At 56.9% G+C, this 56,751-nt stretch carries 53 protein-coding genes (2 of these 53 only partly in view); 24 read left to right on the top strand and 29 right to left on the bottom strand.

From position 1 onward, the window contains the following. Positions 1 to 1,076, bottom strand: partial view of a C13 family peptidase gene (locus BLV81_RS00790; protein WP_092351437.1) — the 5' portion only. The gene continues 586 nt to the left of window position 1, outside the view; the window shows 1,076 of its 1,662 coding nt (coding positions 1-1,076); its start codon is at positions 1,074 to 1,076; its stop codon lies off the left edge, out of view. A gap of 265 nt (positions 1,077 to 1,341) precedes the next feature. Between BLV81_RS00790 and BLV81_RS00795 the strand changes: the two genes are divergently transcribed. Together BLV81_RS00795 and BLV81_RS00800 are read left to right on the top strand one after the other, a co-directional pair. Beyond that, positions 1,342 to 2,061 carry a Crp/Fnr family transcriptional regulator gene (locus tag BLV81_RS00795; protein WP_092351439.1) on the top strand — a complete coding sequence of 240 codons (720 nt, stop codon included), beginning with the start codon at positions 1,342 to 1,344 and terminating at the stop codon, positions 2,059 to 2,061. Positions 2,062 to 2,261: 200 nt separating this feature from the next. Continuing rightward, entirely contained in the window at positions 2,262 to 2,951 is a 690-nt protein-coding gene (locus BLV81_RS00800; RefSeq protein ID WP_092351441.1) for a Crp/Fnr family transcriptional regulator, read from the top strand. 105 nt (positions 2,952 to 3,056) lie between these two features. Here BLV81_RS00800 and BLV81_RS00805 read toward each other — a convergent pair whose 3' ends face one another. Further along, positions 3,057 to 3,275: a glycine zipper 2TM domain-containing protein gene (locus BLV81_RS00805; RefSeq protein ID WP_092351443.1), complete on the bottom strand. Its 219-nt coding sequence runs from the start codon at positions 3,273 to 3,275 to the stop codon at positions 3,057 to 3,059. A gap of 216 nt (positions 3,276 to 3,491) precedes the next feature. On the opposite strand from BLV81_RS00805, the gene BLV81_RS00810 reads away from it, so the two are divergent. Continuing rightward, entirely contained in the window at positions 3,492 to 4,517 is a 1,026-nt protein-coding gene (locus BLV81_RS00810) for a class I fructose-bisphosphate aldolase (protein ID WP_092351445.1), read from the top strand. A gap of 12 nt (positions 4,518 to 4,529) precedes the next feature. On the opposite strand, the gene BLV81_RS00815 is transcribed toward BLV81_RS00810, so the two are convergent. From BLV81_RS00815 to BLV81_RS00840, 6 genes are all read right to left on the bottom strand, one after another. Then, positions 4,530 to 5,750: a 6-phosphofructokinase gene (locus BLV81_RS00815; protein ID WP_092351447.1), complete on the bottom strand. Its 1,221-nt coding sequence runs from the start codon at positions 5,748 to 5,750 to the stop codon at positions 4,530 to 4,532. A gap of 87 nt (positions 5,751 to 5,837) precedes the next feature. Next, complete coding sequence (locus BLV81_RS00820) at positions 5,838 to 6,944, bottom strand: substrate-binding domain-containing protein (RefSeq protein WP_176992687.1); 1,107 nt, start codon at positions 6,942 to 6,944, stop codon at positions 5,838 to 5,840. Between the two features lie 431 nt (positions 6,945 to 7,375). Further along, positions 7,376 to 9,157 (bottom strand): type IV pilus assembly ATPase TfpB, encoded by a 1,782-nt coding sequence (locus tag BLV81_RS00825; RefSeq protein WP_092351451.1) that lies wholly within the window; start codon positions 9,155 to 9,157, stop codon positions 7,376 to 7,378. A gap of 107 nt (positions 9,158 to 9,264) precedes the next feature. Continuing rightward, entirely contained in the window at positions 9,265 to 10,101 is an 837-nt protein-coding gene (locus BLV81_RS00830) for a spermine/spermidine synthase domain-containing protein (RefSeq protein ID WP_092351453.1), read from the bottom strand. 139 nt (positions 10,102 to 10,240) lie between these two features. After that, the gene (locus BLV81_RS00835; protein WP_092351455.1) at positions 10,241 to 10,735 is read right to left on the bottom strand and encodes a DNA-deoxyinosine glycosylase; all 495 of its coding nucleotides are present in this window, start codon (positions 10,733 to 10,735) and stop codon (positions 10,241 to 10,243) included. Positions 10,736 to 10,749: 14 nt separating this feature from the next. Continuing rightward, entirely contained in the window at positions 10,750 to 11,406 is a 657-nt protein-coding gene (locus tag BLV81_RS00840; RefSeq protein ID WP_176992698.1) for a Crp/Fnr family transcriptional regulator, read from the bottom strand. Between the two features lie 254 nt (positions 11,407 to 11,660). Between BLV81_RS00840 and BLV81_RS00845 the strand changes: the two genes are divergently transcribed. From BLV81_RS00845 to BLV81_RS00880, 8 genes are all read left to right on the top strand, one after another. Continuing rightward, a complete protein-coding gene (locus BLV81_RS00845; protein WP_092351748.1) occupies positions 11,661 to 13,628 on the top strand; it encodes an AMP-dependent synthetase/ligase in 1,968 nt (655 codons plus the stop codon). Positions 13,629 to 13,633: 5 nt separating this feature from the next. Beyond that, positions 13,634 to 14,518 (top strand): ABC transporter ATP-binding protein, encoded by an 885-nt coding sequence (locus BLV81_RS00850; RefSeq protein WP_092351459.1) that lies wholly within the window; start codon positions 13,634 to 13,636, stop codon positions 14,516 to 14,518. A gap of 12 nt (positions 14,519 to 14,530) precedes the next feature. After that, a complete protein-coding gene (locus BLV81_RS00855; RefSeq protein WP_092351461.1) occupies positions 14,531 to 15,445 on the top strand; it encodes a branched-chain amino acid ABC transporter permease in 915 nt (304 codons plus the stop codon). Positions 15,446 to 15,521: 76 nt separating this feature from the next. Beyond that, positions 15,522 to 16,598, top strand: coding sequence for a branched-chain amino acid ABC transporter permease (locus tag BLV81_RS00860; RefSeq protein WP_092351463.1), 1,077 nt, complete (start codon positions 15,522 to 15,524; stop codon positions 16,596 to 16,598). Between the two features lie 60 nt (positions 16,599 to 16,658). After that, positions 16,659 to 17,981, top strand: coding sequence for an ABC transporter substrate-binding protein (locus tag BLV81_RS00865; protein WP_092351465.1), 1,323 nt, complete (start codon positions 16,659 to 16,661; stop codon positions 17,979 to 17,981). Positions 17,982 to 18,050: 69 nt separating this feature from the next. Then, positions 18,051 to 18,854, top strand: coding sequence for an ABC transporter ATP-binding protein (locus BLV81_RS00870; protein WP_092351467.1), 804 nt, complete (start codon positions 18,051 to 18,053; stop codon positions 18,852 to 18,854). 61 nt (positions 18,855 to 18,915) lie between these two features. Beyond that, positions 18,916 to 20,178 (top strand): phenylacetate--CoA ligase family protein, encoded by a 1,263-nt coding sequence (locus BLV81_RS00875; protein WP_092351469.1) that lies wholly within the window; start codon positions 18,916 to 18,918, stop codon positions 20,176 to 20,178. A 12-nt stretch (positions 20,179 to 20,190) separates the two neighbouring features. Beyond that, the gene (locus BLV81_RS00880) at positions 20,191 to 20,940 is read left to right on the top strand and encodes an SDR family oxidoreductase (RefSeq protein ID WP_092351471.1); all 750 of its coding nucleotides are present in this window, start codon (positions 20,191 to 20,193) and stop codon (positions 20,938 to 20,940) included. Positions 20,941 to 21,012: 72 nt separating this feature from the next. Here BLV81_RS00880 and BLV81_RS00885 read toward each other — a convergent pair whose 3' ends face one another. The 4 genes from BLV81_RS00885 to BLV81_RS00895 are packed head-to-tail and all read right to left on the bottom strand — an operon-like array spanning position 21,013 to position 24,308. Next, positions 21,013 to 22,476: a radical SAM protein gene (locus BLV81_RS00885; protein WP_092351473.1), complete on the bottom strand. Its 1,464-nt coding sequence runs from the start codon at positions 22,474 to 22,476 to the stop codon at positions 21,013 to 21,015. After that, positions 22,473 to 23,291: a tetratricopeptide repeat protein gene (locus BLV81_RS23445; RefSeq protein ID WP_143036242.1), complete on the bottom strand. Its 819-nt coding sequence runs from the start codon at positions 23,289 to 23,291 to the stop codon at positions 22,473 to 22,475. Before BLV81_RS23445 ends, BLV81_RS00885 begins: the two co-directional genes overlap by 4 nt. Further along, a complete protein-coding gene (locus tag BLV81_RS00890) occupies positions 23,272 to 24,039 on the bottom strand; it encodes a prolipoprotein diacylglyceryl transferase (protein WP_092351474.1) in 768 nt (255 codons plus the stop codon). Before BLV81_RS00890 ends, BLV81_RS23445 begins: the two co-directional genes overlap by 20 nt. Continuing rightward, entirely contained in the window at positions 24,036 to 24,308 is a 273-nt protein-coding gene (locus BLV81_RS00895; RefSeq protein ID WP_092351476.1) for a hypothetical protein, read from the bottom strand. Before BLV81_RS00895 ends, BLV81_RS00890 begins: the two co-directional genes overlap by 4 nt. A gap of 395 nt (positions 24,309 to 24,703) precedes the next feature. On the opposite strand from BLV81_RS00895, the gene BLV81_RS00900 reads away from it, so the two are divergent. Further along, positions 24,704 to 25,156, top strand: coding sequence for an outer membrane lipoprotein (locus BLV81_RS00900; protein ID WP_092351478.1), 453 nt, complete (start codon positions 24,704 to 24,706; stop codon positions 25,154 to 25,156). A 110-nt stretch (positions 25,157 to 25,266) separates the two neighbouring features. On the opposite strand, the gene BLV81_RS00905 is transcribed toward BLV81_RS00900, so the two are convergent. Further along, a complete protein-coding gene (locus tag BLV81_RS00905; protein WP_092351750.1) occupies positions 25,267 to 25,857 on the bottom strand; it encodes a helix-turn-helix domain-containing protein in 591 nt (196 codons plus the stop codon). Positions 25,858 to 25,949: 92 nt separating this feature from the next. Here BLV81_RS00905 and kbl point away from each other — a divergent pair, with 92 nt between their 5' ends. Together kbl and BLV81_RS00915 are read left to right on the top strand one after the other, a co-directional pair. Further along, the gene (gene kbl, locus BLV81_RS00910) at positions 25,950 to 27,173 is read left to right on the top strand and encodes a glycine C-acetyltransferase (protein WP_092351480.1); all 1,224 of its coding nucleotides are present in this window, start codon (positions 25,950 to 25,952) and stop codon (positions 27,171 to 27,173) included. Positions 27,174 to 27,223: 50 nt separating this feature from the next. Then, entirely contained in the window at positions 27,224 to 28,186 is a 963-nt protein-coding gene (locus tag BLV81_RS00915) for an NAD-dependent epimerase/dehydratase family protein (RefSeq protein ID WP_092351482.1), read from the top strand. Between the two features lie 54 nt (positions 28,187 to 28,240). On the opposite strand, the gene BLV81_RS00920 is transcribed toward BLV81_RS00915, so the two are convergent. From BLV81_RS00920 to BLV81_RS00935, 4 genes are all read right to left on the bottom strand, one after another. Continuing rightward, complete coding sequence (locus tag BLV81_RS00920; protein ID WP_092351484.1) at positions 28,241 to 28,651, bottom strand: type II toxin-antitoxin system VapC family toxin; 411 nt, start codon at positions 28,649 to 28,651, stop codon at positions 28,241 to 28,243. Positions 28,652 to 28,654: 3 nt separating this feature from the next. Next, positions 28,655 to 28,873, bottom strand: coding sequence for a FitA-like ribbon-helix-helix domain-containing protein (locus BLV81_RS00925; protein ID WP_092351486.1), 219 nt, complete (start codon positions 28,871 to 28,873; stop codon positions 28,655 to 28,657). Between the two features lie 235 nt (positions 28,874 to 29,108). Next, positions 29,109 to 31,022 (bottom strand): molecular chaperone HtpG, encoded by a 1,914-nt coding sequence (gene htpG / locus BLV81_RS00930; RefSeq protein ID WP_092351488.1) that lies wholly within the window; start codon positions 31,020 to 31,022, stop codon positions 29,109 to 29,111. Positions 31,023 to 31,186: 164 nt separating this feature from the next. Then, complete coding sequence (locus BLV81_RS00935; protein WP_092351490.1) at positions 31,187 to 32,659, bottom strand: aminotransferase-like domain-containing protein; 1,473 nt, start codon at positions 32,657 to 32,659, stop codon at positions 31,187 to 31,189. Positions 32,660 to 32,794: 135 nt separating this feature from the next. On the opposite strand from BLV81_RS00935, the gene BLV81_RS00940 reads away from it, so the two are divergent. The 5 genes from BLV81_RS00940 to BLV81_RS00960 all read left to right on the top strand — a co-directional run bounded on the left by BLV81_RS00940 (position 32,795) and on the right by BLV81_RS00960 (position 36,582). Further along, complete coding sequence (locus BLV81_RS00940) at positions 32,795 to 33,115, top strand: DUF2917 domain-containing protein (RefSeq protein WP_092351492.1); 321 nt, start codon at positions 32,795 to 32,797, stop codon at positions 33,113 to 33,115. Then, positions 33,115 to 33,708, top strand: a complete 594-nt coding sequence (locus BLV81_RS00945; RefSeq protein ID WP_092351494.1) for a LysE family translocator — start codon at positions 33,115 to 33,117, stop codon at positions 33,706 to 33,708. The genes BLV81_RS00940 and BLV81_RS00945 overlap by 1 nt, the downstream gene beginning before the upstream one ends. A gap of 34 nt (positions 33,709 to 33,742) precedes the next feature. Then, on the top strand, positions 33,743 to 34,621 hold the full coding sequence (locus tag BLV81_RS00950) for a DMT family transporter (protein ID WP_255364847.1): 879 nt from the start codon (positions 33,743 to 33,745) through the stop codon (positions 34,619 to 34,621). A 147-nt stretch (positions 34,622 to 34,768) separates the two neighbouring features. After that, positions 34,769 to 35,227 (top strand): RidA family protein, encoded by a 459-nt coding sequence (locus BLV81_RS00955; protein ID WP_092351496.1) that lies wholly within the window; start codon positions 34,769 to 34,771, stop codon positions 35,225 to 35,227. A gap of 161 nt (positions 35,228 to 35,388) precedes the next feature. Continuing rightward, entirely contained in the window at positions 35,389 to 36,582 is a 1,194-nt protein-coding gene (locus tag BLV81_RS00960) for an aminotransferase-like domain-containing protein (RefSeq protein ID WP_092351498.1), read from the top strand. Positions 36,583 to 36,667: 85 nt separating this feature from the next. Here the strand turns inward: BLV81_RS00960 and parC are convergent, their stop codons facing one another. The 3 genes from parC to BLV81_RS00975 all read right to left on the bottom strand — a co-directional run bounded on the left by parC (position 36,668) and on the right by BLV81_RS00975 (position 42,200). Then, entirely contained in the window at positions 36,668 to 38,986 is a 2,319-nt protein-coding gene (parC, locus tag BLV81_RS00965; protein WP_092351500.1) for a DNA topoisomerase IV subunit A, read from the bottom strand. A 25-nt stretch (positions 38,987 to 39,011) separates the two neighbouring features. Further along, positions 39,012 to 39,869 carry a lytic transglycosylase domain-containing protein gene (locus BLV81_RS00970; protein ID WP_092351502.1) on the bottom strand — a complete coding sequence of 286 codons (858 nt, stop codon included), beginning with the start codon at positions 39,867 to 39,869 and terminating at the stop codon, positions 39,012 to 39,014. A 339-nt stretch (positions 39,870 to 40,208) separates the two neighbouring features. Next, a complete protein-coding gene (locus tag BLV81_RS00975) occupies positions 40,209 to 42,200 on the bottom strand; it encodes a DNA topoisomerase IV subunit B (protein WP_092351504.1) in 1,992 nt (663 codons plus the stop codon). Positions 42,201 to 42,530: 330 nt separating this feature from the next. Here BLV81_RS00975 and BLV81_RS00980 point away from each other — a divergent pair, with 330 nt between their 5' ends. Further along, positions 42,531 to 43,370 (top strand): response regulator, encoded by an 840-nt coding sequence (locus tag BLV81_RS00980; protein ID WP_176992688.1) that lies wholly within the window; start codon positions 42,531 to 42,533, stop codon positions 43,368 to 43,370. A gap of 43 nt (positions 43,371 to 43,413) precedes the next feature. On the opposite strand, the gene BLV81_RS00985 is transcribed toward BLV81_RS00980, so the two are convergent. Together BLV81_RS00985 and BLV81_RS00990 are read right to left on the bottom strand one after the other, a co-directional pair. Beyond that, positions 43,414 to 44,583, bottom strand: a complete 1,170-nt coding sequence (locus tag BLV81_RS00985; RefSeq protein WP_092351508.1) for a vWA domain-containing protein — start codon at positions 44,581 to 44,583, stop codon at positions 43,414 to 43,416. Positions 44,584 to 44,617: 34 nt separating this feature from the next. Next, on the bottom strand, positions 44,618 to 45,472 hold the full coding sequence (locus BLV81_RS00990) for an AAA family ATPase (RefSeq protein WP_092351510.1): 855 nt from the start codon (positions 45,470 to 45,472) through the stop codon (positions 44,618 to 44,620). A gap of 128 nt (positions 45,473 to 45,600) precedes the next feature. Here BLV81_RS00990 and BLV81_RS00995 point away from each other — a divergent pair, with 128 nt between their 5' ends. The 3 genes from BLV81_RS00995 to BLV81_RS01005 all read left to right on the top strand — a co-directional run bounded on the left by BLV81_RS00995 (position 45,601) and on the right by BLV81_RS01005 (position 49,001). Then, on the top strand, positions 45,601 to 47,850 hold the full coding sequence (locus tag BLV81_RS00995) for a site-specific recombinase (RefSeq protein ID WP_255364848.1): 2,250 nt from the start codon (positions 45,601 to 45,603) through the stop codon (positions 47,848 to 47,850). A 467-nt stretch (positions 47,851 to 48,317) separates the two neighbouring features. Beyond that, a complete protein-coding gene (locus tag BLV81_RS01000) occupies positions 48,318 to 48,638 on the top strand; it encodes a c-type cytochrome (RefSeq protein ID WP_092351512.1) in 321 nt (106 codons plus the stop codon). A gap of 12 nt (positions 48,639 to 48,650) precedes the next feature. Continuing rightward, positions 48,651 to 49,001 (top strand): c-type cytochrome, encoded by a 351-nt coding sequence (locus BLV81_RS01005; protein ID WP_092351514.1) that lies wholly within the window; start codon positions 48,651 to 48,653, stop codon positions 48,999 to 49,001. A gap of 109 nt (positions 49,002 to 49,110) precedes the next feature. Here BLV81_RS01005 and BLV81_RS01010 read toward each other — a convergent pair whose 3' ends face one another. From BLV81_RS01010 to ppk1, 7 genes are all read right to left on the bottom strand, one after another. Continuing rightward, the gene (locus BLV81_RS01010) at positions 49,111 to 49,536 is read right to left on the bottom strand and encodes a DUF1841 family protein (RefSeq protein WP_092351516.1); all 426 of its coding nucleotides are present in this window, start codon (positions 49,534 to 49,536) and stop codon (positions 49,111 to 49,113) included. A 5-nt stretch (positions 49,537 to 49,541) separates the two neighbouring features. Beyond that, a complete protein-coding gene (locus BLV81_RS01015) occupies positions 49,542 to 50,264 on the bottom strand; it encodes a VIT1/CCC1 transporter family protein (RefSeq protein WP_092351518.1) in 723 nt (240 codons plus the stop codon). 4 nt (positions 50,265 to 50,268) lie between these two features. Next, positions 50,269 to 50,919, bottom strand: a complete 651-nt coding sequence (nth, locus tag BLV81_RS01020) for an endonuclease III (RefSeq protein WP_092351520.1) — start codon at positions 50,917 to 50,919, stop codon at positions 50,269 to 50,271. Further along, entirely contained in the window at positions 50,916 to 51,668 is a 753-nt protein-coding gene (gene rsxB, locus BLV81_RS01025) for an electron transport complex subunit RsxB (RefSeq protein ID WP_092351522.1), read from the bottom strand. Before rsxB ends, nth begins: the two co-directional genes overlap by 4 nt. Positions 51,669 to 51,783: 115 nt before the next feature. After that, a complete protein-coding gene (locus BLV81_RS01030; RefSeq protein ID WP_092351524.1) occupies positions 51,784 to 53,019 on the bottom strand; it encodes a polyhydroxyalkanoate depolymerase in 1,236 nt (411 codons plus the stop codon). Between the two features lie 199 nt (positions 53,020 to 53,218). Beyond that, positions 53,219 to 53,677, bottom strand: a complete 459-nt coding sequence (locus BLV81_RS01035; protein WP_092351526.1) for a SixA phosphatase family protein — start codon at positions 53,675 to 53,677, stop codon at positions 53,219 to 53,221. Between the two features lie 26 nt (positions 53,678 to 53,703). Further along, on the bottom strand, positions 53,704 to 55,845 hold the full coding sequence (ppk1, locus tag BLV81_RS01040; protein WP_092351528.1) for a polyphosphate kinase 1: 2,142 nt from the start codon (positions 55,843 to 55,845) through the stop codon (positions 53,704 to 53,706). Between the two features lie 357 nt (positions 55,846 to 56,202). Here ppk1 and pstS point away from each other — a divergent pair, with 357 nt between their 5' ends. After that, positions 56,203 to 56,751 carry the 5' portion of a phosphate ABC transporter substrate-binding protein PstS gene (gene pstS, locus BLV81_RS01045; RefSeq protein WP_092351530.1) on the top strand. 495 nt of this gene lie beyond the right edge of the window, so the window shows 549 of its 1,044 coding nt (coding positions 1-549); the start codon lies at positions 56,203 to 56,205; its stop codon lies beyond the right edge, outside the window.

Raw genomic sequence — 56,751 nt, forward strand, 5'->3', positions numbered from 1 at the left:
ACAGTATTGCGGCTGTTCACCAGCACTATGGAACGTCCGCGGGTGCCGAAATCGCGGTCAAACTGCTTGCGGACAAAATCTGTCTCGCGGTGAAATACTTCTTGCGACCCGTCGCCGGCTACAGCCAGCAGATACAGATTGATCTTGCCGGGTTCATGCGGCGCAATGGCTGCCAGAGCCTTGTCGAGCAGGGCGCGTTGATTGTATAAGGCGGTTTCTATATTCACCCTGGTTTGCGTTTCAGCTGTCTTGTTTTCCAGGACGCCGTAACTCCAGGTGCCGCTGTCCTCGGTGCGGCCATCCTTTTGGGGCGCAGCGTAAGTAAGGACGCCTTCACCCTCATACATGCCATAGGCAAAATTTCCGGTGTACTGATCGCCGTTGGCATTCCGGTAAATCCCTTGCCCGTGATATTTCCAGTTTTTGAACTCGCCTACATAGCTGCTGCCGTCCTTGCCGATGTAGCGTGCTTTTCCGGTCAGCCGGCCGTCGGCAAAGATGCCCTCATAGATATTGCCGCCTGCATCGGTAAGCCGGCCGCCGCCTTGAGGGCGCCATTTCTTGAAAGCGCCGACATAGCGAGAACCTTTGTGCACCTGGTAGATGCCGTACCCCGTGAACTCTCCTTTGTCGAATTCCCCTTCGTAGGATTCTTCATCCTTTACTTCAAATCGCCCTTTGCCTTGATATTGCCCGTTGGCGAATTCACCTGCGTAGGTGCGTCCGTCCTGGTACTTTATTTCACCTTTGCCGGCGTATGTTCCTTGCTTGAATTCGCCGTCGTACAGATAGCCGGTATCTGAACGGTATTTTCCTTTTCCCGAAAACAGGCCTTTGTCAAAGGCGCCTTCGTAGCTGGCGCCGGTCGCCCATTCTATTTTTCCCTGGCCCTGCATCTTGCCGTCCGCGAGCTGGCCATAATATTGGCCGCCGTCCGCGGTGATCGCATTCGGTGCAGGTGATGTAGCAGCGGCGTTGGCGATCATCAATCCCGAGAAAAATACGCATGCCGTAGCTGCGGTCGCGCTTGCGAGTATGAGCCTGCGGCAGCGATTGCCTTTGATATTTTCATGCATACGTTTTCCCGTTTCCCAAAATTTTGACTGTCGCAAGTTGCTGGATGGAAATCTAACATGAAATGTTGTCTTTTTGTATAAAATCCTGTTCGGCAACAAACATGTTGGCTCATGGTGCGTCCCACACTGGTGGTTGCCAAGGTCCTGGTGGAATTGTTGCTCTGTGCACTACCGAACATACAGGCGCTTTGGCGGTCTATACTCAAAACAAATATTCAGTATGCCGACGCTTTTTTAGCAGCTAAACCAGCCTTGGAATTTCAGTATGGACAACTCACCGGATCCCAGGAAAAACCGTTTACTGGCCGCGCTTCCGGACGCTGAGTGGGGGCGCTGGCTGCCGCAACTGGAAGCCGTCGAGATGCCGCTCGGCCAAGTGCTGTACGAATCGGGCAGCACGCTGAGCTATGTCTATTTCCCGACCACTTCCATCGTTTCGCTGTTGTATCTGCTGGAAAACGGCGCCTCGGCCGAGATCGCCGTGGTGGGCAACGAGGGCATCGTCGGCGTTTCCCTGTTCATGGGTGGTGAATCCACCCCTAGCCGGGCGGTGGTGCAAAGCGCCGGCCAGGGTTTTCGGTTGGGAGCGCGGGTAATGAAGGAGGAGTTCAACCGCGCCGGCCCGGTGCTGCACCTGCTGTTGCGCTATACCCAGGCTCTGATCACGCAGATGTCGCAGACCGCAGTGTGCAACCGGCACCATACGCTGGACCAGCAGCTATGCCGCTGGCTGCTGTTAAGCCTGGATCGCCTGCAGGGCAACGATCTGGTGATGACGCAGGAACTGATCGCCAACATGCTCGGCGTACGTCGCGAAGGCGTTACCGAGGCAGCAGGAAGTTTGCAGACGGCTGGACTGATTCGCTATGTGCGCGGACACATCACAGTGTTGGACCGGGCCGGGCTGGAACAACGCACGTGCGAATGCTATGCAGTGGTGAAGAAGGAGTGCGACCGGCTGCTCCCCGATAAGTTGGCAATCTGAATCAAGACCGTCTGCCGGGCCGTTCTACGCCGGGCGCTCAATTACATTCCCCTATGTGGGCTAACAGACAGTCGGGCGGCAATGCCTGCTGCAAACTGCTGTTACTACCCGACATTGTATTTGCCAATAACGCGATCTTCATCTCGCTCCGGCCTCCCGCAAATTAAGGTGGTGGGCCGGCAATATACCGGAGAACTGGTTTGGGCACCGTCGAGAACCATTTGATCGAGCTGCTTCCGCGCAAGGAGCGGGTGCGCCTGCTTGCTGTCAGCGAGTTGATTGAGCTGGAGCAGGGTGAAATATTGTGCGAACCAGGCAAGCCTATCCGTCACGTCTATTTCCCCATCGATGCATCGATTTCACTGATGGCGTTGATTGATGGCAGCCTCGGCGTGGAGGTTGGCATGGTGGGACGGGAGGGCATGCTGGGAGGGCAGATGGCGCTAGGCGTGGCCATGGCGCCGGTGCATGCCGTGGTGCAAAGCCCCGGCACTGTGCGGCGCATAAGTGTCGGCGCTTTCCGTAGTGAACTCGGGTGCAGCACGGCTTTACAGCGCGGCATGCACAATTATCTGTATGTACGCATGGCGCAGATGGCCACCTCTGCGGCATGCCTGCGTTTTCATTTGATCGGACCGCGCCTGGCGCGCTGGCTCTTGATGAGCCAGGATCGCGCGCATTCCGACCACTTCCGCATTACCCATGAATTCCTGGCAACCATGCTCGGTGTGCGCCGTGAAGGCATCACGGCTGCCGCCAGCGCCTTGCAGCGTGACGGGCTTATAGAGTATCGGCGCGGCAACATCAAGGTGCTTGATCGATCGGGACTGGAAGCTGCTGCATGCGCTTGCTATGAGGTCGAGCGGAAGGCTTATGCAGCGCTGCTGTAGGTAGCACGTACGCAAGCGCGCATGGAAGTGGGCCGGAGCCTGCAATTTTTATAGCAAGACACTGACAATTTTGTCAGGAGCAGGTGTATCGGCCCTGCCATCCAATCAGCGTTTTCCGGCCTGGTTGCCGATGACGCCGCCAACTGCTGCGCCGCCGACGGTGCCAAGGGCGCTACCGTTGGTCAACACAGCACCGCCGACGGCGCCGATGCCGGCGCCGATTGCCGTGTTCTGGCCACGCCGGGACATGCCGTCACATGCGCTCAGGCTAATTGCCATCAGCAGTGTCATCGCACCGACTGACAGTTTGTGGTTCGTTTTCATGGAGCACCTCTTTGTTAAATATCGAGTTATAGGTAAATACCTACACCCTGATTCTAAAATAGCCTTAAAACAGCAGTTGGTCGGTGCGGTAGCGCACCTAAGCATGCATTTTGTGCAGTGTCCGGTGTTGCCGCCAGTTGCCTTGCCGGCGCATTCGTGGCAGCATGTTCCGGAGAACTTTTCGCAGTCTGCAGTCATCACTGGGAGTAACCAGCTATGAATATCGACGAGCTAAAATCGGTGGCCAGCGCCATCGTTGCGCAACAGAAGGGTATCCTGGCCGCGGACGAAAGCGGGCCGACCATCAAGAAACGGTTCGATGCAATCAAGCTCGAATGCACGGAAGAAAACCGCCGTCGCTATCGCGAAATCCTGTTCACCACCGAGGGCGTGGAACCTTATATCGGTGGTGTCATTCTGTACGATGAAACGTTACGCCAGAGCAGTGCGGAGGGAACGCCTTTTGCCGAGCTGCTGGCGCGCCGCGGCATCATCCCCGGCATCAAGGTGGATGGCGGCGCCAAGCCGCTGGCATTGCATGTGGGCGAGAAAATCACCGAAGGACTGGACGGCTTGCGCGAACGCCTTCAGGAGTATCAGCAGCTGGGCGCCAGGTTTGCCAAATGGCGCGGCGTGATCGAGATTTATGAGAGCGACATCCCGAGCGTGTCTGCCATCCAGGCCAATGCCCACGCCCTGGCGCGCTACGCAGCGCTGTGCCAGGAAGTCGGCATTGTGCCTATCGTTGAACCGGAAGTGCTGATGGACGGCTCCCATAGCATCCAACGCTGCGAGGCGGTGACATCACAGGTGCTGGAAATCGTGTTCGCCGAGCTGGATGCGCAGCGCGTTGCGTTCGAGGGCATGTTGCTCAAGCCGAACATGGTCATCGCCGGCATGAAGTGCGCGCGGCAAGCCGATGTGCAGCAAGTTGCCGAGGCTACCATGCGTTGCCTGACGCGCTATGTGCCGGCGGCGGTGCCGGGCATTGTCTTTTTGTCGGGTGGACAAAGCGCACAGGATGCGACGGCGCATTTGAGCGCCATGAACCAGCTCGGCGTGCATCCCTGGCCGGTTAGCTTTTCTTATGGGCGGGCGCTGCAGGCGCCGGTGCTGGCGGCCTGGAAGGGACAGGAGCAGAATGTGGCTGAAGCGCAAAAAACCTTCTTCCGTCGTTGCCAGTTGAACGGCCTGGCACGTCTCGGTAAGTACGACAGCGCCATGGAGGGCACGCCGCCATAAGAGCGGAACGGATCAGCCAGCGGTATTGCGTAGCTTGGCGACCGCATGGGAGCGCAGACGGAAGCCGTCTGGCATGCCCGATCCCAGCAAGGGTTGCAGGTAGAGCCGGAAAGCATCGGTGACGTCGGTGCCGCTGGCGGCGATCAGCTCATCTTCCATGACTCTGGTTTTACCTGCCACCACATCCAGCGCCAGCAATTCATAGTCTACCGAATAAGCGCCGCTACGCTTGATGGCGACCGAGCCGTTGCGGTCAGTTTGCACTGCAAACTGCAGCGCCTTTTCACCGACCTCGCGCGCTTCCCGCTGGTCCACATCCGATACGCAACCCATGAACGAGCGCTGCAGATAGCCGAAGGTATCGCCGCGGACGCGCTTGATATTTAGTTTCGATTTGATCTCTTCGCACAGCAAATCGGCCAGGGCGCCGGTGCCGGATAGTTGCACATTGCCGTGGGCATCGCGCTCCACCGTTGTCGCCAGCAGGCTGGCGATAGGCGTGCCCGATGCATCGTGTATGCCTTCGGAGACGGCGATCACGCAACGGCCGAAACGCTGGTAGGCTTGTTTCACATCGGCCAGGAATTTCTCCAGCACAAATACGCGTTCCGGCAGATAAATCAGATGCGGTCCGTCATCGGGGAATTTTCTGCCCAGCGCCGATGCCGCCGTCAAAAAGCCGGCGTGCCGTCCCATCACCACGCCGACGTAGACGCCGGGCAGGGAAGCGTTATCGAGGTTGGCGCCGGCAAAGGCCTGGGCTACGAAGCGCGCCGCCGACGGAAAACCTGGCGTGTGATCGTTGCTGACCAGATCGTTGTCGATGGTTTTGGGGATATGGATACAGCGTAGGGGGAAGGCTAGCTTTTCCGCCTCCAGGCTGAGAATGCGCAGGGTGTCGGATGAATCGTTGCCGCCTATATAGAAAAAATGGTTTATCTGGTGCGCTTGCAGCACCTGGATAATCTCTTGGCAATACTTGAGGTCAGGCTTGTCACGTGTCGATCCCAGCGCGGAAGACGGCGTGTTCGCCACCAGCTCCAGGTTGCTGCTGGTTTCCTGGCCCAGGTCAAGAAAGTCTTCGTTGACTATGCCACGGACGCCATTGCGTGCTCCGTACACCAGGTCGACATCGCGTATGCTGCGCGCCGCCAGGACCACTCCCGCCAGGGATTGGTTGATCACAGCGGTGGGGCCGCCGCCTTGCGCGATAAGGATTCTTCTGGATTGCATTTGCATTCTCCTTGAACTATCACTATCGTTGAACGGAGCTGCCACTTTCCGATTCTACCGCCATCGCGCAGGCGCGGGCCAAAGGCTTTATTTTCCCCAGATTTTCTTATATTCCGCGCGGTAGCCGTTATTCGGTTCAAAAGTGTTCTGCTGGCCGCCGTGAAATGCGATGTTCTGCTCTGTGACCAGATACACAGGCGTAGTATAGGTGCTGGCTTTTTCACCGGCAAACGAGCGGTTCAATTCATCGATGATTTGCCAGCCTTGCTGGCCGAACGGCTCCGGCACGGTAGCGACCTGGATGCTCTTGCTGCGGATGCGTTGATAGGCCGATTCAGAGCCTTCGCCTGCAGACAGCGCCTCAATCTTGTTGTCGACGATAATCGCCGCCGAGGCCGGAGTCGCCAGCATATCAAGGTAGTTGTCATTGACGCCGATGATGTGCGTCCATTTTTTGCCGAAGCGCTGCGTCAGTGAAGTGAGCAAGGCCGGTATCTTGTCGGCAGTGGTGGTGGCCGGCAATGCTTCTACACTGAGCAGGCTGCAGGTCCGGCATTGTTTGATTGCCGCGGCTATGGCATTCGATTTCGACTGCGCATACAGGCTGTTCGGATCGGTGAGGACCACTACCCCGGCCTTGCCGTTTGAATCGACTACCCCTAACAAGGCTGCCATCAACGCCTCTTCTTTAGGATCGGCGGTGACGTTGGTGAACAAGCCGTCGCTGGGGCCTATCCTGGTAGATGCATGCCAGCCGATCACCGGTACCTTCTGGGCGTTGGCGTTGTTCATCTCCTTGGGTTGTTCGTTGGCGTCGATCCCGGCCAGCACGATGCCGTTCGGCTGCAAGGCCAGCGCTCTGCTGAAGGCCTCCGCGTGTTTGCTGTTGACGCCCCAGCAATCGATCACAAAGACGTCCCAGCCGGCTACCGCCGCCGCTTCTTTGACGCCGTTGGCGACGCGCATGACGCCGTTGTTCTTGAGATTAGAGGCGATCAGCACAATCGATTTTTTTTGTGCTGCTATTTTCGGGCCGCTGGTGGGGCCGTCCCAGGTGGTCTTGAAGGCCATCGCCTTGGCGATTTTTGCGTTGGCGCGGTTCAGGAACAAGGTTGGATCTTCCTGGGCAAACGCTGAACTGGTGAAACAAAAGACAAGTGCTACCGTTACGAAATTAAAATTGATCAATTTCATTATTTTTATCCGGATTTGACTGCGCATGGTCGGAGCGGGTTTCCCGCCTGTTTTTTTTATTGCAAACTAACAGCTCCTGACTACTCCCTGTACCGCAAAAACCATATTTCTCCCTGGGCTAGTGCTGACGCCGCTTTCAAGCAAATCGGCAGGCATTGAAAACGGCGTCGGCAGCAGCGTGCCTTAGCTTACGCAAAGGTTAAATGTTTGTCTATTGGAAATCTATTCTAGCGTTGACGCAGTGACCGTTGCCGGGAGCCGTTACCGGGAGCCGTTGCTAGGAGCTATCCACATAGATAAAATTGTTTGTTTGGTAATTGCATCTATATTGATGTCAGGCGCTTGCCAATCCGGGGCGGTAAAATGACGCAAGGGCTACCGGTCGTGAAGACTGGTAGCCCTTATCGGCTTGGATACAGGCAGATCGCGGCTCAGGTCAGCGCCGAGGTGACTTTCAAGACTTCTTCCACCGTGGTGACGCCTTCCATTACCTTCAACGCGCCGGCCAGGCGCAAAGGCTTCATGCCGTCGGTGATGCTTTGCTGTTTCAGCGCGTGGATATCGGTTTCGGTCTGGATCAGTTTTGAGAACGGCTGGGTGACGGTCAGCAGTTCGTACAGGCCGGTGCGTCCACGGTAGCCGGTCTGACGGCATTCCGGGCAGCCGACCGGATGATAGACGGTGGCAGGTTTGGGCAGGTTCCAGCTTTCAACCAGCGTCGCCCAGACTTCATCGGCGACATGACCGTCGGCGCTTTTGCAGTGGGTGCACAGCGTGCGCACCAGGCGTTGCGCCATGATGCCGATCAATGTGGTTTCCAGCAGATAGTAAGGCACACCCAGTTCCAGCAAGCGCATCACTGCCGACGGCGCATCGTTGGTATGCAAGGTCGACAGCACCAGATGGCCGGTGAGGGCCGCCTGGATGGCCATTTCCGCAGTTTCCAGATCGCGGATTTCGCCCACCATGATGATGTCGGGATCCTGCCGCATCAAGGCCCGCACGCCATCGGCGAAGGTGAGGTCGATGCCGTGATTGACCTGCATCTGGTTGAACGAGGGCTCCACCATTTCAATCGGATCTTCCACCGAACAGACGTTGACTTCGGAAGTGGCCAGCGCCTTGAGCGTGGTATACAAGGTCGTGGTTTTGCCGGAACCGGTCGGGCCGGTCACCAGGATAATGCCGTGCGGCCGCTTGGTCAGTGCATCCCAGCGCAAGGCGTCGTCAGTCGGGAAGCCCAGTTCCGGCAAGGTTTTGACCACCACATCCGGATCGAAAATCCGCATCACCAGCTTCTCGCCGAAGGCAGTCGGCAAGGTAGACAGGCGCAGTTCGATTTCCTGGCCGCCGGCGGTACGGGTCTTGATGCGGCCATCCTGCGGCCGGCGCTTTTCGATAACGTCCATCCGCCCCAGCAATTTGATGCGTGCGGTCATGGCAATCATGACTACCGCCGGCACCTGGTACACCTGATGCAGGACGCCGTCGATGCGGAAACGGATGGCGCTGAAATCGCGCTTGGGCTCCATGTGGATGTCGGAGGCGCGCTGTTCAAACGCGTATTGCCACAACCAGTCGACGATATTGACAATATGCTGGTCGTTGGCGTCGACTTGCTTGTTGGATTTGCCGAGTTCAACCAGCTGCTCGAAGTTGTTCCGCAGCGCCAGGTCTTGTCCGCCCGATTTATGGGCGCTCTTGATCGATTTCGCCAGCGTGAAAAATTGCGTGATGTATTGCGTGATATCGAGCGGGTTGGCAATCACCAGGCGGATATTACGGCGCGAGATCTTGGCGATTTCCGCTTGCCATTCGGTGCGGAACGGCTCGGCTGTGGCAATCACCAGGTCGGTCAGGCTCAGTTCGACCGGCAGGATATTGAAACGCGTGGCGTAACTGGCTGACATGACGTCGGCGACCTTGGCGAAATCGATCTTCAGCGGGTCGATCCGGTAGAACGGCATTTGCACCTGGCGTGCCAGCCACTCGGTGAGCCACTCGAGCGTGATGGCGCGGTGCGGCGGTAACGCCGACTGGCGCTTGCACTGGGCGACTGCATTGAGCGGATGGATCGCAATCGGGGCGTTGCGGAAAATCCCCTGCGCCTGGGTGTAGAACTGTTTGACTTCATTCTTGTCGACCGTGCCATCGTTCAGCAACCAGGTGAAGATCTGCTGCAGGTCCAGGGTCTTTTGCGATGCATTGTTCATTGCAATGGGAATGTCGGTTGGTTGAGTCGGGTTGATCTGATGTGTTTCTCTTCAATCGGGCATCAATTGCATATCAATTGAGAAGCACTGCATTAATCTCTTATTTCTTACTGCGGCGAATGCCAGGCCTTCAATCCGTTTACCCACGATTTGGCCGGCAGCCTGGTGCTTGCGGTAATTTCGGCAGCGCGTTCGTACAAGGCGCTGAAATCGACTGGCGGCGCCTTCTTGAACGCGATGGCGATCACATTGCCTTCGTGGACTTCAGGCAGGCACCAGACAGCGTCGAAGGCAAACTTCATGGCTTTCAGGTTCTTGGCGTAGCTGGGATGGTCGCCAAACAGATTGACGGTCATGATGCCGTCATCCCTCAGGCAAGCTGCGCAAGCGCTGTAAAACTCAGGGGTATCGAGTACCGGGCCGCGCGCGGTGGCGTCGTACAGATCGACTTGCAAGGCATCGATGCTGTCGTGGTTGCGCGAGTCGAGCACGAAATCCATGGCGTCCATCTCCAGCACCGATAGCCGTTCGTCGTCGGCAGGCAGTTTGAACATCGAAGCGCAAATCGCCAGTACCGACGGGTTAAGTTCGATTGCGGTGACGCGCGCATCAGGAAACTGGCGATAACTGAACTTGGTCAGCGCCGCCGTACCCAGACCCAGTTGCACGATGTGTTGCGGTTCCGGATTAAACAACATCCAGGCCATCATCTGCTGGGCATATTCCAGTTCAGGCCAGTCAGGCTTGCGCAGCCGCATGGCGCCTTGCACCCATTCGGTGCCGAAATGCAGGAAGCGCACGCCGTCTTGTTCGGACAGCGTGACCGGGGCGAATTTGGGTTTGCGGGCTTGTTTTATCGTGTCTTTTTTTGCAACTTCGGAATGTTTGCCCGGGCCTGCCCTCCGGTTGGCGTCGGCTTCTATGGATTTGCGTTTGATCAGCATGAGGCGTAATAGGTGGTGTGAAATGAAAATGTAGGGCAATGATACCGTGCCGCGGCCACAATTAGCCCAAAGTTCGGCTGCTTTCTTCGCCGTATCCTTATGTAATGGGGCCGCAGGATTGTTCCCGAGGCGCAGCAGCTCAGTCCAGGCAATCTTTCAGCTGCAGCCAGGCATCCAGCTTTTCCGCATATGGCCGGGTATAAGCCGGGCTGCTGGAGGGAAGTTGCACGATGCGATAGCGTGCCGCCTGCGGGCCCAGCGCCTTCAGTCCCAGCCTGGCTGCGGTGCCGCCGTTGAAGGCGATGGTAGTCAATTGCGGCAAGGTGGCGGCCAAGGTGGGCAGGTCGTTATGCACCTGGTCGCGGATATTGCTGTCCAGGCTGCCATCGCGCCGCGCCTCGGCCACCACGTCCCATAGACCGATGCGTTTGCCCAAAAGAGTCTGCAGCCGGTCCGGATAGGACAGGGCCGGCAAGTCGGCGCCGGTCACCTCTGACAGCAATTTCCAGAAGCGGTTTTGCGGATGCGCGTAATACTGGCTGTGCGCCAGCGACACATTGCCTGGCAAACTGCCCAGTATCAGGATGCGGACCTGTTCATCCACTACCGGCGGAAAGCTGCGCTTGCGTGTCATTGCAGCGAGGTCTGTCAGGAGTGAAACTGGCGCAAACCATCCAGGTCAAGGATGGTGATGCTGCCGTAATCGACCTTCAACAATCCAGCCTTTTCCAGTACCTGCAATGCCTGGTTGGCGCGCTGGCGCGAGGCGCCGGAAAGATTGCCGACTTCTTCCTGGGAAATTTGCAGCTCGCGGCCTATGCCCGGATTCAGATAGGGATTGAACAGCGCCGCCAGGCAACGCGCAACGCGTGCGTCCGGTTCCAGCATGCGGTCGTATTCCACCAGCGAAATAAACAGCGCCAGCCGTTCATTGAGCTGCGTGACCAGGAAACGATTGAATTGGATGCTGTTGTCGAGCAGCCACAGATAAGTCGCTTTCGGCATGTACAGCAGTTCGCTGTCGCGCAGCGCCACCACGTCATATCTGCGCGGTTCGCTCTTGAGCAACGAGCCTTCGCCCAGCCAGCCGCCGTTGGCCATGCCGGCAAAGGACACCGTTTTCCCTTCGGGAGAAACGCTGCTCATTTTCAGCAGTCCCTCGTGCACGCCAATCCAATGCGTGACCGGATCGCCTTTATGGCAAACAAAAGCACCGCCGGCAATTTTGCGGCTGAACATCTCCGCTTCAACGCGCGTCAGCTGTTCGCTGGTGAGCGAGCGTGCCCACATGGTCTTGGCCAGCATGTCTTTAATCGAGGTCTCTGTGATCATTATGATGCGCTGCAATATCGAAAATTCGGCAATTGTCTGCGAGATGACAACCGCATCTCTCGACTCACACTACTATCATCGCATAAAGCAGCGAATAACCGGCATGACACAATTACACCAGTACTAGTAAGTGCGACGTAAGCCTGCCGGCCCAGACTGACTTGACACTGACAGGCACGCATGGCGCCGATATCGATGCCATGGCGCCATATAAAAAAGGTGGGGCGATGGTGGAGACAGCACAACGTCCAGGAGCAGAGACATTTCCAGGTTTGCTCCTGAAGCATGCCAAGGAACGTCCGCAGCAGCCGGCGTTCCGGGAAAAAGATCTTGGCATCTGGCAGGCGACGAGCTGGGCCCAGGTTGCCGAGGAAGTGCGGGCTTTTGCCTGCGGTTTGGCGGCGCTTGGCTTCCGGCGCGGCATGAGCCTGGCGATTGTCGGCAATAACTGCCCGCGGCTGTATTGGGCGATGTCAGCCGCCCAGTGCCTGGGCGGCATGCCGGTGCCTTTATACCAGGATGCGCCTGCGGCCGACATGGCTTATGTCATGGACGATGCTGAAATCGATTTCGTGGTGGCCGAAGACCAGGAGCAGGTCGACAAGGTGTTTGAAATCAAACAGACGCTGCCGCCGCACCGGATCAGCCGCATCATCGTCGACGACGAACGTGGCATGCGCAATTATCATCAGCCTGAATTGACATCGTTTGCCACAGTGGCGGAAATGGGCCGGGCCTATGACCAGATGCATCCCGATTTCTTCATGGATCAGGTCAATGCCGGACAGGCCGGCGACATCGCCATCATCCTGTACACCTCCGGCACCACGGGCAAACCGAAAGGCGTTTGCCATACGCATGCGGCGATGATCAGCACGGCCCAGACCCTGGTTGAGTTCGATCATTTGAACCAGCATGACGATGTGCTGTGCTACCTGCCGCTGGCCTGGGTCGGCGATTTTCTGTATTCGTTTGCGCAAGCCCATGTCGCCGGCTTCTGCCTGAATTGCCCGGAATCGCCGAATACCGTGATGATGGATCTGCGCGAGATCGGTCCGACGTATTATTTTGCGCCGCCGCGCGTCTATGAAAATATCCTGACGCAAGTGATGATCAGGATTGAAGACGCCGGCTGGATAAAACGCAAGCTGTTCCATGCCTTCATGGGCATCGCGCGGCGGGTCGGGATTCGCATACTCGATAAAAAGCCGGATGTGCCGCTCACCGATCGCTTGTTGTATGGGGTCGGCGATCTGCTGATCTACGGGCCGTTGAAGAATGTACTCGGCATGTCGCGGATTCGGGTCGCTTACACCGGCGGCGAGGCTATCGGCCCCGACCTGTTCGATTTCTATCGTTCGCTGGGCATCAACCTGAAGCAGTTGTACGGCATGACGGAAACCTGCGTCACTGTCTGCATGCAGCCTTCCGGCGACGTCAAGCTGGATACGGTGGGGCGGCCGATGAAGGGGGTCGAGGTGCATATCGACAGCAAGGGTGAAGTGCTGGTGCGTTCGCCGGGTTTGATGAAAGCATATTTCAAACGGCCGGATGCTACCGCCGAGGCGATCGACGCCGACGGTTATTTTCATACGGGCGACGCCGGATTTTTCGACGGCGACGGTCATTTGAAGATCATCGACCGCGCCAAGGATGTCGGCAAGATGGCTTGCGGCACCTTGTTTGCGCCAAAGTACATAGAAAACAAATTGAAGTTTTTCCCCTTCATCAAAGAAGCAGTGGTGTTCGGCAATCTGCGTCGACATTGCACGGCGTTCATCAACATCGACATGGATGCAGTCGGCAACTGGGCCGAGCGCCGCAACCTGGCTTACAGCAGTTACACCGACCTCGCCGCGCAGCAGGCAGTGTATGGCCTGATCGGCGACTGCGTCGAGAAGGTGAATGCCGACCTGGCGCAAGATCCTTTGCTGGCGGCATCGCAGATTCACCGTTTTTTGATCCTGCACAAAGAGCTGGACGCCGATGACGACGAATTGACGCGGACCCGCAAGGTGCGGCGCGATTTCATCGCCAACAAGTATGCGGTGCTGATTGACGCCCTGTATGGCGGCAGGCAATCGCAGTACATAGAAACCCAGGTCAAGTTCGAAGACGGCCGGCAAGGCATGATCGCTGCCGATTTGCAGATCGTCGACGCCAAGACTTTCGCCACCATTGATAAAGCGGCCTGACCACTATGAGTGCGATCATGAAAAGACATGTCACGGAGGAAGTCTTGCCGGAGGAAACGGCGCTGGCTGGCGCGACGCTGCACGATCCGGAACCGCAAGCGACCGGCAAGGGCCGTGACATCGGCGAAGTGGTGCTGGATCTGCAGAATATTTCGCTGTCGTTCGGCGGCGTCAAGGCGCTCACCGATATTTCGTTCAATGTGAAAGAACATGAGATCCGCGCCATCATCGGCCCTAACGGCGCCGGGAAAAGTTCGATGATCAATGTCATCAACGGCGTCTACCATCCGCAAAAAGGCAGCATCGTGTTTCACGGCGTACCACGCCACAGCATGAATCCGAGTACAGTGGCGCGGCAGGGGATTGCGCGCACTTTCCAGAATATCGCCCTGTTCAAGGGCATGACGGTGCTCGACAACATCATGACTGGCCGTAATACCAAGATGCATTCCAGCCTCCTGGCCAACGCTATCTGGTGGGGACGGGCGCGCAATGAAGAGGTGGAACATCGGCGCAAGGTCGAGGAAGTCATCGATTTCCTGGAAATCCAGCACATCCGCAAAACACCGGTTGGACGCTTGCCTTACGGCTTGCAAAAAAGAGTGGAACTGGCGCGCGCGCTGGCGGCAGAGCCAAGCATGCTGCTGCTGGACGAGCCTATGGCCGGCATGAACGTCGAGGAAAAACAGGATATGTGCCGCTTCATCCTGGATGTCAACGATCAGTTCGGCAGCACCATCGTCCTGATCGAACACGACATGGGCGTGGTGATGGACATCTCGGACCGTGTCGTGGTGCTCGATTACGGCAAGAAAATCGGCGACGGCACACCGGACGAAGTCATGAATAATCCAGAAGTCATCAAAGCCTACCTCGGTAGCTCTCACTAAACGGAGACGGCAATGCAATTTTTCTTTGAGGTGACGCTGAGCGGCTTGCTTTCGGGTCTGATGTACTCGCTGGTGGCGCTCGGTTTCGTGCTGATCTACAAAGCTTCCGGCGTGTTCAATTTTGCCCAGGGCGCCATGGTCTATTTCGCGGCGCTGGCGGTGGTCGGTCTGATGGACAAGGGTTTGCCGATGTGGGCCGCGATCATCGGCGCTTTCCTGGTGATGCTGGCGGTGGCCGTGGCGACCGAACGGCTGGTGCTGCGCAAGCTGGTCAACCAGCCGCCGATTACGCTATTCATGGCAACCATCGGACTGGCTTTTTTCCTGGAGGGATTGGGCCCCATGCTGTTCGGCAGCGAAGTGCGGGCGATCAACCTGGGTATCGTGGATGAGCCGATTGCTTCCATCATGGATGGTTTCGGCATCGGGATTTCCAAGTTCGACCTGTTCGCTTCCGGCATGGTGATCGGGCTGGTACTGCTGCTGGCGCTGTTTTTCCAGAAGACCAGGGTCGGCCGCGCCTTGCGGGCGGTGGCCGACGATCATCAGGCGGCGCTTTCGCTGGGGATTCCCTTGCGCCATATCTGGGTCATCGTCTGGGGCGTGGCCGGCTTTGTAGCGCTGGTTGCCGGTTTGCTGTGGGGTTCGCGCAACGGCGTCCAGTTCGCGTTGACGATGACCGCCTTGAAAGCCTTGCCGGTGCTGATACTGGGCGGCTTTACTTCGATTCCGGGGGCGATCGCGGGCGGCCTGATCATCGGCGTATCCGAAAAGCTGGCCGAGATCTATATCCCGCCGGTCATGCAAGACATGTTTGGCGGCAATTTCGGCGGCATAGAAGGATGGTTTCCCTATGTGTTCGCCTTGCTGTTTCTGCTGGTGCGGCCGGAAGGCTTGTTCGGCGAGCGGCATATCGACCGCGTTTGACGCTTATGTTTAACGCTTATGCATGACGCTTTGACCGCATCTGGAAGAAGCTTGAGAATTCGAACGGAGACATGCCATGTTTTATCGTGAGGCCGGACAGTTTAAAACCTCGTACATCGCGGATAGCCAGATATTTCCGATTCGGCAGGACCGCATCGGCATGCTTGTCTTGCTGGCGGTCGCATTTGTCGGCATCCCCATGATCGGCAGCGAATACTGGTTTTCCGCCATCCTGATCCCGTTCCTGGTGTTTGCGCTGGCGGCGCTGGGCTTGAACATATTGACCGGTTATGCCGGCCAGCTATCGCTGGGTTCTGCCGCGTTCATGGCGGTGGGCGCCTATGCTGCCTATAACTTTCAGCTGCGCATTGAAGGGATTCCGATCCTGCTGTCCTTCATCCTGGCCGGTTGCTGTGCGGCTGCCGTGGGCGTCTTGTTCGGCCTGCCATCGTTGCGCATCAAGGGCTTCTACCTGGCGGTGGCGACACTGGCTGCGCAATTTTTCGTGATCTGGGTGCTGACCAAGTTTTCTTGGTTTTCCAACGACAGTTCTTCCGGCGTGATCAGCGCGCAAAAGATAGACCTGTTCGGCATCGCCATCAACACGCCGGTCAAGAAATACCTGTTCGTACTGGCGATTGTCTGCGTGATGGCGCTGCTGGCGAAAAATCTGGTGCGCTCGTCCACCGGACGGGCCTGGATGGCGGTGCGCGATATGGACGTTGCCGCGGAAGTCATCGGCATTCGTTTGATGCCGACCAAGCTGCTGGCGTTTGCCGTCAGTTCTTTTTTTTGCGGCGTCGCCGGCGCCTTGTATGCCTTCTGCTACCTGGGCTCGGTGGAGCCGGACGGCTTTTCCCTGGATTTGTCCTTCCGCATCCTGTTCATGATTATCGTCGGCGGCGTCGGCAGCATCCTGGGGGCTTTTCTCGGTTCCGCCTTTATCTTGCTGCTGCCGATTTTCCTGGATAACGTATTGCCGCCGTTGGCCACCTCGCTGCACCTGCCATTTACCAATGCCACGGTGTCGCATATCCAGATGATGCTGTTTGGCGCTTTGATCATTTTTTTCCTGATTGTAGAACCGCACGGGCTGGCGCGCCTGTGGCAGATCACCAAAGAGAAACTGCGCTTGTGGCCGTTCCCGCATTGATAGCTACGGAAGATTTTAAGCAGTCCCGAGTACGGATAACTAGCACCAGGAGACCAGATAATGAAAACCATAAAACAAATCATGCTCGCTGTCGCCGCTGCAGCCTGCCTGCTGGCGCCGGCCTTGCCGGCGATGGCGCAAGCGACTGATCAATTCATTGCGATTCCGAGCTATCGGGTCGGCCCTTACGGCACCAACGGCCAATCCTATTACGGCGGCTATATCGACTACCTGAGCTACGTTAACCTGAAAGAAGGCGGTATCAACGGCGTCAAGCTGTCGTGGGAAGAATGCGAAACCGAATACAACAACGCCAAGGGCGTTGAATGCTACGAGCGTCTGAAAGGCAAGAATCCGGTCACCAAAGGCACCGCGATCAATGCCATGGCGACCGGCATCGCCTATGCCTTGATCGATAAGACGGCGGAAGACAAGGTGCCGCTGCTGATGGTGGGTTACGGCCGGACCGACGCAGTCGACGGTTCGGTGTTCCCGTACGCCTTTCCGCTGGTGACTACCTACCAGATGCAGATTTCGGCGATCGTCAAATACCTGGCAAGTAAAAACGGCGGTACGCTGGCGGGCAAGAAGATTGTTTTCCTGTACCACGACTCGGCCTATGGCAAGGAACCGATAGTCGCGCTGGAAGCCGAGGCGACGCTGGGCAAGTTCAAGGTAGTGCAGATCCCGGTTGCCCATCCCGGCAACGAGCAGGGCGCGCAATGGCTGAAAATCCGGCAGGAAAATCCTGACTACGTCATCTTCTGGGGCTGGGGCGTGATGAACCAGACCGCCTTGAAAGCTGCGCAGAAGGTTGGCTACGCGCGCGACAAGATCATCGGCTCATGGTGGGCCGGGTCTGAGGAGGACACCGTCCCGGCCGGCGACGCCGCCAAGGGTTATCTGAGCGCTACCTGGAATGTTTCCGGAAAAGCCGTGCCGCTGATCGCCGATATCGAGAAAGTGATGTACGGCGCCGGCAAGGGAAATATGCAGGACCAGGCGAAGATCGGTTCGATACTTTATAACCGTGGCGTATCGGCGGCGCTGGCTACCGTGGAAGCGATACGGACCGCCCAGACCAAGTACGGCAAAGGCAAGGTAATGAGCGGCGAAGACGTGCGCTGGGGACTGGAGAATCTGAATATCACCAACGCGCGCCTGCAGCAACTGGGCGCTACCGGCCTGCTGCCTGAAATCAAGACCTCCTGCGATAACCACGAAGGCTCGGGCAAGATCAAGGTCCAGCAATGGGATGGCGGCAAGTGGGTGCTGGTATCCGATTGGATAGAGGGCAACAAGAACCTGATCCACCCGCTGTTCAAGGCTTCCGCTGCGAAGTATGCAAAAGAAAAAGGCATCACGCCCGCCTGCATGAAGTAAGCCGCATCAGCGTCGGCACTTGCGCTTAATCGGGGCGCCGACGTTTTTTATCGTATAGCTGAGGGACGCATGGCTACAGCACTCAACATCAACAATATCGAAGTGATCTACGACCACGTCATCCTGGTGCTGAAAGGGGTGTCGCTGGCGGTGCCGCAAGGCAAAATCGTCGCTTTGCTGGGCGCCAACGGCGCCGGCAAAAGCACGACATTGAAAGCGATTTCCAATCTGCTGTCGGCGGAACGCGGCGATGTCACCAAGGGCAGCATCGAATACAACGGCGAGCGGGTCGATCGCCTGACCCCGAACGATCTGGTCAAGCGCGGCGTGATCCAGGTGATGGAAGGGCGCCATTGTTTCGGCCATCTGACGGTGGAAGAGAATCTCCTGACCGGTGCTTATACCCGCAACATCAGTAATACCCAGGTCAAACAGGAACTGGAAAAGATCTACGACTATTTCCCGCGTCTGAAGGAGCGGCGCAAATCGCAATCCGGCTATACCTCCGGCGGGGAACAACAGATGACGGCGATCGGACGGGCGATGATGGCCAAGCCGTCGATGATCTTGCTGGATGAGCCTTCGATGGGCCTGGCGCCGCAAGTGGTTGAGGAAATCTTTGAAATCGTCAAGGACCTGAACCGCAGGGAAAACGTGTCCTTCCTGCTGGCCGAACAAAACACCATGGTGGCGCTGCGTTATGCCGATTTCGGCTACATCCTGGAAAACGGCCGGGTGGTGATGGAAGGCGCAGCCAGCGAGCTGGCCAGCAACGAAGATGTGAAAGAGTTCTATCTCGGCGTGTCGGCTGCGGGGCGCAAGAATTTTCGCGACATGAAATTTTATCGACGCCGCAAGCGCTGGCTGGCCTGAGCTTCTCATTTTTTTCTGATCTTTACCTGTTCCGATTTCCGCCCACGCATACAGGCCTGCCATGTCTGACATTCTCGATTCTCTCGATCCTCTTGAGCAACGCCAGCCGCGACAACGCGAGGCGGACCTGATGGCGAAGCTGCCGCAACTGGTCGCGCGCGCGCAAGGCGCAAGCGGCTGGGCGCGCATTCTGCACGGCGTATCCGCAGCCGATATTCGAGACCGCGACGCGCTGGCGCAATTGCCGATTACGCGCAAATCGGATTTACACGATTTGCAGGCGCTAGAGCCGCCATTCGGCGGTTTGACGACAACCCCGCACCGGCAGCTACGGCGCCTGTACGTCTCGCCCGGGCCGATTTTCGATCCGGAGGGATATAGCCAGGACTGGTGGCGCTTTGCGCGGCCGATGCGCGCGTTGGGGTTGCGCGCCGGCCATCTGATACAAAATTGTTTCGCCTACCATTTCACGCCGGCAGCCTTCATGGTTGAAGGGGCAGCCAGCAAGCTGGGCTGTGCCGTGATCCCGGCCGGCATAGGGCAGACTGAATTGCAGGTGCAGGCGATGTCGGCCTTGCGTCCGGATGCCTATGTCGGCACGCCGTCTTTCCTCAAGATCATCATCGAAAAAGCGCGCGAGATGGGCGCCGATATCGGCAGCCTGCAGCGCGCGCTGCTTAGCGCCGAAGCCTTGCCGCCATCGCTGCGCCAGTGGTTCCACGATAACGGCGTGCCGCACGTGCTGCAATTGTATGCCTCGGCCGACATCGGCAATATCGCTTACGAGTCGGTCAGCGACGGCCGGCTCAATCCGGGTATGATCCTGGATGAGGACCTGATCCTGGAAATCGTACGGCCCGGCACCGGTGATCCGGTGGCAGCCGGCGAGGTCGGCGAGGTGGTGCTGACTTCTTTCAATCCGGATTATCCTCTGATACGTTTCGCCACCGGGGATTTGTCCGCGGTACTGGACGGCGTCTCGCCATGCGGCCGCACCAATACCCGCATCAAGGGCTGGATGGGGCGCGCCGACCAGGTGACCAAGGTGCGCGGCATGTTCGTCCATCCGTCGCAGCTGGCCGAGGTGCTCAAGCGTCATCCGCAGATACTGAAAGCGCGCCTGGTGGTGAGCGGCGCGATGGCGAACGATGTGATGACCTTGCATTGCGAGCTGCCGGCTCCGGCTGCTGCAGCAGATACAGCAGCGCAGATTGCCGACAGCCTGCGCGAAGTGACTAAACTGCGCGGCGAGATTTTGTTTGTCGCGCCGGGCAGCTTGCCGAATGACGGTAAAGTCATCGAGGATGCCCGCAAATACGAGTGAGGGAAGCGCAGCATGGCGAAGCAAGTGATGGTAATTACCGGCGCTAGCCGCGGGATCGGTGCAGCTATCGCCCATTTGGCCGCAGCGCGCGGTTACGCGGTGTGCGTCAACTATGTGCATAACCGTAGCGCCGCCGAGTCGGTGGCGGCGGCGATTCGTGCGGCTGGCGGTGAAGCGTTGGCGGTGGCCGGCGATGTTGCTGTCGAGGCTGAGGTGCTGAATCTGTTTCAAACGGTGGACGCACAACTCGGCACGCTGACCGCCCTGGTCAACAACGCCGGCATCCTGGAACGGCAGATGCGTGTCGATCAGATGGATGTGGCCCGTTTGCAGCGAGTGTTCGCCACCAATATCGTCGGCAGTTTCTTGTGCGCCCGTGAAGCGGTACGGCGCATGTCTACCGATTTTGGCGGCCACGGCGGCGCCATCGTCAATCTGTCGTCGATGGCGGCAAAGCTCGGCGGTCCGGGAGAGTACGTCGATTACGCCGCATCCAAGGGAGCCATCGACGCCATGACGGTCGGCCTGGCGAAGGAAGTCGCCGCTCAGGGTATCCGCGTCAATGCGGTCAGGCCCGGCGTCATCTATACCGATATTCATGCCAGCGGCGGCGAACCCGGCCGGGTGGATCGAGTCAAAGATTCGGTGCCGATGCGGCGCGGCGGCAGCGCCGAGGAAGTGGCGCGCGCGGTCATGTGGCTGGTGTCGGACGAGGCATCCTATTGCACCGGCACATTTATCGATGTCGCCGGCGGCCGTTAATCAGACGGTGGAAGCGATGTTTTGAGGTGAAGGCATCCCGACCCAGTTGCGTTGCCGGAGCTATTTTAATAGCTACAACAGTTTGATTGGAATGCGGTTGGGATCACGTCTGCTGGCGGTTTGTTGCGCGATGCTTTTGCGGATGGCCGTTAGTCGTTTGTCGTCGCGATAGAGCAGGTTGTAACTTTCAAATGGAATCATTTTTCCATCAGCTTGGGCAAAATGTATGCAGGATTTTTTCAAGGCGCGAACATCCAAAGAATATGCATCCATAAATTGCACAATCAAAACCCGAAACACATTGTCGTAACGCAGTGTCTGTGGCGCAGAAATTAAAGGCAGGCAACACATTAATTCAGAAAGACAGTTGGCTTGTGATTCCGGGGAATGGTTAGTCGAAAACAGCTTAAATATCTGGTCTTTCATATTCTTCTTGAGCGCTTCGTCGCGCTCAAAAACTATCGTGTTGCCACTGCCTTCCACTAAAGATTGTGGATCAAGATATCGTGTAAGCGGGACAGTTTTTTCGTCGGTTTTGAGAGCGTAAGCCATTGCCAGCGTATCAGGATTGCAAGGCACCGGGACGATATCTTGCAATGTGAAAACACTGGTTTGTTCTGCGATCTTGCGACGTATTTCCGAAACGGTCAGGCGATGCAGGCGAGGATCGTAATTTTCAACACGGCCAGCATCTTGAATTGGCTGCAAGGTGACGCCGCGGACACACTGTTGCGTCAAGGCGAAGTCGATAATGGCGCCAATCTCATCATCATTTAAGCCTTTTTTCAATGTCACAACCAAAGTGGTGGATAAGCCAGCCGCATTCAGATTTTTCAATGCTTGTAGTCGGATGCGGCTTAAATCAGCACCGCGTAATACCTTATGTACTTCTGCGCGCATGGAGTCGAATTGCAAATACACTTCTATTCCTGGCGCATAGCTTGCCAGGCGTTGCACAAACTCAGGATCTTGCGCCAACACGACACCGTTGGTGTTGACCATCACATGTTTGATCGGGCGCGCTTTGGCAGCATCGAGAATTTCCCAGAATTGCGGATGTAAAGTGGGCTCGCCGCCCGACAATTGCATGACATCGGCCTCGCCTTCATTGGCCACAACAGCATCAAGCATCTTGATGACGTCAGCCAAGGGTTTATGCTGTTCCCGATGAGTGCCGCTTTCCGCATAACAGACGGGACAATTTAAATTGCAGTTGTCGGTAATCTCAACGATGGATAAGCAAGAGTGCTGCATATGATCTGGACATAGGCCGCAATCATAGGGACAGCCGTATTCCATTTTAGTGTTAAACGTTTGCGGCATTTCCGGATGTTTGACGAACACCTCGCGACACAAACGGTAATACTCGACATCATCGCTGACCAGCACACGTTCGCTGCCGTGCGCAGTACACCACTTATCCATGTAGACATGATCATCTTTAAAGATGATCTTGGCTTCAACCGGATGCAGACAGGTTGAACAGACCGAAGTGGTCGTGTCGTAAAAAAGGTAAGGGCGGATTTTACGCGTCATCGTTGGCTCGGGTTAGGCGGTGCGGGATATTGTTGTTTTGATTCGAGGACGGCTTGGCGTAGCAATGCCATTCTTTCTTGTGCCACTTCTATGTCTGCTGGAGACATAGATGCTTGCAGTTTGGTGAGAGTGTCGCTGGCCGGTAGCATCAAGAGAAAAGCTAACGTTTTAATTTTTGCTGCTGTATCAGTTTCTTTTGAGACTAAAAATTTGTATCTAATCGTGGTATGGAATGGATATCTGCAGTCCAGTATACTGCGCGCAAGCCAAAGGTCGGCTTGTCGTATGTCTTGCCTGATAATCCCGCTATCGCGATATATTTCACTGACGTCAAACGCAGAAAAGCGATTGAAAAACACAGGTGAAGGGCTGCAAGAACGTGTGGACGATCGTTTTAATAATTCAATTCCGCGCGGGGAATCTGGAGGTAATTGTCCTGCGCTGAGATCTCTGCCATAGTGCTGTCGATTGGAGCCATTGAGTAAAAGCCAGCCTAAGCCATATTCCGCGGGACCATATTGTTTGGCCGCCGCTTGTTCAAGTAAAGAGATGCCTCTTGGGATATCTCTTTCCAGGCTTGGCGAGCCATTTATATATTCCATTCCAAGTTGTGTCATGGCCTCCAGATCACCGCGACTGGCTGCTACTTTATATCCTTCAATTTTTGTTCGCTGCATTTCTGCATTCACACGTTGTGCATTTTTTTGTTGCACGCTGTTGACGATGGAGGCAGTGATACAACCAGTGCCTCCAATCAAACTCAAACTCACTATCAGCAATGCTGCACGTGATCGATCACGGGAAAAGAGGCGCATTTTTTTTTAAATTTAAAAATTGTTTGATTACAAACGGGAGATAGCACAGTAAGGCCAATAGACACATAATCTGTATGCCACTAAGACCACCGGCAAATTCATAGGGAACCGGTTTGATGCCATCGACGAGTAAGCGCCACAGTAAATAACCCGATAGATAAAATTTGAAAAGTAGGCCCGGACTTTCGCGCCAGCGTTTTTGAAAAAACAAAATGGCGCCACCCCAAATTAATACAAAGAGAATGTCGTACAGTTGAGTAGGGTGACGGGAGATGCCGTCACCAAAGTCGACGCCCCAGGGCATGTGGGTGGGTACGCCATAAGTGCCGTCGTGCAGTCCTGCCAGAAAACAGCCGATGCGCCCGATGGCAGTGCCTAGCATCAATGGCAAGACAAAGTTGTCGCCCGTTGAGCGTTGAGAACCGATCAGTTTCTTTGCAATCTCTACGCCACACAGTCCGCCCAACAAACCACCGACGATAGATTGTCCGGACATCCAGAGATTGATGTCTAAAGAAGATGACGCCCATAACTGAGGAAACTCCATCCAGAACACTAACTTGTTTCCGATCGCTGCACCGAGTATGCAGCCGATGATGACGGCGTATTGTCCCGGTTCCAAGATGCCAGAGAGACCTTGATGGGCACGTTGCCAGCGATATAGCTGGACGCCAGATGCGATGGCTGCCCATTCAAAAAACAGATGGATGAGATGTGCAGTCGTGCTGGAAAAGGCTACTACTTTCATTGTTCGGATTTGTCTTGATCTGGCTGTGTTGTAAAATCTGATTTCTTTGCAATCCGAAACACGCTGCCATATTTGGCAATGCGATATATAACGAAGCACAGCGCGATGCTAATACCTACTCCTGCGCACCCAAGGAGAAAAATAGACAGGCCACCTCCACTGGTTTTGTAGCTGCTGCCAGAAGCAATCCCTAGCAAACCACATAAGCCAAAGCCGACCATCAGTACTAAAAAAAACATAATACTAAGTGCTTTGAACAGCGTTTTCATGGGAGCCTTGCTGGAATTGAATTTGGCAGCGAAGATTGATTATATAGTTTTTAGTTGTCATAAAGCAATTTCATGCGCAGGTTCGTCGGCAAATCTTGAAGGCATCCGGATGCACATGGTACGGTCGTTTTTTTAAGCGTTCCATCGGGATGATTTTGCTAGATGAACCCGAATTAATGCGCTGCCTGTCTACCAGGCCGGGCATTTTGGGCAAAGTCCCGGCTGCTTATGAAATAGTTGATAAAATGCGTAGTGTTGGCGAAAAGCCAATCCGGTGTCGCAAACCTCGCCGCTGCGATATGCCTGGCTCGGCAACCCCTCTGTCGGTGCGCTTCGCGGCTTATCTATCTGCGGCAATTTTCGTGTAAGAGTAATTTATGATGGAGTTATCAAGAATGAAGAATCTGATCGTGGTGGCCGCGTTGCTGGCCCTGGGCGGTTGCGCCGTTACGCCTAATTCGGCGAATGTCTATAGCAGCAGCCAAGCCCAAGGCGAGCAAACGGTACGTATGGCTGTGGTTGATTCGGTGCGTCCTGTGACCATCGACAAGAACCGCGGCGGCGGCGCCGGTACATTGGCTGGCGGTGCGCTCGGTGCGGTTACCGCCGGTTCGCTCATCGGCAGAGGTAACGGCTCAGTCGCAGCTGGCGTGGTGGGCGCGGTACTCGGCGGGATTGCCGGCAATCAGGTGGAAAACAACCTGAACCAGCGCCCAGGGCTGGAAATTACCGTGCGCCTGAGCAACGGTGAATTGCGCGCGATTACCCAGGATGCCGACGAGCGCTTCAATGTCGGCGACCGCGTTCGTTTGTTGTCGTCGGGCGGCGTTACTCGGGTAACGCACTAATCGTCGGATTCAGCGCATTGATAAATTTTATAAATGCAAAAGGCTGGAAGACAATCTTGTCTTCCAGCCTTTTTTGTTTTCTGCACGCGGCAGAGCCGGCTTGCTGAGCTTTACTGGCCGTTATGAATCACCACCAGCAAAGCCGTAGCCGCATTCTTGCCGACATTCTTGATGTAATGAGGGCGATCCGCAGCGTAGCGCGCGGTTTCGCCCACTTTGATCTTGGTGATGTTGCTGCCGCTCTGGACTTCCAATATACCGGACAAGACTGTCAGATGCTCGCGCGAAGCCGGTTCGTGCGCTTCTGAATCGAGGCAGCCGCCAGGCTCCACCGACAGCTCATACCATTCGAACTGGCCGGCCAGTTCGATCGGCCCCAGGATGCGCAGCACGCAATGGCCGTCTCTCGAGCGCAGCGATGGCGTGGCATGGCTGGGCAAGGTTTCTATCGATGCGGGAGCGGCCTGGTTGCCGTCAACCAGCAGCGAGATAGGGACGCCCAAGGCATTGGCCAGGCGCCACACCACGGCAACCGTGGGGTTAGCCTGGTTGCGCTCGATTTGCGATAGCATGGACTTGGAGACGCCGGCGCGTTTCGATAAAGCATCCAGCGAAAGCCCGTCGGCCTGGCGCAGCTTGACCAAGGTATCGCCCACTTTCGGCGGTGCATCTTCCAAATTTTTGACCGTATTACTGCTCATCTGGTTGACAACCTCGTTTTTGTGCATTATCGTGGAATTCGTGTTCGATATATCGAATTAGGGCAATATATTATATAAGATCGAGACTGAAAATGACACAAACTACAAGCACGCAAGCTGGCTGCCCCGGGTTTTACAAGCACCTGCAGGATGAATTGGCGGGGATCAAGGCCGCCGGCCTGTTGAAGTCCGAGCGCCTGATCCTTGGTCCGCAAGGCGGCAAGATCAACACCGAAAGTGGTGAATTGATCAATTTGTGCGCCAACAATTACCTGGGATTGTCTTCTCATCCAGCCCTGATCAAGGCCGCGCACGCAACCCTGGATAGCCATGGTTTCGGCATGAGTTCAGTGCGCTTCATTTGCGGTACGCAAGACATTCATCGCGAGCTGGAACAGCGCTTGTCGGCGTTCCTGGGTACCGAAGACTGCATTCTGTATGCGGCGGCGTTCGATGCCAACGGCGGCTTGTTTGAACCGTTGCTGGGCGAGCAGGATGCCATCATCAGCGATTCGCTCAACCATGCATCGATCATCGACGGCGTCCGTCTGTGCAAAGCCAAGCGCTACCGTTACGCCCACAACGACATGGAAGATCTAGAACGCTGCTTGAAGCAAGCCAGGGCCGACAATGCCCGCTTTGCCATGGTGTTTACGGATGGCGTGTTTTCGATGGACGGCACGGTAGCGCAGCTCGACGTCATCCGCCAGCTGTGCGACAAGTACGATGCACTGCTTGGCGTCGATGACTGCCACGCCACCGGTTTCATGGGCGCACGGGGACGCGGCACGCATGAAGCGCGCGGCATCTTCGGCAAGGTCGATGTGATTACCGGCACCTTGGGCAAAGCCCTGGGCGGCGCCAGCGGCGGCTTCACTGCGGGCCGGCGCGAGGTGGTCGAGTTGCTGCGGCAGCGCTCCCGTCCTTACCTGTTTTCGAATACCTTGATGCCGGCGATTGTCGGCGCTTCTATCGCGGCGCTTGATCTGCTGGAAGCGTCGACTGAATTGCGCGACCGTCTTGAGCGCAACACCGTTTATTTCCGCAAGGCCATCACTGAAGCCGGTTTCGAAATCAAGCCGGGCACCCATCCGATCGTGCCGTTGATGGTGTATGACGCCGTGGTTGCGCAAAACCTGTCGCGTCGTCTGTATGAACTCGGCGTCTACGCGGTTGGTTTCTTCTATCCGGTTGTGCCGCAAGGCCAGGCGCGGATTCGGGTGCAGATGTCTGCGGTCCACGATGAGGCGACATTGCAGCGCGCAGTGGGTATCTTCCGGCAAGCCGGTGAAGAGCTTGGTCTGCTAAAGAACTGAACAGACGAACTGAAGAGAAGAACTGAAGAGAAGAACTGAAGAGACAAACGATGAAAAAAATATTGGTAATCGGCGCCAACGGCCAGATCGGCACCGAACTGACGACTGCACTGGTCAAGCTGCACGGCGCCAAGCAAGTGGTTGCGAGCGATATACAAGCCCTGGGCCGGCACCAGGAACTGGCATATGAAAAATTGGATGTGACAGACGCCAAGCGCCTGGCCGAGGTAGTGCAGCAACACGATATCGGTGAAATCTATCATCTGGCGGCGGCCTTGTCGGCCAAAGGCGAAGAGCATCCGGAATGGGCCTGGAACCTGAATATGACCGGCCTCCTGAACGTGCTGGAAGTAGCGCGCCAGGCCAAGCTGTCAAAAGTGTTCTGGCCTAGTTCGATTGCTGCATTCGGCCCCTCGACGCCGCGCGACAATGCGCCGCAAGTCGGCGCCATGGATCCGAAGACCGTCTACGGCATCTCCAAACTGGCCGGTGAGCATTGGTGCAGCTGGTATGCGGAGAAATACGGCATGGATATTCGCAGCCTGCGCTATCCGGGGCTGATCAGCTACTCGGCCGAGCCGGGCGGCGGCACCACCGACTACGCCATCCAGGCTTTGTTCGCCGCCGCCGCCGGCCACGACTACACCAGCTTCCTGGATGTGGACAGCACGTTGCCGATGATGTACATGCCGGACGCCGTGCGCGCCACCATCGAACTGATGAGTGCGCCGAAAGAACAGTTGAAAGCTGCCGGTTCATACAATCTCGCGGCCTGGAGTTTTTCTCCGCGCGAGCTGGTCGATATCATCCAGCAGCGTTATCCATCGTTCAAGGTGGCGTACCAACCGGATTTCCGCCAGGCGATCGCGGATGCATGGCCGCGTTCGATTGACGATTCGCAGGCGCGGCAAGACTGGTCCTGGTCTCCTGCATACAGCTTGACCGATATGGTCGACGACATGCTGCTTCATCTCGTCAAGCGCAAGCCAGTAACGCAAGAGCGGGCGGCCTGAGCTAATTCGACGCTTAAAGTGGTCAGGGCAAAGGCGGTGCGCCGCCATTTTTCTTTACGAAAATGGATTCATCAGGCGCACCCCCGTACCGAGAAAATCATCGGTGTTGCGAGTGACGACCGTGAGCCCATGAATCAATCCAATGGCAGCAATTTGCTTGTCGATCGGATGTTGATTACTGGGCGACATTAACTTTCCCCAAACCTGAGCGCAATCTTCGTCAAAAACCAGGATGCGGTCAGCATATTCCGTGACAAGCTTATTCAGCCATTGCTCCAGCGCCTTGGCTTGTGTGGTATCTCCGCGGTTCGTGATGTTTTCAACGCCGCGGCGAATTTCACCTATTGTCTGCACTGAAAGGTAGATTGCATCCGGGTCGACCGCATGCCAAAATTCCTGGGTTCCCCGATTGGCCTTTTTCCCTTTGCGGGCTTCGCTGATAACGTTCGTGTCAACCAGATACACTCCTTACTCCTGAACGTTGCGAGAGTTGAAATCCGCATCTTCTCCGACATTCGGCATGCGAGACAATACCTCCGCAAGCGATTGCCGCTTTGGACGCTGCAGCGCTGCCCGTAAAATTTCCCGATGTTCGGCTTCAGCGCTGCGGCCGTGGGATGCCGCGAGTTGCTTAAGTGCGAGTGCGACATCTTCCTCAACGTTCCTGACTACCAGATTGGTTGCCATGATGGCACCTCTTTCGATGATTGCATTGATAGCAGTTTAGCGCGAAAATGCTATCAATGCTATCAATGCTATCAATGCTATCAATGCTATCAATGCTATCAATGCTATCAATGCTATCAATGCTATCAATGCTATCAATGCAATCATGGCGATGCAAGATAAAAGGGCTGGAAGACAATCATGTCTCCCAGCCCTTTTTTTGCCCGCGAACGGGCGATAAGCCTATCTTCCTGACTTACTTGCCGGCCATGCCCAGCAACATTTCGTTGAGGCGTTTGACGAAACCAGCCGGATCGGCCAACGCACCGCCTTCGGCCAGCAAGGCCTGGTCGAACAAGATGTGGGACCAGTCGCCGAACTTGGCGTCTTCGTACTTCAGGCGTTGCACCAGCGGGTGATCCGGGTTGATTTCCAGGATCGGCTTGGAGTCCGGAGCGTCCTGGCCGGCGGCCTTCAGCATGCGCAGCAGGTTGCCCGACAATTCATTTTCGTCGGCCACCAGGCAAGCAGGCGAGTCGGTCAGGCGGAAGGTGACGCGTACATCCTTGGCCTTGTCGGCCAGTGCGGTCTTCATCTTTTCAACCAGATCCTTGAACTGGGTTTCGGTTTCTTCGTGCTGTTTCTTCTCGGCTTCATCTTCCAATGTGCCGAGATCGAGGCCGCCCTTGGCTACCGATGCCAGTTCCTTGCCTTCGAAATCCTGCAGGAAAGACAGCATCCACTCATCGACGCGATCGGTCAGCAGCAGGACTTCGACGCCTTTCTTGCGGAAAATTTCCAGGTGCGGGCTGTTCTTGGCCGCGGCATAGGTTTCACCGGTAGCGTAGTAAATCTTGTCCTGGCCTTCTTTCATGCGGCCGATATAGTCGGCGAAGGATACGGTCTGGGCATCGCCGTCGTTGGTAGTCGACGCAAAGCGCAGCAGCTTGGCGATTCTTTCCTTGTTGCCGGCGTCTTCGCCTATGCCTTCCTTCAATACCTGGCCGAATTCTTTCCAGAATGTGGCGTACTTGTCTTTTTGCGCCTGGTCGTCGCTGTTCGCCAACTCTTCCAGCAAGCTCAGCACGCGCTTGGTGGAACCTTCGCGGATCACACGCACATCGCGCGATTCTTGCAGGATTTCACGCGATACATTCAATGGCAGGTCGCTGGAGTCGATCACGCCTTTGACGAAGCGCAGATAGACCGGCATCAGCTGCTCGGCATCGTCCATGATGAAGACGCGCTTGATGTACAGCTTGATGCCGCCGCGCTTGTTGCGATCCCAGAGGTCGAATGGCGCATGGCTTGGAACGTACAGCAGCTGCGTGTATTCGCTGCGGCCTTCAACCCGGTTGTGGGTGTAGGTCAGCGGCGCTTCGAAATCGTGCGAGACATGCTTGTAGAATTCAACATACTGCTCTTCGGTGATGTCGGACTTGTTGCGGGCCCACAGCGCACTGGCCTGGTTGACGGTTTCGTATTCGTCCTTGACGACGGTTTCTTTCTTTTCTTCGTCCCATTCTTCTTTCTGCATCACGATTGGCAGCGAGATATGGTCGGAATATTTGCGGATGATGGATTTCAGTTTCCAGGCCGACAGGTACTCGTCTTCACCTTCGCGCAGATGCAGGGTGATGTTGGTGCCGCGTGACGGCTTGTCGATCGCTTCGATGCTGAAATCGCCGGCGCCTTCGGATTCCCAGCGCACGCCTTCGGTGGCGTTGGCGCCGGCGCGGCGGGTATCGACCGTGATCTTGTCGGCGATGATGAACGCGGAGTAGAAGCCGACGCCGAACTGGCCGATCAGGGCGGCATCTTTTTGCTGGTCGCCGGACAGTTTCGAAAAGAATTCCTTGGTGCCGGACTTGGCGATGGTGCCCAGGTGCGAGATGGCTTCATCGCGGCTCATGCCGATGCCGTTGTCCGAAATCGTGATGGTGCGCGCGGCCTTGTCGAAAGCGACCTTGATTTTCAGTTCCGGATCGTTCTCGAACAGGGCGCCGTTGTTGATGGCTTCAAAGCGCAGCTTGTCGGCGGCATCGGATGCATTGGACACCAGCTCGCGCAGGAAAATTTCCTTGTTGGAGTACAGCGAGTGGATCATCAATTGCAGCAGCTGCTTTACTTCTGCCTGAAAACCAAGGGTTTGCTTTTCGGATACGGCCATTGTTTCCTCTGTATAAACGTAAAAAATAATGTAAAAACGATAAGGGCGGCCTGCCTGGGTCCGCTTTCATCGCGTACAGCTGAGTATTGTCCAGAAATGGGGAGTAATCCGGATTTTACAAGAGTGGGCTAAGAGCGGATTACGTGACGGTTACTTGTATTGTCTTATTTGCCACATTCCTGTTCCAGGAAGCGCCAGATCGCCGGATCCGACATCGCCGCCACGTTAACCCGCATCCTGGAAGAGGGTAGCTGGCTGGGCGAGAACAGGGCGCCGGGCGCCAGCAGGAAGCCCTCGGCCAAGGCCTTTTCTGCCATCACATTGGTGTCGTGCCCGGTATCGGCCCACACAAAGATACCGGCCGGGGTACTGATGTCGACCGTCATGCCTATCCTTTCCATTTGCCGGATGGTGCGGTCGCGTACGCTATCGAGCTTGTTGCGCAAGCGGTCGAGATGCTTGCGGTAGTGTCCTTCAGACAGGATTTTATACACTACGCGCTCGCCGACTTCGGCGCTGGTCAGGTTGGTCAGCATCTTGCGGTCGGCAAAATGCTGCGCCAGTTCGAGCGAGGTGGCGATAAAGCCGGAGCGCAGGTTAGGCGAGAGCGTTTTCGAGAAGCCGCCCATGTAGATTACGCGGTTGAGCTGGTCCAGCGCCGCAATGCGGGTCGCCGGCTGGATCGCGGAGCCGGGATGCATGTCGCAATAGATATCGTCCTCGACGATCATGAAATCATGCTCTTCAGCCAGCTTGAGGATCTGGAACGCCTTGGCTGCCGACAGCGAGGTCGAGGTCGGATTGTGCAGCACCGACACCAGCACATACAACTTGGGTTTGTGCAGCGCCGCCAGTTCCGCCAGTTTCGCCATATCCGGGCCGTCGGCCAGGCGCGGCACGCCGACCACTTTGGCGCCCAGCGCGGCAAACGAGGCGAACATCAGGAACCACGATGGATCATCGACAAAAATCACATCGCCAGGCTGGGTAAAGTGGCGCGCCACCAGGTCGAGCGCCTGGGTGACGCCGGTGGTGGTGACGAATTGCTCCGGCGTCGCGGCGATTTCCAGCTCGGCCATTTTCAACTGCAGTTGCTGGCGCAGCGGCAGGAAGCCCTGTGGAATCCCATAGGAAAGCAATTGCGCCGGATTTTGCCGGCTGATGCTGCGCAAGGCGTTGGCAATCAGATCGGCATCCAGCCATTCGCTGGGAAACATGCCGGAGCCGGGCATTTTCTTGTTCGGCGCCTGCTGGTGCATATTGCGCACCAGCCAGACTACATCGATCAGTTGCGGCTGCTTGTCGCTGGCGGAACTGCTGCCGCGGTCAGCCAGCAGCGGCGAGCGTTCGCGCACATAGAAACCTGACCCGCGCCGCGATTCCAGGCAGCCCTTGGCGACCAGCCGGTCATAGGCTTCAACTACCGTGAAACGCGAGACGCTGTGGCTGTCGGCAAACTGGCGGATCGACGGCATGCGGGCGCCGGTACGCAACAGGCGGTCGCTGATGCGGGTTTCGATGGAGCGCACGATTTGCTCGACCAGGGAGGTGTCGCTATCGCGCGACAACAGTTGCGCAGCAGCCGGAGTCGGCAGCTGGCTGCTGTTCAGCTTGCGTGGAGGGCTTGTGTTAGTCACTGTATTGGTAATTTCGCCGGGACAATGTCAGGAATTACTTGCTTAACTGTATTGGTACTGTATTGGTTTTGTGGCTTAGCATAGACCTAAATCCTGAATGCAGCAACTCCCAAAGCCTTCGAAAGCGACTTCGCCATGCAAACACTATTCGAACAACAGTCTCATAATTTGTCGGGCGGCAGTACGCTGTCCGGCGTCACCGACAGTGAATTGATATTGCGGGTAGTCAGCGGCCGCGTCTGGGTCACATTTGAAGGGCAGCCCGAAGACCATTGGCTACATGCCGGCCGCTCGCTGACCTTGCTGCCGGGCCGGATGGTGGTGGTCGAGTCCGATCCTGGCAGCAGCCGCATCACCCTGACCGGCCGGCCGCAACGCGGCACGACCAGCCTGCTGCGGGCGTTGCTGATGCGCCTGCGCGGGCCCGGCTTCCATCCTGCTACAAGTGTGTCGTGATGTTGGAGACCTTGCTGCCGCTGGCCGTATTTGCCTTTGTGTCGTCGATCACGCCGGGGCCGAACAACATCATGCTGACCTCATCCGGCATCATGTTCGGCTTCAACCGGACTATTCCGCACATACTCGGCGTGACCTTCGGGTTTGGCCTGCTGCTGGTGCTGTGCGCTGCCGGCATCGGCGGCCTGGTGCTGGCGTTGCCATCGATTCACGTCATCCTGAAAACCCTGGGTTCGGCCTATTTGCTGTATCTGGCCTGGAAGCTTCGCGATATGTCGTTCAAGTCGGAGGTCGGCGCCAACCATAAGCCGATGACCTTCCTTGCGGCGGCGGCATTCCAGGCCGCCAACCCGAAGGCCTGGATCATGGGCGTCACCAGTGCTTCGGCATTTTTGCCGCCGCTACAGCCGATCTGGTTGTCGATTGCTATCTATTGCCTGGTGTTCTGCGTCATCAACCTGCCGTGCGTGGGCATCTGGGCCGGCACCGGTTCGGTATTGCGGCGCTATCTGGCGCAACCCGTATGGCAACGTGTGTTTTGCACGGTGATGGTGCTGCTGACTATTTACTCTGCGGTTTCAATCTGGCTCTGATCCGGCCTTGACAACTATTCGAAAGATGCGCGGCATGACGGACGAATCGAGGGGCATGTGGCTGGGGCTGGTCGGGGTGGCGGTGTTCAGCCTGACCCTGCCGTTTACCCGGATGGCGGTGGCAGAGCTGAATCCGGTGTTTGTCGCATTCGGCCGGGCGGTGGTGGCTGCGCTGTGTTCGATATTACTGCTGTGGAAACTGAAAGCGCCGCTGCCGACCGCCGCCCAGTGGCAAGCTCTGGCGCTGACCGCGCTGGGCGTGGTGATCGGCTTCCCTTTGTTTTCATCGGTGGCGATGCGTTATGTGCCGGCCGCACACGGCGCCATCGTGCTCGGCATCTTGCCGCTGGCGACGGCCATGTTTGGCGCCTTGCGATTTGGCGAGCGGCCATCGGCAGGATTCTGGATTGCCGCCGTGGTCGGCAGCGCTATCGTTGTTGTTTTTGCACTGAGCCAGGGCGGCGGCAGTTTGCAAGCCGCGGATCTGGCCTTGCTGGCCGCAGTGGTGGCTGCCGCCATGGGCTACGCGGAAGGCGGACGCTTGTCGCAAACCATGGGCGGGCAGCAGGTGATCGCCTGGGCGCTGGTCATGGCATTGCCAGTCTTGCTGCCGATAACACTCTGGCTGGGCTGGCAATATGGCGTCAGCGCTTCGCCCAAGGCTTGGCTGGGCTTTGCCTATGTGTCGCTGTTTTCGATGTTTATCGGTTTCTTCTTCTGGTACAAGGGTTTGGCGCTGGGCGGTATTGCGCGGGTTGGTCAGGTGCAACTGTTGCAGCCGTTCCTGACGCTGCTGGGGGCCGCATTGATATTGGGCGAGGCCCTGGATAGCAGCAATATATTGTTTGCGCTGACAGTGCTGGCGGTGGTGGCGTTTGGCCGCAAAATGGCGGTGCGGCGGCAAGCGGCATAGCAAAATATAAAGCCGGGCTTTCGCAAAGTTGGCGGTAGGTGAGATAATCACATATTAGTCGGGATCGAACCGGCTGTATCCCATTTATCCCTTCATTGCTGCTGTTGCCAAAAGCGTCGGCAAATGATCATTTTTTCGGAGTGTCAGATGTCTGTATATGAAAAGTTGGAAGCCCTGAATATCACGCTGCCAGCGGTAGTTACGCCTGCCGCCGCTTATGTTATGTACGCCCAAAGCGGCAACACGGTTTACCTGTCCGGCCATTTGCCTAAGAAAGACGGCAAGATCTGGGTCGGCCAACTGGGCAAGGACACGACTACTGAAGAAGCCAAATTGGCGGCGCGCAGCATTGCGATTGATCTGATCGCCACCTTGCAAGCTGCTTGCGGCGGCGATCTGAAGCGCGTCAAACGCATCGTCAAGCTGATGAGCCTGGTGAATTCAACGCCTGATTTCACGGAACAGCACCTGGTCACCAACGGCGCCTCCGAATTGATCGGCGAAGTGTTTGGCGAGCAAGGCAAGCATGCCCGTTCCGCATTTGGTGTAGCACAGCTGCCGTTGGGCGCCTGCGTGGAAATTGAAATGATTGCTGAACTGGAGTAGTCCTCTGACGTAGTGGCGTAACACTGGTAGCGCTATCCGCTGCCAGCCCAGGAGACGGCAGATCATAAAAATCCACGGGCTGTTGCAATCCGGTTCGAGCTTCGGCTTGGCCCGGCAATTGACAACAGTCACTCAGAACAAGATCACTTGAAGAGAATCGTATGAAAATCGAAAACCCAACACCGCTGCAATGGCATTTTTCGCAGCGCGCACAGAAATTGCAAAGCTCGGCGATCCGTGAAATCCTCAAGATCACCATGCGCCCGGAAATCATTTCCTTCGCCGGCGGCCTGCCGTCGCCGGCCACTTTCCCGGTCGAGCAATTGAAAGTGGCGTTTGACAAAATACTGTCGCAACAAGGCAAGGTCGCTTTGCAATACGGTCCGACCGATGGTTACGGCCCGCTGCGCGAGTGGGTCGCCAACTCCTTGTCGACCAACGGCGCCAAGATCATGGCGAATCAGGTCATGATGACTTCCGGTTCGCAGCAGGGCCTGGATTTGCTGGGCAAGGTACTGATCGATGAAGGCAGCAAGGTGTTGGTGGAAACGCCTAGTTATCTGGGCGCGTTGCAAGCCTTTTCGCTGTACGGCCCAGAGTTCGTCTCGGTGCCCGCCGACGACGGTGGCCTGATCCCGGAAACCGTAGCGACCCTGGGGCAGGGCGCGCGCATGTTATATGCCTTGCCGAATTTCCAGAATCCTACTGGACGTACTTTGTCGGTAGAACGCCGTCACGCTCTGGTCGACATCTGCGCACGACTCGGTTTGCCGCTGATCGAAGATGATCCTTACGGCGCCCTCAGCTATCGTGCAGAACCGTTACCGAAGATGCTCAGCATGAATCCGGGCGGCGTGATTTACATGGGTTCCTTCTCCAAGATTCTGACACCAGGAATACGCCTCGGTTACGTCGTCGCGCCACGCGCGCTGATCGAAAAGATGGAGCAGGCCAAGCAAGCTACCGATCTGCACACTTCCCAGCTGACGCAGATGGTGGTGTACGAGACCATCAAGGACGGTTTCCTCGACCAGCATATCCCGACCATCCGCAAACTGTATTCCGCTCAGTGCGACGCCATGCTGGATGCGCTGCAAACGTATTTCCCCAGCGGCGTTAGCTGGACCAGGCCGGAAGGCGGCATGTTCATCTGGGTCACTTTGCCTAAGCACATCGACAGCGTCAAGTTGTTGGCGGAAGCAGTGGAGCAGCACGTGGCATTCGTGCCGGGTGGGCCGTTCTATGGCAACACACCGGAACAGCATACCTTGCGCCTGAGTTTTGTGACTGTACCGCCGGCCAAGATACGCGAAGGCATAGAGCGCCTGGGTAAATTGATCGCTGCCAAGATGTAAATCCCTGTTGCGTAGGATGGGCAAAAAAACTGCCCACCCTGCTTGGCAGAATGAAAAAGCCGGCTTCAAGCCGGCTTTTTCATTTTCAGGTCTGCGCAGTCAGCGTCGCCGGCTTCAGTTTCGATTCCAGCATTTTCCCTTTACGCGCCCGCTTGCCGATATGCGGCGCCAGTCCCGATGCCGACAGCGCCACCTGCTGCGCCTTGCCGCCACGGCCGATGCCAGTCACCAGCACGCCGCGCTGGCTGATCGGTTGTGCCGCCAGCAATTTCTCGTTGCTCTCCAGTTCCATCAGGATCACACCGCGGCCGCCATTGCTGAGCGATTTGCATTCGTCCAGGCCGAACACCAGCAAACGGCCTTTTTCCGACAGGCAGGCGATGGCGCTGACGCCGTTGGTCAGTGCCTGCGGCGGCAAAGGCAGATCGCCATCGTCCAGCGTCACATACGATTTGCCGGCTTTCACCCGGCTCAGCATGTCGCCGATCTTGGCGGTGAAACCGTAGCCGCCCGAGCTGGCCAGCAGCAACATTAAATCGGATGGGCCGGCAAAATAGTGCAATATGCTGCTGCCGTTAGCCAGGTCGATCAGGGTAGTGATCGGCACGCCGTCGCCGCGCGCGTTGGGCAGGCTCGCCACCGACACGGAATAGATGCGGCCGTTGGAGCCGAAGGTCAGCAGGTTGTCGACGGTGCGGCATTCGAACGCGCCGTACAAGGCATCGCCGGCTTTGAAACCGAACTGGCTGGCGTCATGGCCGTGGCCGGTACGCGCGCGTACCCAGCCCTTTTGAGAAATGATGACGGTCACCGCCTCATCGACGATCCTGGTTTCCACTACCGCTTTTTCCGCTGCTTCGATCAGCGTGCGGCGGGCATCGCCAAACTGTTTCTGGTCGGCTTCGATTTCCTTGATGACCAGCCGTTTCATCGACGCCGGATTGTCGAGCAGGTCGACCAGCGTAGCTTTCTCATTACGCAGCTCCGCCAGTTCCTGCTGGATCTTGATCGACTCCAGGCGCGCCAGCTGGCGCAAGCGGATTTCAAGAATGTCTTCGGCCTGGCGGTCGGACAGCTTGAACGCTGTAATCAGCGCCGGCTTCGGCTCGTCCGATTCGCGGATGATCTTGATGACCTTGTCAATATTCAGCAAGATCGCTTCGCGGCCTTCCAGGATATGGATACGGTCTTCGATTTTTTGCAGCTTGAACTGCGAGCGGCGGGTAATGGTGGTGAAGCGGAAGGCGATCCACTCGCGCAAGATCATGCCCAGGCCCTTCTGGCGCGGGCGGCCATCGCCGCCGATCATCACCAGATTGATCGAGGCGCTGCTTTCCAGCGAGGTATGGGCCAACAGCATGTTGGTGAATTCGGTCTGGTCCAGGTTTTTCGATTTCGGCTCGAACACCAGGCGCACCGGCGCATCGCGCCCCGATTCGTCGCGCACCGTATCAAGTACCGACAAGATGGACGTCTTGAGCGCCAGCTGTTCCGGCGTCAGGGTTTTCTTGCCGAGCTTGATTTTCGGATTGGTCAGTTCTTCGATTTCTTCCAGGATCTTTTGCGAGGAAGCGCCAGGCGGCAATTCCGTGACTACGGCCTGCCATTGGCCGCGCGCCAGGTCTTCGATTTTCCAGGTGGCGCGCACCTTCAGGCTGCCGCGTCCGCTTTCGTACATTTCCGAAATCGCGGTGGCAGAGGTAATGATCTGGCCGCCGCCGGGGAAGTCGGGGCCGGGAATGATTTGCATCAATTCGGCATGGCTTAAACCCGGGTTGCGGATCAAGGCAACCGCCGCCTTGGCGACTTCCTGTAAATTGTGCGACGGAATTTCGGTAGCGAGACCGACCGCAATTCCGGAGGCGCCATTCAGCAATACAAAGGGCAGGCGCGCCGGCAGCAGTTTCGGTTCCTCGGTGGAGCCATCGTAGTTGGGTTGGAAGTCGACTGTGCCCATGTCGATTTCTTCCAGCAGCAATCTGGCGATGGGCGTCAGGCGTGCCTCGGTGTAACGCATCGCCGCAGCGCCGTCGCCGTCGCGCGAACCGAAGTTACCCTGGCCGTCGACCAGCGGATAACGCAGCGAAAAATCCTGGGTCATGCGCACCAGAGCGTCATACACCGATTGATCGCCGTGCGGATGCAGCTTACCCAGCACATCGCCGACCACCAGCGCCGATTTGCGCGGCTTGGCGGCGGCGTTCAGGCCGAGTTCGCTCATCGCATACAGGATACGGCGCTGCACCGGCTTCTGGCCGTCGGAGACATCGGGCAAGGCGCGTCCCTTGACTACCGAAATGGCGTAGTCGAGATAGGCGCGTTCAGCGAAGGTGGCAAGGGTTAAGGATTCAGCGTCCGGGCTTGGTGCATCTGGCGTAGCAAACAGATCGTTTTGGTCGGTCATGGAGAGTCGGTGCTTATTCTGGTATTTATTCGATAAAAGGCGTTGCCGCTGCGGGCATTGCCGCAGCTGGGGGAATCGGTGTCGCGGCTACCGGCGGCAGGTCAGCCGGCATGTTGCTGCGCCCGGGGATTACCAGGCGGATACGCTTCAGTCCGGCATTGTTGCTGTCAGCCGGCTGGCCGAATGCCGGTTTGTACAGTTGGTAAAATTGCCGCACCAGTTGTACGTACATACGTGTTTCAGGATACGGCGGCACCTTGTTATCGTACTTTTGTACCGCGCCTTCGCCGGCGTTGTAAGAGGCAATCACCAGCTCTTGCTGGGCCGGGTAGAGCTTCAGCAAATCGCGCAGATAGCGCGCGCCTAAACGGATATTGGTGCGTGGGTCGGCGAGTTTTTGCTGAACCGGCTTTTTGCTGTCGCCGGTCAAGCCATAGCGTTCGGCCGTGGCCGGCATGATTTGCATCAGGCCGATCGCGCCTTTCGGCGATACCGCGCCGGGATTGAAGCCGGATTCAGCGGCCATCACCGCCTTCAGCAAGGCTGGCTCCAGCGCAAACTCTTGCGCTGCCTGGTCTACCAGCGCTTCGTATTTTTTCAGATTCGGATGTTGCGACAGGTAGCGGAACAAGGGGCTGGTACGCAGCTTCGGGTCGAGCGGCGTGGCACTGCCGGCGGCTAGCTGGGACGAGTCGAAAAAGCCGTCGCCACGGATGAAAAGTTGATAACGGTTATCCAGTTTCTCAGTCGAGAAATGTCCCATGCCGTCCGCATCGATATAGCCGAAGATATCCGCGCGCGCGCTGCCGACCGTGGTCAGTAATGCGAGCGTCAGCAGAGTACCTGTGAAAAGCCGGCTCAAATGATGGCGGAATTGCTTCATGCGCTATCGATGGCCAGTCAGACGTTCTGAATTGTTACCGTGTTTCATGAAAAGCAATATCCTTTGAATGTGCAAGTGAGCGTATGCAGTCGGCTGCGAACAGTAGCCAGTCCCATAGGCATGGCGCCGGCACATTTCTCTGGCGTGCATGCATGTTGCCGGGATGATCGGAGCCGCGGGTAACCGGCTAGCTGAGCGGCAAGCTGAATTGCGCTATGGAAGCGGTGATTCGTACAAGCGCGCAGTATAGCCGCGTAAAACTCCGACCATGATAAACCGTTTTGCCGATGCGGATGGCTGGCGCCGATAAAGGCGCCATAGTTATTAAAGGGGAATTTTTTAAATATCCGCCTCGGCCTCGTTCCCATGCTCTTCGATCCAGGCCCGGCGGGCCGCGGCTTCGCCCTTGCCCATCAACATATTGAAGCGGTGTTCCGACGCTTCCAGGTCGAAATTGCCGAGCGAAACCGGCAGCAATCTGCGGGTATCCGGATTCATCGTGGTTTCCCACAGCTGTTCGGCGTTCATTTCGCCCAGGCCTTTGAAACGGGAGATAGACCAGGCGGCGTCCTTGACGCCGTCTTTGCGCAATTTATCTTCGATGGCTTCCAGTTCGCCGTCGTCCAGTGCGTAAATTTTCTGCGCCGGCTTCTTGCCGCGCGCCGGGGCATCGACCCGGTATAACGGCGGCCGGGCGATGCAGATATTGCCGCGCTCGATCAATTGCGGGAAGTGGCGGAAAAACAGGGTCAGCAATAACACCTGGATGTGCGAACCGTCGACGTCGGCATCGGACAGGATGCAGATCTTGCCGTAACGCAGGCTGCTGAAATCGATGGTGTCGGTTTTGCTGTGAGGGTCGACGCCGATGGCGACTGCGATGTCATGGATTTCATTGTTGGCGAACAGCCGGTCGCGCTCGGTTTCCCAGGAATTCAGTACCTTGCCGCGCAACGGCAGGATTGCCTGGAATTCCTTGTCGCGCCCCATTTTTGCAGAACCGCCGGCAGAGTCGCCCTCGACCAGGAACAGTTCATTGCGGGTGACATCGCTGGATTCGCAATCGGTCAGTTTGCCGGGCAAGACGGCAACTCCGGAGGATTTTTTCTTTTCGACTTTTTGCGCCGAGCGCAAGCGGTTCTGGGCTTGCTTGATGACCAGATCAGCGAGTTTTTTGCCGTATTCAACGTGCTGGTTCAGCCACAGTTCCAGCGCCGGACGGGTGTAGGTGGAGACCAGCCGTACCGCGTCGCGTGAATTCAAACGTTCCTTGATCTGGCCTTGGAACTGCGGGTCCAGCACCTTGGCGGACAAGACGAAGGAGACGCGGGCAAACACATCTTCCGGCAACAGCTTGACACCCTTAGGCAGCAGCGAATGCATTTCGACGAAACTTTTGACCGCGCCGAACAAGCCTTCACGCAAGCCGGATTCATGGGTGCCGCCGGCTGAAGTCGGGATCAGGTTGACATACGATTCGCGCACGATGGCGCCGTCTTCGGTCCAGGCAACGACCCAGGCCGCGCCTTCGCCTTCGGCAAAACCTTCGGCGTCGGCATTGGCGTATTGCTCGCCTTCGAACAGGGGAATCAGCGGTTCGGCGTTGGAGGACTGCGCCAGCGATTCCATCAGATAGCCGCGCAAGCCTTGATCGTATTGCCAGGTCTGGCTATCGCCGCTCTTGGCGTTGAGCAGGGTAACCTTGACGCCAGGCAGCAGCACCGCCTTGGAGCGCAGCAAGCGCTGCAATTCCGGTTGCGAGATGGCTGGCGAGTCGAAATATTTGGGATTCGGCCAGGCGGTGACGCGGGTGCCAGATTTCTTGCTGTCTTCGCGGCTGAGCGCTTGCGATTTCAACTTTTCGATGACATCGCCGTCGGCAAACACCATGTGATGCAAGCCGCCTTCGCGCCAGACCGTGATTTCCAGACGCGAGGAGAGGGCATTGGTGACGGAGACACCGACCCCGTGCAAGCCGCCGGAAAAAGAATAGGCGCCGCCGCTGCCCTTGTCGAACTTGCCGCCGGCATGCAAGCGCGTAAACACGATTTCTACCGTCGGCACTTTCTCTTCCGGATGCATGCCGACTGGAATGCCGCGGCCATCATCCTCGACACTGACGCTGCCGTCGGCATTCAGGGTGACCAGGATATTCTTGCAAAATCCGCCGAGAGCTTCGTCCGAGGCATTGTCAATCACTTCCTGAATGATATGCAGCGGATTTTCGGTGCGGGTGTACATGCCAGGACGTTGCTTGACCGGCTCCAGGCCCTTCAGTACACGGATCGATGATTCGCTATAGTCAGATTGCGGTGATTTTTTGGTTGCCATTCAATTGTGATGAGTTAAATGTGAATTGTTGTTGATTTTGAACTAATTTGCGAGGCTTTTACAAAGCATTGTCAATTGCGGGAGAGATTACTCCTTATTGTCCTTGCGCATTCTAATGAAAAAGCCGTTCGCTTGCGCAAGCAAGATGCGGTAAAAGAAATATCAGCCAAGGGCGTCCGGGGCGGATTGTTTATTTAATCATCTATTTTATTGATGCGCAGCAATAAAATGTTGTTGTTTTACGCAGTATGTTGATAAAAATAAACGTTAAATAAAGACGCTGTTATTATGTTTTCTCCAAGTTCGTGTGCAGGGGGAGGGCATAAAAGAATGCAAAATCATAAAGCACCATTCACCATCCGGTTCATCGGGTTTTCTGCGCGTGAAATCAATATTTTCGACGCCACTTTTTCGGTCGAGCAACAGCGCCAGAAACAATATTACCGCTTGTCCGTAGACAGCCTGCAGGAGCCGGATCTGTATCTGGTGAACGCCGACGACCTGAAAGCGCTGGCGATCCTGGCCGACATGGAGCCCAACAATCTGCAGCCGGCCTTGCTGGTCGGCGCACCCCATGTGGAACTGCCGTTCGCCACCGTCGAGCGGCCGATACGCTGGCTGAAATTGTTCGACGCGCTGGATACCTTGATCGAGCGGCGTTTGATTATGCTGGCCAAGCAAGATCCCGCTGACGGCGCATTGCTCAACCATGCGCCGGATCGCCGCCGGCGCGAACGTCTCGATCTGGATTTGACCGACCCGCTTGAATATGAACGCATGCGCTGCAGATCCCCGCAGAGTGATCGTATCCTGGTGATCGACGAACAATCGACGTTTCGCGACGACCTGGCAATTACCATGGCCAATCATGTGGTGCCGGTCGAGTGGGTCGGCAATCCCGAGGCGGCCGCCGAAGTTTATACGCAGCTAAGTATCTCGGTGGTGCTGATCAATCCGCAGCTGGCAAGGGTTGATCCCTATGATTTGTGCAGCACCATCAAACAACAGCATGACGGTAGCAGGATTGCGGTTATTTTCCTGATTGACACAGACTTCGCCTACGACCATGCGCGGGCACGGCAGGTTGAATGCGACGGTTTCCTGAGCAGGCACCTGGACCAGCCGCAGATATTGCTGGCGCTGGGGAAATTCCTGTCGTTGCGCCGTTAAAAAAACGCAAACAGCATCGGCTTTATTTGCCCGCAGTTGCCGCTTATTTACTTAACAGGCGCATGCCGCGTTCCAGGCCATCCATGGTCACTGGAAACATGCGGTTGCTCATCAACTGGCGGATCACTTCTACCGATTGGCGATATTGCCAAAGGCCTTCCGGTTCGGGATTGAGCCAGATGAACTTGGGAAAGGCCTTGGTGAACCGTTGCAGCCATTCGGCGCCGGCCTCTTCGTTGTTATATTCGACCGAACCGCCGGGCTGCAGGATTTCATAAGGACTCATGGTGGCGTCGCCGACGAAGATCAGTTTGGTGTCCGGCGTGTACTTGCGCAAGATATCCCAGGTCGGGAAGCGTTCGGCATGGCGGCGCTGATTATTTTTCCAGACGTAATCGTAGACGCAATTGTGAAAATAAAAGAACTCCATGTTCTTGAATTCGGTTTTGGCGGCGGAGAATAATTCTTCGGTGCGGGTAATATGGTCGTCCATGGTGCCGCCGACGTCCAGCAGCATCAATACCTTGATATTGTTCTTGCGCTCGGGCCGCATCTTGATGTCGAGGTAGCCGGCATTGTTGGCTGTGGCGCGTATGGTGTCGTCCAGCGCCAGCTCTTCCGCTATGCCTTCGCGCGCGAACTTGCGCAATCGCCGCAGGGCAATCTTGATGTTGCGTGTGCCCAGTTCAAGGTCGTCATCGTAATCGCGGTAAGCGCGCGCATCCCAGACTTTGACGGCGGTGCGATTGCCGCCGCTGCCACCGATGCGGATACCTTCCGGATTGCTGCCGCCATGGCCGAACGGGGAAGTGCCGCCGGTGCCTATCCATTTGTTGCCGCCTTCGTGCCGTTCTTTCTGTTCTTTAAGCAGTTCTTGCAGGCGATCCATCAGTTTGTCGTAGCCGAATTTCTCCAGCTGGGCCTGTTGCTCCGGCGTCAATTCGCGTTTGATGCGCTGGATCAGCCATTCCAGCGGGATTTCCGCGTTTTTCTCGAACACCGTCTGGATGCCTTTGAAGTAGCGCCCGAAAGCCTGGTCGAATTTATCGAAATGGGCCTCGTCCTTGACCAGCGTAGTCCGCGCCAGATAATAAAAATTATCGAGCGTAGGCGCAATGACGTTACGCTGCAGCGCCTCCAGCAGAATCAGGAATTCCTTGATCGACACCGGGATTTTGGCGTCTTTCAAGGTGAAGAAGAAATCAATCAGCATGGCGTGCTTTGCTTGTAACTGTTATCTATGGCGGTTATCTATTCTTCCTGGCCATGAACACCAGGCGTTCGAACAGGTGCACATCTTGCTCGTTCTTCAGCAAGGCGCCATGCAGCGGCGGCACCACGGCCTTGGAGTCGCTGCTGTGCAAGGCTTCCGGCGGGATGTCTTCGGCCAGCAACAGCTTGAGCCAGTCCAGCAGTTCCGAGGTCGACGGTTTCTTTTTCAGTCCCGCCACATCGCGTACCTGGTAGAAAGTTTCCAGCGCCTGCGCCAGCATGTCTTTTTTCAGATTCGGGAAATGGACGTTGACGATATCCTGCATGGTCGCCTTGTCCGGGAACCTGATGTAATGGAAGAAACAGCGGCGCAGGAAAGCGTCCGGCAATTCTTTCTCGTTATTCGAGGTGATGATGACCAGCGGGCGGTGCCTGGCGCGGACCATTTCACGTGTTTCATAAACGTAAAATTCCATGCGGTCGAGTTCGCGCAGCAAATCGTTGGGGAACTCAATGTCCGCTTTGTCGATCTCATCGATCAGCAACACCACTTGCTCGTCTGCAGTGAATGCTTGCCACAGGACGCCTTTGACAATGTAATTGTGAATGTCCTTGACCCTGGCGTCTCCCAATTGCGAATCCCGCAGGCGCGATACGGCATCGTATTCGTACAGGCCTTGCTGGGCTTTTGTGGTCGACTTGATATGCCATTGTAGCAATGGCATGTTCAAGGCGGCGGCCACTTCTTCCGCCAGCATGGTTTTACCGGTGCCCGGCTCGCCCTTGATCAACAGTGGTCTTTGCAGTGTCAGTGCAGCATTGACGGCTAGTTTCAGATCGTCGGTGGCGACGTAGCCGGGGGAACTTTCAAAACGTGTCTCTGGTCGCATTGTCGTTAATGATGAGGAAGCAATTAGGAAGCAAATAAAGCCGAGTATAAACGAGATGGCCGATTGGCTGGTCCAGGCGTTGTCCTGATGCACAGGCGACCGCACTCTCACCGTTATAAGAAAAGCCAATGAAAATTCTGTTTCTCCGCTTGCGCGTAATGTGGCGCCGGTTTCGACATGGCGAACGGCACCTGCAAACCGATAGCCGGCAGTACGCCACGCAAGTCGACGCTTTGATGCGCCGCGCCAATCCATTTTATTCCTGGCAAGAACGCGCTAACTGGATGATCGATATCGTCCAATGGCTGCGTCATGTCCCCGCAGTGTCCATGCTTGACGATGACGCCAGGCTGCGGGTCAAGCAGCAGCGTCTGGCTTCTTTGCTGGAGTGGCTGGACAACAACCGCGACGTGCGCCGGGTAGTGCAGGCCACGTTGCAGAAAACCCTGCGCGAGGCCGCCGGACCTGAGCTTTTTTGCGCCACCGGCTTGCCGAATGAGCCCGCCTTCTTTAGCGAGCTGACGGAGCACGCCGTCAAGCTGGTGCTGCCGAAACCGCCGTTCGAGGCGGACTTGTCGTCCCTGTTTACCGCCTTGTTTCCTACCGCGGAAGATGCCGACTGGCTGCTGGCGCTGGATACCCAGAGCGTGGCGAAAATCTGGAAGCTGATCGCCGATGACGGTATCGCCCACAGCTATCAGCAGCAGATCGATGAAGCGTTGGTCTATCTGGCGACAATGATCCTGGCGGACGGCATCAGCAAGGCCTTCCGCCAGAAGCTGGACCCCAAGATGCCGTTGCAGGCAACCCCGTTCATGGTCTTGCGGCGGGAACTGGAAACCTATTTATACGTCAGCCCGAGGGACGAGGCCGCTTTGCGCAGCGTGCGCATGCTGATTGCGGTCTGCCAGGCGCAAACGGACAGGATTTACGCCCACCTTGACGAGCATGGCGTGTCGGTCAGCCTTGTCTACCGGGTCGAGCGCATGCGTGCGCAACTGACGCGGATGGCATTGCTGACCGATCTGCGCTCGGCGATTTACAACACGGACAGCCAGGGCGCGGCATCTGACTCAAGCGCGGGCTCAGAGCCAGGCGCCGGGCAGATACAGGCCCTGCTGGGCGATCTGATCGCCGCGCATCATCAGCGCTCCTCGGTACGCGGATTGATACGGCGCAGCTTCTCTTTACTGGCGCGTAAGATGGTCGAGCGCAACGCCGATCATGGCGAGCATTACATTGCGCGCGACAACAAGGAATACCGGGCCATGCTCAAGGCCGCAGGTCGCGGCGGTGCCATTACGGCGTTTACCGTGCTGGGGAAATCACTGCTCTCGACGGTCGGCGCGGCCCGGTTTTTTGAAGGGATATTCGCTTCCCTGAATTATGCCGCCAGCTTCATGCTCATCTCCGCAGTGGGCGGCGTGCTGGCCACCAAGCAGCCGGCGGTAACGGCGCCGGTGCTGGCCTCCAAGATGGGACAGCTGGATACGGTAGAGGGCTTGCGCGCGCTGTTGAGCGAAATCGCCTTGCTGCTGCGCTCGCAAGCCGCTGCCGTGTTCGGCAATATGATGGGGGTGGTGCCTGTCATGCTGTTGATATCCGGCCTCATCATGCTGACTACCGGCGCCCCCATGATGACGGCGGAGCACGCCAGCGCCAGCCTGCACAGCCTGTCCGTCATCGGCCCGACGCCATTGTTTGCCGCCTTCACGGGGATCTTGTTGTGGTTGTCGAGCCTGGTGTCGGGTTTTACCGACAATTGGTTTGCCCTGCGCCGCCTACGCGAAGCGCTGACCCACCAACGGCGCCTGGTATTCGTGCTGGGAGCGATGCGGGCCGAGCGCTGGGCCGCCTGGCTGGACCGCAACGTGGCGCAGATTGCCGCTAATGTTTCGCTCGGTTTATTGCTGGGGATGACGCCGGTGCTGGCGCAGTTTTTTGGATTGCCGCTGGATGTGCGTCATGTGACGCTGGCCACGGGTACGCTGAGCGCCGCCGCCAGCAGCCTTGGCTGGCCGGTGCTGGCGGCGCCGCAATTCTGGCTGGCGATAGCCGGGATTGTCAGTATCGGCGCGTTGAATGTCGGCGTGTCGTTTGCCTGCGCGCTGACCATGGCTCTGCGCGCACGTAACGTGCCGGCGCGTATAAGGCGGCTGGTATTCCGGGCAGTACTGCGCCGCTTCAGCGCCTCGCCGCGTTCTTTCCTGTTTCCCGAACCGGCTCCCGAACCGGCTATATCGGTACCGGAATCATCCCCCCTACAGGTTGACGCCGCTGATACTGTCAGCAGCGACGCCCCCGAACGCTACGAGTCCGTGCTGCCGCCGGAGCCATCTCCCGCGCCGCACCGCCGGCCCGGCAGGCGTCACGGGTAAGGCGGCCGGCAAGCCCGGCCGCCTCGGATAGCGCCGGCAAAGCCGGCCAACTCGGCAGCAAACGACTGTCGCGGGATTGTCGTGGCCTGCGATCTTGCCGTTGGCGGGCGTGGACTGTGCATGTTTCTTGGGGTAAAATTAACCGGTTTTGGTGTGGGGTGGCGGCGGCAGTCGGCGTCGGGCAGGGCTACCTTTTAGTAAATACGGCGGTAATGCGGCAATATGCGCAGCAAGGTATAGGGACTATATCTGTTGCCTGCGCTGTATTTCTTGCAGTATTTAAGGCAATATTCGCGGCAAGTTCGCAGTAAAAGGGACCACAAAAAACCGTAGTGAGCGGTGCAGGGTCGGCAGGAGACGCGTAGCTGTGCAGGAGTGCAGTGAGCATCATCGTGCCGGGATTGCGGCCACAGCACAGGTTTTGCGTAGTTCCTTAAACCGGTTTCGCTACAAATTACCCAGCTAATATGAAAAAACTAATTGCACTTCTCGCGCTCGCGAGTCTTGCCAACCTGGCCGCAGCTGCGGACGTGGTCGGCAACGCTAAGGCAGCTGAAAACAAGGTGTCGATGTGTATCGGCTGCCATGGCATTCCCGGCTATAAAGCTACCTTCCCGGAAGTCTATCAAGTGCCTATGCTTGGCGGCCAGTCGGCGAAATATATTGAAAATGCGCTGAACGCCTATAAAAAGGGCGAACGCAAGATGCCAACCATGCACGGTATCGCAGCCAGTCTGTCGGAACAAGACATGGCCGATATTGCAGCATATTATTCGCAGCAGAAATAAGGGACCCACACAATGAAAAAGATTTTTGCTGGCGTGGCGTTTCTGCTTTCCACCGCATTCGTGAATGCCCATGCAGCCGGAAATATCGCAGCAGGCGAAGCCGCGGTGAAAAAATATTCCTGCGCGTCTTGCCACGGCGCCGATTTCCACACCCCGATCGATCCCAGCTACCCGAAGCTGGCCGGCCAGCCGCAAGATTACCTGCAGCATGCCTTGATTGCCTATCAGCGCGGTAGCGACGGTCCTAATGGCCGCAGCAATGCGATCATGGGCGGCCAGGCCAAGACCTTGTCGCACCAGGATGTACTGGACATTGCGGCCTACCTGCACAGCCTGCCGACGACTCTGGTTTTGCGCAAATAAGATGACGCAAATAAGTTTGTACAAGTAAGCTCGATCCGGCGCAGGATAACGTAAAAAACCACGCAATCGTTATTGCGTGGTTTTTTTCATTCATCTGCGTGCGGGCAGGCTACACGCGTTTCCTGATGCAGTCGATATAGGCGGCACCGTCCGGCGGCAGGCCGCTGCGTTGCGAGTTCCAGATCATCTCGCCCAGGCATTCCATGATGTGATGGTGGGCTTCATGCTCCGATTGCAGGCGCTGCGTCAAAGCGCTGGCTGCGGCGCGTATGCCGGGCGGCTGGTCTATCGAGATTTGTTCGGCGATCGACAGATGCATGGACAGATGCAGGAAAGGATTGGTCTGGCCGTTTTCGACCGAGTAATCGGCGCTTAGCGCAGCTTCGACATCTCTCAGGTCGTCGGCATACTCGGGATGCTGCTGCAGCCAGTCGCTGGCGATGGCTTCCAGCGGCGTGAGTATTTCTCCGGTCTTATGCTTGCGATAGGTTGCGCAGAAAAAACGTCGTACGTCGTCTTGGGATGGATTGAACATGATGATTAGCTGATCAGTCTGGCGATGCCGAAAGCGGCGGCGGCGGCCAGGCCGCCGACCATCAGGGTTTGCAGTGCTGACTTGAGCGCGCCGGTGCCGGTCACGCTACCTTTCAGGTAACCGAAGATAAATAAGGCCAGCAGCGTGACCACGCTGGAGGCCGCGAGGGCTTTCGGAATCGAGGTCATCAGCATGTACGGCGCCAGCGGAATCAGGCCGCCAACCAGGTACGACAGCGCGATAGTCATAGCACTTTTTCTGGCTGCGGCCGGGCGCGGCTCTTCCAGGCCGAGTTCAAAGCGCATCATGAAATCGCGCCAGGCTATCGGATTACGTTCCAGCCCGGCCAGCATCGGTTCGCACTCCTGTTTCGTGACGCCGTATTGCGCCATGATGTCGATCACTTCCTTGCGCTCGCGATGCGGCACGTTGAGGATTTCCTGCTCTTCGCGCTCGCGTTCGGCGTAATAGTGCTGACGCTGGGTGCGTCCGGCCAGATAGCCGCCCAGCCCCATGGCGATCGAACCGGCGGCGATTTCCGCAACGCCGGCGGTGACCACGATGTCGATGCCGACGGCGACGCCGCTGATGCCGGCTGCCAGTGCAAACGGCACGGTCAGGCCGTCGGCCATGCCGATGACGATATCGCGCACGGTGTCGCTGGCTTCGAAATGATGTTCGGTATGCGGATGAGAGTGGGAATGAGAATGGGAGTGAGGTTGTTGCATAGATTTATATCCCTTTTTCCGGCAACGGTGTTTTTGCCTTGAAGTCGCACAGGTCGGCAATGTTGCAGTTCCAGCATAGCGGTTTGCGGGCGATGCAGGTATAGCGGCCATGCAGGATCAGCCAGTGATGGGCGTCCAGCAGGAATTCGGCGGGCACCAGTTTCATCAACTTCCGCTCAACCGCGTCGACATCCTTGCCGGGTGCGATGCCGGTACGGTTGGCAACCCGGAAGATATGGGTGTCGACGGCGATCGTCGCTACCCCGAACGCTGTATTCAACACGACATTGGCAGTCTTGCGGCCTACGCCCGGCAAGGCTTCCAGCTGTTCGCGGTTACGCGGCACCTGGCTGTCATGCAGGGTAAGCAGCATGCGGCAGGTTTCGATCACGTTCTTGGCCTTGGTGCGATACAAGCCTATGGTCTGGATATACGGGATCAAGTCGTCGACGCCGAGCGCGTAGATTTGCGCCGGCGTATTCGCCACCGGGTATAGCTTGCGGGTCGCCTTGTTGACTGAGACATCGGTAGCTTGCGCCGACAGGATCACCGAGATGAGTAACTCAAACGGCGAGGTGTATTCCAGTTCGGTGGTTGGATGCGGCGTGGCGGCGCGCAGGCGGGTAAATATTTCCCGGCGTTTTTCGGCGTTCATGGTGCGTCCTTGGCGTTCTTGTTGTCCGTGACTGCCTGCTGGTCTTGTTGTTCCTTCTTCATGCGAGCCCGTTCGATAGCTGCCTGAATGATCGCTTTCTTGCGCAGCTGTTCAGCTTGCTGCTCTGGCGTTGCGGCAGATTCGGCGGCGACTGCCTTGAGTTTTTCCGCCGCCTTGGCCGCCAGGCGGTCATCGTTTTCGCGCTTTTCGCGCAGCAGCCTGATGACATGGAAATCGTGACGGGCACGGGCTTCATCAGCCTGTTGTTGCGTCCAGGCGTTCCAGCCGGTATTTGCGCCGCTGACGTCGACCATGGCGATGCAATCGACCGGGCAAGGCGGTACGCACAGATCGCAGCCGGTGCACAGGTCGTTGATCACCGTGTGCATCTGTTTGGCGGCGCCGACGATGGCATCGACCGGGCAAGCCTGGATGCAAAGCGTGCAGCCGATGCAGGCCGCTTCGTCGATGACTGCCAGCGGCCGCGGCCGTTCGACGCCGTTGGCCGGATTCAGCGGGATGAGCGGTTGCTGCAGCAGTTGCGCCAGCCGGGCCACGCCTTGCTGGCCGCCCGGCGGACACTGGTTGTAGCTGGCGCTGCCGTCGGCGACGGCTTCGGCATAGGGACGGCAAGCCGGATAGCCGCACTTGGTGCATTGGGTCTGCGGCAGCAGCGCTTCAATGCGGTCGGCGAGGGAAGGTGAGGGCAGGGCTGGCGCCGGCGGCGGGGAGCTGGATGATGACAACATAGCCGCTATTATCCGAGTAAACCGGCGATGCGCCAAGGCGGAGCGCCAAATAAAAAAGCCGCTCCTGGCGAAGGAACGGCTTTTGCAGCGGATTTGTCGTGTTCCGCAGACGAAGTTAAGCGTTGTCTTTAATAAAGGTCGTTATTTTCGGACAAATCACTTCGCGCCAGCGGCGGCCGGAGAAAATACCATAGTGGCCGCATTTCTCGGCAGTGAAATGTTGTTTTTTGGCTTTCGGGATGGAACTGCACAAATCGTGCGCAGCCTGGGTTTGTCCGGAGCCGGAAATGTCGTCCAGTTCGCCTTCAACGGTAAGCAGGGCGACATTCTTGATATCCTGCGGCCGCACCAGCTTGCCTTCGACTTCCCAAGTGCCTTTGGGCAGGGCGAAATCCTGGAACACAGTCTTGATGGTATCCAGATAGTACTCGGCTGGCATATCCAGCACGGCGTTGTACTCGTTATAGAATTTGCGATGGCTGTCGGCCGATTCGTTGTCGCCTTCGCGCAAGTGCATGTAAAAATCCCAATGGCTTTGGGCATGGCGGCTCGGGTTCATCGCAACAAAACCTGCATGTTGCAGAAAGCCCGGATATACCATGCGGCCAAAACCCGGGTAGTTGGACGGAACGCTATAAATGACGGTGTTCTCAAACCAGCTGAACGGCTTTTCGGTGGCCAGGTTGTTGACGTCGGTCGGCGATTTGCGCGGATCGATCGGGCCGCCCATCATGGTCATGCTCTTTGGCAGATGGCTATCCTTGGCGCTGGCCATCAGCGCAATCGCGGCCAATACCGGGACGGTCGGCTGGCAGACTGAAATCACGTGCAGGTCCGGACCCAGCTGACGGATGAAATCCTGTACGTAATATATATAGTCATGCAAATGGAAGGCGCCGTCGCTGGCAGGCACCATGCGGGCGTCGGTCCAGTCGGTGATGTAGACATCGTGCTCCGGCAGCAGACCCTGCACGGTATCGCGCAGCAGCGTTGAATGATGGCCGGACAAGGGCGCGACCAGCAATACAGTCGGCTGCTTGAGAGCGGAGAAATCCTTGTTGCTCAATTCTTTTTTGAAATGCAGCAGGCGGCAAAACGGCCGCGTGACAGTGACTTCTTCGACTATCCCGACTTGTTTATCGTTGATCAGCGTGCTGTCGATTTCAAATTCAGGCTTCTCATATTGCTTGCCGAGGCGGTACATCAGTTCGTAACCGGCGGCGATACGTTGCGCGAACGGCGTATGGGCTAGCGGCGAGATAGGGTCGGTGAAGAGCCTGCTGCCGGCATCGGCCCACTGCACCAGCGGATGGAGTAAAGACTGGCGGAATTCGTGAAATTGGTAAAGCATGTATTGCCTCTTGGGTGATCCGGTGCAACGTAGGTTGCCTATAATGCAACTTACCTGCTATTTTATCTTACCTAAGGAAATGTCGCAGAATTCCTGTAGTTTGACAACAACGGCAAACAAAAAAATAGGGTAAACGATTTGCTCGCAAATATAACAGGTTACCGCTACCACGGCATGCGGGTTTTTCGATTGAAGCTTCTTATTTTGCGATCAGATCCGGCGCCATGACGGCTTTCAGATAATTGGTGGTGATGTCGCCGCGCTCGCGCTGGGCAATCCACCAGACGCTGCCTTTCCTGATCGACCATTCCTGCATCTGGCCGGCTATCAGCAAGGAGGCAACCTGGCCCAGCGTCGGCTGATGGCCGATGATCAATACCGGTTCGCGGCTGTTGGGCCAATTGGCCGCCGTCAGTAATTGCTGCGCGCTGCAGTCGGGAGCGAGGTCGGGATGGATCTTGAATTTGCGGCCGAGCGCTTCCGCCGTTTGCAACGTGCGGGTGGCTGGGCTGCTGATGATCTTGCAACTGTGCGGCAGGTTATGGTCCAGCCAATCTGCCATTTTCCAGGCTTGCTTGTGTCCCTTGCCTGTCAGGGCGCGGCCCTCGTCGGGTTCGCCGATTTCCGCCTCCGCATGCCGCCATAGAATCAAGTCCATGCTGTGTCCTTGCTTATTTCTTGTTGCTAACTTGAGGAATGCGCGGGTGACAACGCGCCCAGAGCGAGCATCAAATGCCGCTGCGCACCGTATGGCTTCTGTTTCCGATGCGGCTTGTTTTTTTTCCAGTTGCCATCGGCTCCGAGAATCCAGGCATTGATATTGTCTTTTAAGTATGGTGTAAGACCCTCGTTGATGACTCTTCTCTTGAGCGATTTATCGAGTACCGGAAAAGCGACCTCGACGCGCCGGAACAGGTTGCGGTTCATCCAGTCGGCGCTGGCCAGGTAGACATCGTGCTGCAGATTGTTACGGAAGTAATAGATGCGGCTGTGTTCCAGGAAGCGGCCGATGATGGAGCGCACATGAATGTTCTCGGACAGGCCGGGAACGCCTGGCCTGAGCGCGCAGGCACCGCGCACGATCAATTCGATCTTGACGCCGTCGGCAGAAGCATCGTACAAGGCGCGGATGACGGATTCATCCAGCAAGGCATTCATCTTGGCGACAATCCGCGCCGGCCGCCCTTTGCGCGCAATCTCGGCTTCATTATGGATGGCCCGGATGATTTCTTTTTGCAACAGGAACGGCGCCAGCCACAGGTAATCCATTTTCTTGGGCTTGGTCAGGCTGGTCAGGTGCATGAAGACTTCGTTGACTTCGGCGGCCAGCTTCTGGTTTGAAGTAAGCAAGCCAAAGTCAGTGTAAAGCTTGGTGGTGGTCGGATGGTAGTTGCCGGTGCCGAGGTGGGCGTAATAGCGCAGCTCGCCGTTGCCGTTCTTGTCAGGCTCGCGCCGGATCACCAGCGACAGCTTGGCATGGGTCTTCAGTCCGACTACGCCGTAGACGACTTGCGCGCCGGCGCGTTCCAGCTTGTCGGCCCAGTTGATATTGGCTTCTTCGTCAAAGCGTGCCATCAGTTCGACGATCACCATCACCTCTTTGCCGCGCTGAGCGGCAACAATCAGCGCCTCCATCAGGTCGGAGTTCATGCCGGTGCGATAAATGGTTTGCTTGATTGCCACCACATTGCTGTCGAATGCGGCACAGCGGACAAAATCTACCACCGGCTGGAACGATTGGAATGGATGATGCAACAGCACATCTTTCTGTTTCAACTGGTCGAAAATATCGTTGCCGTTCTCCAGTTGCAGCGGCAAACCTGGCACAAATGAAGGGAAGCGCAGGCTGGCGTCGCCGATCTGATCAATCATCTCTGACAGGCGCACCATGTTGACCGGGCCATCGACCGCGTACAAGCGGTTGGCGGCGATGCCAAATTGATCAAGCAGAAATTGCGCCAGGTGCGCCGGACAGCTGCGCGCCACCTCCAGCCTTACCGCAACCCCGAACTGGCGGCTCTGCAGTTCGCTTTGCAGCGCCTGACGCAGATTCTTGACTTCTTCTTCGTCGACCCAGAGATCACTGTTACGCGTTACCCGGAATTGCGAATACGCCAATATCTGGCGGCCGGTAAAAAGATCGCCTATATGGGCATGGATGATGGACGACAACAGGCAGAACGAGCTGCCGCTGGGCGATAGTGCATCGGGCAGCTTGATTACCCGCGGCAATACGCGTGGTGCTTTGATGATGGCAATCGAGGTGCTGCGCCCGAACGCATCTTTACCCGCCATTTCGACGACGAAATTGAGACTCTTGTTTAATACCTGGGGAAAGGGGTGGGCAGGATCCAGACCGATGGGAGTTAGCAGGGGACGGATTTCCTGCTCAAAGAAGGATTTTACCCACGCCCGCTGTTCTTCATTGCGGTCGCTGTGCCGCAGCAGGTGGATACCGCTGGCCGCCAGCTGCGGCAAAATCGTCTGGTTCAGGATGGCGTACTGGCGGTCGACGATCTGGTGACACTCTTGACTCGTGCGTTCAAGCGCTGCGGCCAGCGCCGGCGATTCTGCATTTACCCCGTCGATCTGACTGCTTGCCAGCAAACTGGCGATGCGGACTTCAAAGAATTCGTCAAGATTGTTGCTTACGATACACAAATATCGCAATCGCTCCAGCAGCGGGATATGCCGGTCTTCAGCCTGGGCCATGACGCGCCGGTTGAAGGCCAGTTGTGATAATTCGCGATTCAGATAGCTTGGGTTGGTGCCTAATCTGGCGCTGGGGTGCTTGGTGTCATCGTCCGACGTGGTTTTTTTGTTCATGAAATCAGGCAGCTGGTCTGATAGTTACGGCGCAGTGTATGTAGCGAATATGACAGCTTGATGAAGAAAATGGAAGTGTTACGGGGTTTTAGGCACTCTGGCTTAGTACCGTCCGGCGGCCGGCTGCCGATAAATGCCGTACGACAACAATGTTGATTGTTGGTAATTTATTATTTGTTTTTGATAATTTAATGTCATTTGCATTCATTTTTCTCTCGTCATAAAGCTGTCATAAATGTTGGTTAGAGTTCGCCCTGTCTCAGGGGCTGTTGTGTAGTTGCTTTCTGGCGATGAGATGAATTTCACAACAGTCTCGACTCGGGCACACCACATCTATCGTCAATAAGGGAGTAACAAATGCGATTGAATCACTTCGTTAAAGCAGCCGTTCTTGCAATGGGTTCGACATTGGCGGTTTCTTCAGTCATGGCAGCCGAAATCACCGGCGCCGGCGCTTCTTTTCCTTACCCGATCTATTCGAAATGGGCTGAAGCCTACAAAACTGCAACCGGCACCAGCTTGAACTATCAATCGATCGGTTCCGGCGGCGGCATCAAGCAAATCAAAGCGAAGACAGTCGATTTCGGCGCTTCCGACATGCCATTGAAGGTTGAAGACCTGAATGCCGACAATCTGGCGCAATTCCCGGCAATCATGGGTGGCGTGGTGCCAGTCGTGAATCTGGACGGCGTTGCTCCAGGCCAGGTTAAATTGACCGGTCCGGTGCTGGCAGACATCTATCTGGGCAAGATCACCAAGTGGAATGCAGCCGAAATCGTTGCCCTCAACCCGGGCGTGAAATTGCCGGCTGACGACATCACCGTGGTGTACCGTGCCGACGGTTCAGGCACTTCATTTGTCTTCACCAGCTACCTGTCGAAGACCAGCCCTGCGTTCAAGAGCGGC

Source organism: Collimonas sp. OK242, assembly GCF_900107095.1.
Lineage (GTDB): Bacteria > Pseudomonadota > Gammaproteobacteria > Burkholderiales > Burkholderiaceae_D > Collimonas.

Excerpts from the sequence above, each read along its gene's own strand:
- BLV81_RS00795 (WP_092351439.1), top strand. The coding sequence starts at position 1,342 with ATGGACAACTCACCGGATCCCAGGAAAAACCGTTTACTGGCCGCGCTT.
- BLV81_RS00805 (WP_092351443.1), bottom strand. The coding sequence starts at position 3,275 with ATGAAAACGAACCACAAACTGTCAGTCGGTGCGATGACACTGCTGATG.
- BLV81_RS00810 (WP_092351445.1), top strand. The coding sequence starts at position 3,492 with ATGAATATCGACGAGCTAAAATCGGTGGCCAGCGCCATCGTTGCGCAA.
- BLV81_RS00815 (WP_092351447.1), bottom strand. The coding sequence starts at position 5,750 with ATGCAATCCAGAAGAATCCTTATCGCGCAAGGCGGCGGCCCCACCGCT.
- BLV81_RS00820 (WP_176992687.1), bottom strand. The coding sequence starts at position 6,944 with ATGAAATTGATCAATTTTAATTTCGTAACGGTAGCACTTGTCTTTTGT.
- BLV81_RS00825 (WP_092351451.1), bottom strand. The coding sequence starts at position 9,157 with ATGAACAATGCATCGCAAAAGACCCTGGACCTGCAGCAGATCTTCACC.
- BLV81_RS00830 (WP_092351453.1), bottom strand. The coding sequence starts at position 10,101 with ATGCTGATCAAACGCAAATCCATAGAAGCCGACGCCAACCGGAGGGCA.
- BLV81_RS00835 (WP_092351455.1), bottom strand. The coding sequence starts at position 10,735 with ATGACACGCAAGCGCAGCTTTCCGCCGGTAGTGGATGAACAGGTCCGC.
- BLV81_RS00840 (WP_176992698.1), bottom strand. The coding sequence starts at position 11,406 with ATGCTGGCCAAGACCATGTGGGCACGCTCGCTCACCAGCGAACAGCTG.
- BLV81_RS00845 (WP_092351748.1), top strand. The coding sequence starts at position 11,661 with ATGGTGGAGACAGCACAACGTCCAGGAGCAGAGACATTTCCAGGTTTG.
- BLV81_RS00850 (WP_092351459.1), top strand. The coding sequence starts at position 13,634 with ATGAGTGCGATCATGAAAAGACATGTCACGGAGGAAGTCTTGCCGGAG.
- BLV81_RS00855 (WP_092351461.1), top strand. The coding sequence starts at position 14,531 with ATGCAATTTTTCTTTGAGGTGACGCTGAGCGGCTTGCTTTCGGGTCTG.
- BLV81_RS00860 (WP_092351463.1), top strand. The coding sequence starts at position 15,522 with ATGTTTTATCGTGAGGCCGGACAGTTTAAAACCTCGTACATCGCGGAT.
- BLV81_RS00865 (WP_092351465.1), top strand. The coding sequence starts at position 16,659 with ATGAAAACCATAAAACAAATCATGCTCGCTGTCGCCGCTGCAGCCTGC.
- BLV81_RS00870 (WP_092351467.1), top strand. The coding sequence starts at position 18,051 with ATGGCTACAGCACTCAACATCAACAATATCGAAGTGATCTACGACCAC.
- BLV81_RS00875 (WP_092351469.1), top strand. The coding sequence starts at position 18,916 with ATGTCTGACATTCTCGATTCTCTCGATCCTCTTGAGCAACGCCAGCCG.
- BLV81_RS00880 (WP_092351471.1), top strand. The coding sequence starts at position 20,191 with ATGGCGAAGCAAGTGATGGTAATTACCGGCGCTAGCCGCGGGATCGGT.
- BLV81_RS00885 (WP_092351473.1), bottom strand. The coding sequence starts at position 22,476 with ATGACGCGTAAAATCCGCCCTTACCTTTTTTACGACACGACCACTTCG.
- BLV81_RS23445 (WP_143036242.1), bottom strand. The coding sequence starts at position 23,291 with ATGCGCCTCTTTTCCCGTGATCGATCACGTGCAGCATTGCTGATAGTG.
- BLV81_RS00890 (WP_092351474.1), bottom strand. The coding sequence starts at position 24,039 with ATGAAAGTAGTAGCCTTTTCCAGCACGACTGCACATCTCATCCATCTG.
- BLV81_RS00895 (WP_092351476.1), bottom strand. The coding sequence starts at position 24,308 with ATGAAAACGCTGTTCAAAGCACTTAGTATTATGTTTTTTTTAGTACTG.
- BLV81_RS00900 (WP_092351478.1), top strand. The coding sequence starts at position 24,704 with ATGAAGAATCTGATCGTGGTGGCCGCGTTGCTGGCCCTGGGCGGTTGC.
- BLV81_RS00905 (WP_092351750.1), bottom strand. The coding sequence starts at position 25,857 with ATGAGCAGTAATACGGTCAAAAATTTGGAAGATGCACCGCCGAAAGTG.
- kbl (WP_092351480.1), top strand. The coding sequence starts at position 25,950 with ATGACACAAACTACAAGCACGCAAGCTGGCTGCCCCGGGTTTTACAAG.
- BLV81_RS00915 (WP_092351482.1), top strand. The coding sequence starts at position 27,224 with ATGAAAAAAATATTGGTAATCGGCGCCAACGGCCAGATCGGCACCGAA.
- BLV81_RS00925 (WP_092351486.1), bottom strand. The coding sequence starts at position 28,873 with ATGGCAACCAATCTGGTAGTCAGGAACGTTGAGGAAGATGTCGCACTC.
- htpG (WP_092351488.1), bottom strand. The coding sequence starts at position 31,022 with ATGGCCGTATCCGAAAAGCAAACCCTTGGTTTTCAGGCAGAAGTAAAG.
- BLV81_RS00940 (WP_092351492.1), top strand. The coding sequence starts at position 32,795 with ATGCAAACACTATTCGAACAACAGTCTCATAATTTGTCGGGCGGCAGT.
- BLV81_RS00945 (WP_092351494.1), top strand. The coding sequence starts at position 33,115 with ATGTTGGAGACCTTGCTGCCGCTGGCCGTATTTGCCTTTGTGTCGTCG.
- BLV81_RS00950 (WP_255364847.1), top strand. The coding sequence starts at position 33,743 with ATGACGGACGAATCGAGGGGCATGTGGCTGGGGCTGGTCGGGGTGGCG.
- BLV81_RS00955 (WP_092351496.1), top strand. The coding sequence starts at position 34,769 with ATGTCTGTATATGAAAAGTTGGAAGCCCTGAATATCACGCTGCCAGCG.
- BLV81_RS00960 (WP_092351498.1), top strand. The coding sequence starts at position 35,389 with ATGAAAATCGAAAACCCAACACCGCTGCAATGGCATTTTTCGCAGCGC.
- parC (WP_092351500.1), bottom strand. The coding sequence starts at position 38,986 with ATGACCGACCAAAACGATCTGTTTGCTACGCCAGATGCACCAAGCCCG.
- BLV81_RS00970 (WP_092351502.1), bottom strand. The coding sequence starts at position 39,869 with ATGAAGCAATTCCGCCATCATTTGAGCCGGCTTTTCACAGGTACTCTG.
- BLV81_RS00975 (WP_092351504.1), bottom strand. The coding sequence starts at position 42,200 with ATGGCAACCAAAAAATCACCGCAATCTGACTATAGCGAATCATCGATC.
- BLV81_RS00980 (WP_176992688.1), top strand. The coding sequence starts at position 42,531 with ATGCAAAATCATAAAGCACCATTCACCATCCGGTTCATCGGGTTTTCT.
- BLV81_RS00985 (WP_092351508.1), bottom strand. The coding sequence starts at position 44,583 with ATGCTGATTGATTTCTTCTTCACCTTGAAAGACGCCAAAATCCCGGTG.
- BLV81_RS00990 (WP_092351510.1), bottom strand. The coding sequence starts at position 45,472 with ATGCGACCAGAGACACGTTTTGAAAGTTCCCCCGGCTACGTCGCCACC.
- BLV81_RS00995 (WP_255364848.1), top strand. The coding sequence starts at position 45,601 with ATGAAAATTCTGTTTCTCCGCTTGCGCGTAATGTGGCGCCGGTTTCGA.
- BLV81_RS01000 (WP_092351512.1), top strand. The coding sequence starts at position 48,318 with ATGAAAAAACTAATTGCACTTCTCGCGCTCGCGAGTCTTGCCAACCTG.
- BLV81_RS01005 (WP_092351514.1), top strand. The coding sequence starts at position 48,651 with ATGAAAAAGATTTTTGCTGGCGTGGCGTTTCTGCTTTCCACCGCATTC.
- BLV81_RS01010 (WP_092351516.1), bottom strand. The coding sequence starts at position 49,536 with ATGTTCAATCCATCCCAAGACGACGTACGACGTTTTTTCTGCGCAACC.
- BLV81_RS01015 (WP_092351518.1), bottom strand. The coding sequence starts at position 50,264 with ATGCAACAACCTCACTCCCATTCTCATTCCCACTCTCATCCGCATACC.
- nth (WP_092351520.1), bottom strand. The coding sequence starts at position 50,919 with ATGAACGCCGAAAAACGCCGGGAAATATTTACCCGCCTGCGCGCCGCC.
- rsxB (WP_092351522.1), bottom strand. The coding sequence starts at position 51,668 with ATGTTGTCATCATCCAGCTCCCCGCCGCCGGCGCCAGCCCTGCCCTCA.
- BLV81_RS01030 (WP_092351524.1), bottom strand. The coding sequence starts at position 53,019 with ATGCTTTACCAATTTCACGAATTCCGCCAGTCTTTACTCCATCCGCTG.
- BLV81_RS01035 (WP_092351526.1), bottom strand. The coding sequence starts at position 53,677 with ATGGACTTGATTCTATGGCGGCATGCGGAGGCGGAAATCGGCGAACCC.
- ppk1 (WP_092351528.1), bottom strand. The coding sequence starts at position 55,845 with ATGAACAAAAAAACCACGTCGGACGATGACACCAAGCACCCCAGCGCC.